At 43.6% G+C, this 57,671-nt stretch carries 49 protein-coding genes and 1 pseudogene (2 of these 50 cut by a window edge); 26 read left to right on the forward strand and 24 right to left on the reverse strand.

Annotated elements, in window-relative coordinates; genetic code table 11:
• Positions 1 to 535 carry the 3' end of a histidine--tRNA ligase gene (hisS, locus tag FCL46_RS26680; RefSeq protein WP_136808619.1) on the forward strand. The gene continues 713 nt to the left of window position 1, outside the view, so only the last 535 of its 1,248 coding nucleotides appear in the window; the start codon falls outside the window, past its left edge; it ends in the stop codon at positions 533 to 535.
• Positions 536 to 684: 149 nt separating this feature from the next.
• Positions 685 to 2,469: an aspartate--tRNA ligase gene (aspS, locus tag FCL46_RS26685; protein WP_136808618.1), complete on the forward strand. Its 1,785-nt coding sequence runs from the start codon at positions 685 to 687 to the stop codon at positions 2,467 to 2,469.
• 88 nt (positions 2,470 to 2,557) lie between these two features.
• Here aspS and FCL46_RS26690 read toward each other — a convergent pair whose 3' ends face one another.
• Positions 2,558 to 2,791, reverse strand: a complete 234-nt coding sequence (locus tag FCL46_RS26690) for a hypothetical protein (RefSeq protein ID WP_136808617.1) — start codon at positions 2,789 to 2,791, stop codon at positions 2,558 to 2,560.
• Positions 2,792 to 3,097: 306 nt separating this feature from the next.
• On the opposite strand from FCL46_RS26690, the gene FCL46_RS26695 reads away from it, so the two are divergent.
• A complete protein-coding gene (locus FCL46_RS26695) occupies positions 3,098 to 3,355 on the forward strand; it encodes a hypothetical protein (protein ID WP_136808616.1) in 258 nt (85 codons plus the stop codon).
• 103 nt (positions 3,356 to 3,458) lie between these two features.
• On the opposite strand, the gene hslO is transcribed toward FCL46_RS26695, so the two are convergent.
• A complete protein-coding gene (gene hslO / locus FCL46_RS26700) occupies positions 3,459 to 4,343 on the reverse strand; it encodes an Hsp33 family molecular chaperone HslO (RefSeq protein WP_136808615.1) in 885 nt (294 codons plus the stop codon).
• Between the two features lie 297 nt (positions 4,344 to 4,640).
• On the opposite strand from hslO, the gene FCL46_RS26705 reads away from it, so the two are divergent.
• On the forward strand, positions 4,641 to 5,207 hold the full coding sequence (locus tag FCL46_RS26705) for a chalcone isomerase family protein (protein ID WP_136808614.1): 567 nt from the start codon (positions 4,641 to 4,643) through the stop codon (positions 5,205 to 5,207).
• Positions 5,208 to 5,462: 255 nt separating this feature from the next.
• Here the strand turns inward: FCL46_RS26705 and FCL46_RS26710 are convergent, their stop codons facing one another.
• The 3 genes from FCL46_RS26710 to FCL46_RS26720 form a co-directional block, all read right to left on the reverse strand.
• On the reverse strand, positions 5,463 to 6,092 hold the full coding sequence (locus FCL46_RS26710; protein WP_136808613.1) for an NAD(P)-dependent oxidoreductase: 630 nt from the start codon (positions 6,090 to 6,092) through the stop codon (positions 5,463 to 5,465).
• Between the two features lie 8 nt (positions 6,093 to 6,100).
• Positions 6,101 to 6,538, reverse strand: a complete 438-nt coding sequence (locus FCL46_RS26715; protein WP_136808612.1) for a hypothetical protein — start codon at positions 6,536 to 6,538, stop codon at positions 6,101 to 6,103.
• Positions 6,539 to 6,813: 275 nt separating this feature from the next.
• The gene (locus FCL46_RS26720; protein WP_136808611.1) at positions 6,814 to 7,623 is read right to left on the reverse strand and encodes a sulfite exporter TauE/SafE family protein; all 810 of its coding nucleotides are present in this window, start codon (positions 7,621 to 7,623) and stop codon (positions 6,814 to 6,816) included.
• A gap of 970 nt (positions 7,624 to 8,593) precedes the next feature.
• On the opposite strand from FCL46_RS26720, the gene FCL46_RS26725 reads away from it, so the two are divergent.
• Positions 8,594 to 13,051 carry a S8 family peptidase gene (locus tag FCL46_RS26725; protein WP_167505946.1) on the forward strand — a complete coding sequence of 1,486 codons (4,458 nt, stop codon included), beginning with the start codon at positions 8,594 to 8,596 and terminating at the stop codon, positions 13,049 to 13,051.
• Positions 13,052 to 13,087: 36 nt separating this feature from the next.
• Here FCL46_RS26725 and FCL46_RS26730 read toward each other — a convergent pair whose 3' ends face one another.
• The 4 genes from FCL46_RS26730 to FCL46_RS26745 form a co-directional block, all read right to left on the reverse strand.
• Positions 13,088 to 13,711: a zinc ribbon domain-containing protein gene (locus FCL46_RS26730; protein ID WP_228723291.1), complete on the reverse strand. Its 624-nt coding sequence runs from the start codon at positions 13,709 to 13,711 to the stop codon at positions 13,088 to 13,090.
• A 329-nt stretch (positions 13,712 to 14,040) separates the two neighbouring features.
• Positions 14,041 to 16,581 carry an ATP-dependent helicase HrpB gene (hrpB, locus tag FCL46_RS26735; RefSeq protein ID WP_136808609.1) on the reverse strand — a complete coding sequence of 847 codons (2,541 nt, stop codon included), beginning with the start codon at positions 16,579 to 16,581 and terminating at the stop codon, positions 14,041 to 14,043.
• A 27-nt stretch (positions 16,582 to 16,608) separates the two neighbouring features.
• Positions 16,609 to 16,959 carry a cupin domain-containing protein gene (locus FCL46_RS26740; protein WP_136808608.1) on the reverse strand — a complete coding sequence of 117 codons (351 nt, stop codon included), beginning with the start codon at positions 16,957 to 16,959 and terminating at the stop codon, positions 16,609 to 16,611.
• A 109-nt stretch (positions 16,960 to 17,068) separates the two neighbouring features.
• Entirely contained in the window at positions 17,069 to 17,974 is a 906-nt protein-coding gene (locus FCL46_RS26745) for a DMT family transporter (RefSeq protein ID WP_228723292.1), read from the reverse strand.
• Between the two features lie 784 nt (positions 17,975 to 18,758).
• Here FCL46_RS26745 and FCL46_RS26750 point away from each other — a divergent pair.
• The 12 genes from FCL46_RS26750 (at position 18,759) to FCL46_RS26805 (ending at position 32,266) form a co-directional block, all read left to right on the forward strand.
• Positions 18,759 to 19,748, forward strand: a complete 990-nt coding sequence (locus FCL46_RS26750; protein ID WP_136808607.1) for a dihydroorotate dehydrogenase-like protein — start codon at positions 18,759 to 18,761, stop codon at positions 19,746 to 19,748.
• Between the two features lie 84 nt (positions 19,749 to 19,832).
• On the forward strand, positions 19,833 to 21,155 hold the full coding sequence (gene rsxC, locus FCL46_RS26755; protein ID WP_136808606.1) for an electron transport complex subunit RsxC: 1,323 nt from the start codon (positions 19,833 to 19,835) through the stop codon (positions 21,153 to 21,155).
• 89 nt (positions 21,156 to 21,244) lie between these two features.
• Complete coding sequence (locus FCL46_RS26760; protein ID WP_136808605.1) at positions 21,245 to 22,291, forward strand: RnfABCDGE type electron transport complex subunit D; 1,047 nt, start codon at positions 21,245 to 21,247, stop codon at positions 22,289 to 22,291.
• On the forward strand, positions 22,288 to 23,184 hold the full coding sequence (locus FCL46_RS26765) for an FMN-binding protein (protein WP_136808604.1): 897 nt from the start codon (positions 22,288 to 22,290) through the stop codon (positions 23,182 to 23,184). Before FCL46_RS26760 ends, FCL46_RS26765 begins: the two co-directional genes overlap by 4 nt.
• Positions 23,185 to 23,200: 16 nt before the next feature.
• Positions 23,201 to 23,821, forward strand: coding sequence for an electron transport complex subunit RsxE (rsxE, locus tag FCL46_RS26770; protein ID WP_136808603.1), 621 nt, complete (start codon positions 23,201 to 23,203; stop codon positions 23,819 to 23,821).
• Positions 23,818 to 24,759: an electron transport complex protein RnfA gene (locus tag FCL46_RS26775; protein WP_136808602.1), complete on the forward strand. Its 942-nt coding sequence runs from the start codon at positions 23,818 to 23,820 to the stop codon at positions 24,757 to 24,759. Before rsxE ends, FCL46_RS26775 begins: the two co-directional genes overlap by 4 nt.
• A gap of 45 nt (positions 24,760 to 24,804) precedes the next feature.
• Positions 24,805 to 25,680: an RnfABCDGE type electron transport complex subunit B gene (gene rnfB, locus FCL46_RS26780; protein ID WP_136808601.1), complete on the forward strand. Its 876-nt coding sequence runs from the start codon at positions 24,805 to 24,807 to the stop codon at positions 25,678 to 25,680.
• Positions 25,681 to 25,982: 302 nt separating this feature from the next.
• On the forward strand, positions 25,983 to 26,354 hold the full coding sequence (locus FCL46_RS26785; protein WP_217909531.1) for a NusG domain II-containing protein: 372 nt from the start codon (positions 25,983 to 25,985) through the stop codon (positions 26,352 to 26,354).
• Positions 26,338 to 26,862 (forward strand): Gx transporter family protein, encoded by a 525-nt coding sequence (locus FCL46_RS26790; protein WP_136808599.1) that lies wholly within the window; start codon positions 26,338 to 26,340, stop codon positions 26,860 to 26,862. Before FCL46_RS26785 ends, FCL46_RS26790 begins: the two co-directional genes overlap by 17 nt.
• Positions 26,859 to 27,443, forward strand: a complete 585-nt coding sequence (locus tag FCL46_RS26795; protein ID WP_136808598.1) for a hypothetical protein — start codon at positions 26,859 to 26,861, stop codon at positions 27,441 to 27,443. Before FCL46_RS26790 ends, FCL46_RS26795 begins: the two co-directional genes overlap by 4 nt.
• A gap of 1,853 nt (positions 27,444 to 29,296) precedes the next feature.
• Positions 29,297 to 30,193 carry an endonuclease/exonuclease/phosphatase family protein gene (locus FCL46_RS26800; protein WP_136808597.1) on the forward strand — a complete coding sequence of 299 codons (897 nt, stop codon included), beginning with the start codon at positions 29,297 to 29,299 and terminating at the stop codon, positions 30,191 to 30,193.
• Between the two features lie 1,125 nt (positions 30,194 to 31,318).
• Positions 31,319 to 32,266, forward strand: coding sequence for a glycosyltransferase (locus FCL46_RS26805; RefSeq protein ID WP_167505945.1), 948 nt, complete (start codon positions 31,319 to 31,321; stop codon positions 32,264 to 32,266).
• Here the strand turns inward: FCL46_RS26805 and FCL46_RS26810 are convergent.
• Complete coding sequence (locus FCL46_RS26810; RefSeq protein WP_136808595.1) at positions 32,258 to 33,127, reverse strand: hypothetical protein; 870 nt, start codon at positions 33,125 to 33,127, stop codon at positions 32,258 to 32,260. The genes FCL46_RS26805 and FCL46_RS26810 overlap by 9 nt on opposite strands.
• A gap of 219 nt (positions 33,128 to 33,346) precedes the next feature.
• On the opposite strand from FCL46_RS26810, the gene FCL46_RS26815 reads away from it, so the two are divergent.
• Positions 33,347 to 33,946: a hypothetical protein gene (locus FCL46_RS26815; RefSeq protein WP_136808594.1), complete on the forward strand. Its 600-nt coding sequence runs from the start codon at positions 33,347 to 33,349 to the stop codon at positions 33,944 to 33,946.
• A gap of 76 nt (positions 33,947 to 34,022) precedes the next feature.
• Positions 34,023 to 34,436 carry a glycerol-3-phosphate cytidylyltransferase gene (tagD, locus tag FCL46_RS26820; protein WP_136808593.1) on the forward strand — a complete coding sequence of 138 codons (414 nt, stop codon included), beginning with the start codon at positions 34,023 to 34,025 and terminating at the stop codon, positions 34,434 to 34,436.
• An 85-nt stretch (positions 34,437 to 34,521) separates the two neighbouring features.
• Here tagD and FCL46_RS26825 read toward each other — a convergent pair whose 3' ends face one another.
• The 4 genes and pseudogenes from FCL46_RS26825 to FCL46_RS26840 form a co-directional block, all read right to left on the reverse strand.
• Positions 34,522 to 35,883, reverse strand: a complete 1,362-nt coding sequence (locus tag FCL46_RS26825) for an LTA synthase family protein (protein WP_167505944.1) — start codon at positions 35,881 to 35,883, stop codon at positions 34,522 to 34,524.
• An 812-nt stretch (positions 35,884 to 36,695) separates the two neighbouring features.
• A complete protein-coding gene (locus tag FCL46_RS26830) occupies positions 36,696 to 37,577 on the reverse strand; it encodes a diacylglycerol/lipid kinase family protein (RefSeq protein WP_167505943.1) in 882 nt (293 codons plus the stop codon).
• Positions 37,578 to 38,003: 426 nt separating this feature from the next.
• Positions 38,004 to 38,837, reverse strand: a pseudogene (locus FCL46_RS26835) (IS1595 family transposase).
• Positions 38,838 to 39,411: 574 nt separating this feature from the next.
• Positions 39,412 to 40,443 (reverse strand): FAD:protein FMN transferase, encoded by a 1,032-nt coding sequence (locus tag FCL46_RS26840; protein WP_167505942.1) that lies wholly within the window; start codon positions 40,441 to 40,443, stop codon positions 39,412 to 39,414.
• A 396-nt stretch (positions 40,444 to 40,839) separates the two neighbouring features.
• Between FCL46_RS26840 and FCL46_RS26845 the strand changes: the two genes are divergently transcribed.
• Complete coding sequence (locus FCL46_RS26845; protein WP_136808589.1) at positions 40,840 to 41,214, forward strand: hypothetical protein; 375 nt, start codon at positions 40,840 to 40,842, stop codon at positions 41,212 to 41,214.
• A gap of 57 nt (positions 41,215 to 41,271) precedes the next feature.
• On the opposite strand, the gene FCL46_RS26850 is transcribed toward FCL46_RS26845, so the two are convergent.
• The 4 genes from FCL46_RS26850 to FCL46_RS26865 all read right to left on the reverse strand — a co-directional run bounded on the left by FCL46_RS26850 (position 41,272) and on the right by FCL46_RS26865 (position 45,576).
• The gene (locus tag FCL46_RS26850) at positions 41,272 to 42,225 is read right to left on the reverse strand and encodes an aldo/keto reductase (RefSeq protein ID WP_136808588.1); all 954 of its coding nucleotides are present in this window, start codon (positions 42,223 to 42,225) and stop codon (positions 41,272 to 41,274) included.
• Between the two features lie 152 nt (positions 42,226 to 42,377).
• Positions 42,378 to 43,067, reverse strand: coding sequence for an aspartate/glutamate racemase family protein (locus tag FCL46_RS26855; protein WP_136808587.1), 690 nt, complete (start codon positions 43,065 to 43,067; stop codon positions 42,378 to 42,380).
• Positions 43,068 to 43,078: 11 nt separating this feature from the next.
• Complete coding sequence (locus FCL46_RS26860; RefSeq protein WP_136808586.1) at positions 43,079 to 44,020, reverse strand: DMT family transporter; 942 nt, start codon at positions 44,018 to 44,020, stop codon at positions 43,079 to 43,081.
• 167 nt (positions 44,021 to 44,187) lie between these two features.
• A complete protein-coding gene (locus FCL46_RS26865) occupies positions 44,188 to 45,576 on the reverse strand; it encodes an ATP-binding cassette domain-containing protein (RefSeq protein ID WP_136808585.1) in 1,389 nt (462 codons plus the stop codon).
• Between the two features lie 596 nt (positions 45,577 to 46,172).
• Here FCL46_RS26865 and FCL46_RS26870 point away from each other — a divergent pair.
• Positions 46,173 to 46,352 (forward strand): hypothetical protein, encoded by a 180-nt coding sequence (locus tag FCL46_RS26870; RefSeq protein ID WP_136808584.1) that lies wholly within the window; start codon positions 46,173 to 46,175, stop codon positions 46,350 to 46,352.
• Between the two features lie 56 nt (positions 46,353 to 46,408).
• On the opposite strand, the gene yciA is transcribed toward FCL46_RS26870, so the two are convergent.
• The gene (yciA, locus tag FCL46_RS26875) at positions 46,409 to 46,828 is read right to left on the reverse strand and encodes an acyl-CoA thioester hydrolase YciA (RefSeq protein WP_136808583.1); all 420 of its coding nucleotides are present in this window, start codon (positions 46,826 to 46,828) and stop codon (positions 46,409 to 46,411) included.
• Between the two features lie 232 nt (positions 46,829 to 47,060).
• Between yciA and FCL46_RS26880 the strand changes: the two genes are divergently transcribed.
• Positions 47,061 to 47,525 carry a universal stress protein gene (locus FCL46_RS26880; protein WP_136808582.1) on the forward strand — a complete coding sequence of 155 codons (465 nt, stop codon included), beginning with the start codon at positions 47,061 to 47,063 and terminating at the stop codon, positions 47,523 to 47,525.
• Between the two features lie 122 nt (positions 47,526 to 47,647).
• Here the strand turns inward: FCL46_RS26880 and FCL46_RS26885 are convergent, their stop codons facing one another.
• The 3 genes from FCL46_RS26885 to asd form a co-directional block, all read right to left on the reverse strand.
• Positions 47,648 to 48,550: a DMT family transporter gene (locus FCL46_RS26885; RefSeq protein WP_136808581.1), complete on the reverse strand. Its 903-nt coding sequence runs from the start codon at positions 48,548 to 48,550 to the stop codon at positions 47,648 to 47,650.
• Positions 48,551 to 48,692: 142 nt separating this feature from the next.
• Positions 48,693 to 49,973: a radical SAM/SPASM family putative metalloenzyme maturase gene (locus tag FCL46_RS26890; RefSeq protein WP_136808580.1), complete on the reverse strand. Its 1,281-nt coding sequence runs from the start codon at positions 49,971 to 49,973 to the stop codon at positions 48,693 to 48,695.
• Between the two features lie 100 nt (positions 49,974 to 50,073).
• Positions 50,074 to 51,192 carry an aspartate-semialdehyde dehydrogenase gene (gene asd, locus FCL46_RS26895; protein ID WP_136808579.1) on the reverse strand — a complete coding sequence of 373 codons (1,119 nt, stop codon included), beginning with the start codon at positions 51,190 to 51,192 and terminating at the stop codon, positions 50,074 to 50,076.
• A 710-nt stretch (positions 51,193 to 51,902) separates the two neighbouring features.
• Between asd and FCL46_RS26900 the strand changes: the two genes are divergently transcribed.
• Both FCL46_RS26900 and FCL46_RS26905 read left to right on the forward strand, forming a co-directional pair.
• Positions 51,903 to 53,273 carry a dipeptidase gene (locus tag FCL46_RS26900; protein WP_136808578.1) on the forward strand — a complete coding sequence of 457 codons (1,371 nt, stop codon included), beginning with the start codon at positions 51,903 to 51,905 and terminating at the stop codon, positions 53,271 to 53,273.
• Between the two features lie 9 nt (positions 53,274 to 53,282).
• Positions 53,283 to 53,651: a PilZ domain-containing protein gene (locus FCL46_RS26905; RefSeq protein WP_136808577.1), complete on the forward strand. Its 369-nt coding sequence runs from the start codon at positions 53,283 to 53,285 to the stop codon at positions 53,649 to 53,651.
• 376 nt (positions 53,652 to 54,027) lie between these two features.
• Here the strand turns inward: FCL46_RS26905 and FCL46_RS26910 are convergent, their stop codons facing one another.
• Positions 54,028 to 54,489 (reverse strand): GyrI-like domain-containing protein, encoded by a 462-nt coding sequence (locus FCL46_RS26910; protein WP_136808576.1) that lies wholly within the window; start codon positions 54,487 to 54,489, stop codon positions 54,028 to 54,030.
• Positions 54,490 to 54,908: 419 nt separating this feature from the next.
• Here FCL46_RS26910 and FCL46_RS26915 point away from each other — a divergent pair, with 419 nt between their 5' ends.
• Positions 54,909 to 56,264 carry a ferredoxin reductase family protein gene (locus FCL46_RS26915; protein WP_136808575.1) on the forward strand — a complete coding sequence of 452 codons (1,356 nt, stop codon included), beginning with the start codon at positions 54,909 to 54,911 and terminating at the stop codon, positions 56,262 to 56,264.
• An 84-nt stretch (positions 56,265 to 56,348) separates the two neighbouring features.
• Positions 56,349 to 56,945, forward strand: coding sequence for a YceI family protein (locus FCL46_RS26920; protein ID WP_136808574.1), 597 nt, complete (start codon positions 56,349 to 56,351; stop codon positions 56,943 to 56,945).
• A 466-nt stretch (positions 56,946 to 57,411) separates the two neighbouring features.
• Here the strand turns inward: FCL46_RS26920 and FCL46_RS26925 are convergent, their stop codons facing one another.
• Positions 57,412 to 57,671, reverse strand: the final stretch of a protein-coding gene (locus tag FCL46_RS26925) for a sulfite exporter TauE/SafE family protein (RefSeq protein WP_136808573.1). Its footprint extends 700 nt past the window's final position; only the last 260 of its 960 coding nucleotides appear in the window; the start codon falls outside the window, past its right edge; its stop codon occupies positions 57,412 to 57,414.

Genomic DNA, 57,671 nt, shown 5'->3' on the forward strand with positions numbered 1-57,671 from the left:
TGATACACTTGGTGTGAATTACAGCCTGAATAAATTTATGGTCCGTGGTCTCGATTATTACTGTCGTACCGCCTTTGAATTTGTCACTCAGGATCTCGGAGCACAGTCTGCTGTCGGCGGTGGTGGACGTTATGACGGGTTGGTTGCACAACTTGGCGGGCCGAAAAATCCTGGAATTGGTTTTGGCATGGGGCTGGAGCGTCTTGTTCTTTTACTGCAGCAGCAGAAGCAGGATGAGAGCAGACGTATTGAGCTTGATGTATTTGTTGCCGGTTTAGGTGAAAAAGCTTCTGAACTTTCTTATGGATTGGTTCACGAATTGCGACAGGCCGGGCTTCGGGTCGGAATGGACCTGGATGGTCGGAGTCTGAAAAGCCAGATGAAACAGGCTGATAAGGCTGGTTCTGCTCATGTCCTCATTATTGGCGAGGACGAGCTTGCATCAGGAAAAGGTGTGCTCCGTAATATGGAGTCACAAGAGCAGCAGGACGTTGAACTCACTGCTGAAGCAATACACAAACATTTGGCTGGTTAGTACGCTTTTATCAACTTGATGCTGGCTGTTCAAAATAGATATATGAAAATACCTGCAGGGTCGATGTCGTGGTGGCGTGTCCCTGCAGAGTTTCTTACACTCTTTCATCCATTCAGGAAGAAAGAAAATTCAACCAGACTGACGATATCATGGAATCAATGGGAAGCTTAGTCCGGTCGCATTCCTGTAATGCACTCGGCAAAGAAAATATCGGTGAAAAAGTAACACTTATGGGCTGGGTCCTCAGACGACGCGACCATGGTGGTGTAATCTTTATTGATCTTCGTGACCGCGAAGGCCTCACCCAGGTAGTATTTAATCCGGAGACTAATCCGGAAACTCATGTCAAAGCTCATCAGCTTAGGAGCGAATGGGTATTGGCAGTTACCGGTACTGTAGCAGCACGTCCGGGTGATATGGCAAATCCCAAGCTCGCAACCGGTGAAATCGAGGTGCTTGTTGATGAATTGCGTATCTTAAACACCAGTGAGACTCCTCCATTTCCGCTTGATGAAGATACTGAGGTCTCAGATAATCTGCGTTTGCAATATCGTTATCTTGACCTTCGTCGCCCGGAGATGGCATCAAATCTTATCATGCGTCACAAGGCGGTTCAGTCCATCCGAAATTATCTCAATGCTGAAAATTTCATCGATGTCGAAACACCTATGCTGACTCGTTCCACTCCTGAGGGTGCGCGCGATTATCTGGTGCCAAGCCGTGTGAATGCAGGTAAATTTTACGCATTGCCGCAGTCTCCGCAGCTCTTTAAGCAGTTGCTGATGATTGCCGGAATGGACCGTTATTACCAGATCGTCAAATGTTTCCGTGATGAAGATCTGCGTGCTGACCGTCAGCCTGAATTTACGCAGATAGATATGGAGCTTTCATTTGTTGATGAAGAGCAGGTTATCAAGATCACAGAGGGCATGATTGCCAAACTGTTCAAAGATACCCTCGGTCTTGATCTGCAGCCTCCATTCAACAGAATGCCATACGATGAGTCAATGGCACGTTTCGGTACGGATCGTCCGGATGTACGTTTTGGTCTTGAGCTGACTGACCTTACCGAAATCGCTAAAGATTGTGGTTTTAAGGTGTTCCGCTCAATTGCTGACGGCGGTGGTACTGTTCGTGCGATTAACGCTAAAGGTTGTGCAACCTTCTCAAGAAAAGATCTTGATGATCTCACCGATTACGTCGTCAAGTACGGCGCTAAAGGGCTTGCCTGGGTGAAGATGAAAGCTGATGGAGAATGGCAGTCTCCGATTGCCAAGTTCTTCTCTGATGAGGAACGCGCGACCATCAATAGTGAGCTTGGTGCCGAAGAAGGTGATGTACTTTTCTTTGGTGCTGATAAGAAGGCGGTTGTTTTCCAGTATCTCGGAGAGCTTCGACTTGAACTTGCCCGTCGCCTTGACCTGCTTAAAAAGGATGAATTTAATTTCATCTGGGTTACCGACTTTCCACTTGTTGAGTATGACGAGACTAATAAGCGCTTTCAGGCGCTTCATCATCCGTTTACCGCGCCAAAAGAAGAAGACCTCGAAAAACTGGATACCGATCCTGGTGCAGTGTACAGCCGGGCTTATGATCTGGTTCTTAACGGTACTGAGATTGGTGGAGGTTCCATTCGTATTCACCAGAGAGCTATTCAGGCGAAGGTGCTTGAAGCGCTGGGAATTGGCGACGAAGAGGCTGATGATAAGTTCGGCTTCCTGTTAAAGGCCCTGGAGCTTGGTGCTCCACCGCATGGTGGTCTTGCATTTGGACTTGATCGTTTGCTGATGCTGATATGTGGTTGCAGTTCTATCAGAGACGTCATCGCTTTCCCTAAAACCCAGAAAGCGACCTGTCCTCTTACTGAGGCACCATCGGGAGTTGATAGAAAGCAACTCACCGAACTGTATCTCCGTCCTGACTGGAAGGAATAATACAACGAAAGCCGGGATGGTAGCCAATCATCCCGGCTTTTCTTTTTTCCTTTTTTGTATCCCTTTCCTGCAAATGTCTCTCTTCTCTTTACCAGCCATATTCTGCAAGTTGCCTTAAAAAGAGATACGCTCCGCCCAGAAACATTCCACTCACGGCAAGAGTTGTCAGTAGGTATACTGTTACTTCTTTTGTTTTTTCGATTGCGTCAGTCAGAATGTTCCGACGCCATATCTTTTTTAGAAACGGAAGGAGTTCAACGTTTATCCACTGTGAATAGAATATCGAAGTCCGATCAATATTTGTGTGATAATGGTTCTGCATGGCTTTTCCTCCTTGGTTGATTTTTAAGGAGTATAGCCGGGGTGGGTTATCATATAGTGACTACCCTGTCATTTAATTTCACAATATTTACGATCTTTCAGCCTGTTGCTGCATCTTGATTCTGTTCGCCCAATGCCTACTATGTATCATAGCGGCAAAGCCTTTCGTCAGTTGGTTTACTATAAATAACCACTCGAGCCGGACGATATGTTCTCTCATGTCATTGAGCAGTTGACATGTTATGTCCGGAAAATTTGAACCACCTGGGCTTATGTGTCGCGCAAACACTGCAAAGGAGGTTAGCAGATGGCAACGAAAGAAGATATTTGCAGGAAAATAGAGCAGGTAATACCTGAAGCCGGTAAATGCGGAATAGATTATTCAGTTGAATACGACAAAATAAATCACGCCTGGTCTGTAGATCTGCAGAAGGGTGGACAGCATCTGAAGACATTCATTGAGGATGAAGAGGCACAGAGCTGCCTGAATAAAGATAAGTGTATACCTGTTGGTCTGCAAATAGGTCAGTTGAAGAGGAATTTAGGTCTGTTTAAGCATTCATGACAGAGAATCTGATCGATTAGCAATAATGAAAAGATAGTAGATGAAAAAAAACGGAGATCTGGCTGTTTGCACGCCGGGTTCTCCGTTTTTTTATGACCTTTTATCAGTGGATTTGTGTGTCTTCGGCCAACATTTTTTCAAGATCATCTTTGTCGAACGTGTAGGTATCTCTGCAAAATTCGCAATAGACTTCGGCACCGCCTTGATTTTCAAGAAGATCCTGGATTTCGTTTTTGCCCAGAGAAAACACGGCGTTTTCCATCTTTTCACGGCTGCAACTGCACTGGTACACCAGTTTTGTGTTGGCAGTTTGATGGTGCGGGATTTCTTTGAACAATATAGTGAGGATCTCTGCCGGAGACTTGCCCTGGTTGAAAAGCTCTGTTATCTGCGGTAACCCTTTAATCTGTTTTTCCAAGTTGTTAAGGGTGTTTTCTTCAATTGGAGGAAGGGCCTGGATGAGATAACCACCTGCTGACCTGACTGTGCCGTCCGGTTCCAGGTGAACACTCAATGCGACAACTGAAGGGGTTTGCTCAGATTCCAGCAGATAATAGGCAATATCCTCACCAATTTCACTTGTGAAGAGCTGAGTCATTCCCTGATATTTTCGTTTGCCGCCGATATCTTTTGTTACGGTGAGAAACCCTGCTTTGCCAAGACCAGTGCCAACGTCTATCAGTCCATTCTTTAGCGGGACGTCAGCACGGGGGTGAGCCACATAGCCACGACTCCAGCCGTCATAACCTGCTTCAGTGATGATTTTTCCAAGCGGGCCACTACCTTCAAATTTCAGCTGTACGTATTGACCATCTTTTAGCAGCGCGGCAAGAAGTATGGAGCCGGTGAGCGCACGCCCAAGAGCTGCTGCGGCAGTTGGGCCAACATCATGTTTTCTGCAGGCTTCATTAACAAGTTGTGTGGTGTCGCAGGCGAGTCCGAAGAACTTTCCGTCATCGGCTATCGCTCTGTGGAGTATATCTGTCATATCGAGTATTAAAGAGGAATATTAAAGGGGAAAAATGGTTCATTACAAGCTTTGTATGTATAAGCACGTTGCCTGTTTGAGGCAAATTAAAGATGGCTGAGTGTGTCGAAATTACTTCAGCTCTGAGCTGTGATACCTCATTTTACATACAGCGATAAGGATTTTTTAATTATATATCCTTTTACGTGTAAAAAGAAACGAAGGAAATCGTTTAAATATCGTTATAATTACGGTATAAGATGTTTTGTTTACTTTTACGTAAGAAAGAACTTTGCTGTTAACCAGAAGGAGGATTACATGCGTACAATTATTGCTGTCTGTCTTTTCCTGCTAAGTGTTATGCCAGCCTCTGCAAGGAATGTTGCAGGTGTTACAGTTGCTGAAACGGTTGAGGGAGCAAGTGGAGTCACTCTCTCGCTAAATGGAGCCGGTATCCGTTCAAAACTGTTTTTTAAGATATACATTGCTGAACTGTACCTGGAAAATCCTGCTGCCGAAGCCTCTACAATTATAGCGGACGAAGGCCAGAAGCGGATGGTAATGCACTTTCTTTATGATGAGGTAAGTAAAGATAAGTTGGTGGCTGCCTGGGATGATGGATTTAAAGGTAATCTTAGTGAAAATAAAAGAATGGAACTCGCCTCAAAAATTGATGAATTCAACCAGATGTTTGCTACTGTGAAAAAAGGCGACAATATTGTTCTGGATTATGTGCCGGGTACGGGGACTCAAGTGATTGTTGCTGATCAGAATAAAGGGTTTGTTGAAGGAAAAGATTTTTCAGATGCACTCTTTGCCATATGGTTGGGTGAAAAACCTGTAACAAAAGATCTGAAAAAGGCATTGCTGGCGTATAATAAGTAAGATGATTACCCCTAATCCTCAGCCTGTTAAGGTGAGGGGAGAGGCGTAAGGTGTGAGGCGTGGGAAGTCGAGAAGGGGCTATCCTCAATAACTGGTTATATTTATATCAATTTAGATAGAGCGTTGTCGTTTCATGCAGTTACTCCTCACTCCTGACGCCTCACATTATTTAGCTGAGCTTTGGTGGTAATCAGCATAAGTACTGGAATAGCATCAAAGGGCAGGTGGGATGACTTGTCCTGTCCTTTGATATCGTCAATAGATGAGCAATGGAGTGGTGCCTGTGTAGGTGTTTTGAGTAATTTCGCTGACGATAAAATCTGCGACATCCGCTCTTGAAATGCTGGTTGAAGTAATCCCTGCAATATCTGTAATCACCCTGTAATTTCCAGTCCGTTTACCGTTTGTCAGTCTCCCCGGCCTGACGATCACCCAGTCAAGTCCGCTCTCCATGATGTATTGTTCCTGAATGCCTTTATCCGCATAAATGGTTTTTAACAGCAGAGGGTTAAAGATTTTGTCATAGAGAAAACCTCCGTGTCCTTTGCTGTTTCCAGCGCCAATCCCGGTAACGCAAATGAGTCGGCGTACATGGTGCTCTTCCATCGCTTTAATTACCTCAATAGCACCTTTGGAAAATACTGTAACAGGTTTGAAAGTGATCGGGACACCAATGGTCATACAGACAACATCCTGGCCATGAACAGCAGAATTAACACTTGCACCATCACAGATATCACCGCGAAGAATCGTAAGGTTGGGGTGTCTTTTAGCAATTTTTGATGGATTTCTGACAAGTACAGAAACTGTATGGCCGGCTTCCAGTGCCTGATCCAGAAGTTGAGCGCCTATACCACGGGTTGCACCGATAATAAGAACTTTCATACAGCCTCCTAGTCAGTTAATCTCACTATACGTATTCGGTATCCGCGATATCGTTTGGCGAGTACCTGCATCATTATGAGCGGTCCGCAAATTAGAATAAATAATATCATTATAACAGCCTGTATTGCAAAAACGGCTGTGGCTGGAACCAGATTAAAAATCACATTTGCCCAGGCAAGTATATTCATAAAAAAGAAGAGCAGTGCTCCCAATAGTACAATTCTCCAGGTGAACGACCACCAGGCCCGCAAGCCAAGACCAAAGGGGATAGTAGCTGGAATCAGTTCGTCAAGAATCGGGTCAGAGAAGGTTTCGCCGCGGTGAGTTCGCAGAGCAATCTCTTTTTCTAAAAGTGCTAACCGATCAGGATATTTCTCTCGATTAACATGGTTGAGGCAGTCGTGTAACTGCGCCAGGCTGTAATCAACATAATTGGGTTCGTGCATTGGTCACCTTTCGGGATGGTGTGTAACAATCTGTATATATATGACAAAGTATGCCGTCTCACAGATTAGTGCAACAAAACCGTAAAGGGTGTTTAGGAGGCCGTCCGAGAATGGCCTTTGTTCCAAGCTCTTCGTTATTCTCAAAAAAACAATGCTCGCAGATAAGCAAAAGAGGTGAGACATATGAATCATATGTATGGCTGCGCTTGTTTTTTGCTAATGCCTCGATTTTGACCAAAATGCCTGTTTTCTGACAGACTCCTTGGTAGCTACATTTAGTATATACCCTGCAGCCATGAGCGAACAATAATATAGATGCCGAGCAGCAGCATAAAGATGAAGAAGAGTTGTTTAAACAGTTTCTCGGAAATCTTCATCCTGATAATAAGGCCCATTTTCATGCCAAGATACGATGGAACAAAGGCAATGGCTGAGAGGGTCAGCAATTCTGTGGTCAATAAATTATTTTTTTGAAGTGCCAGTGCGAGTGTTGTTGTTGAGGTAAGAAACAGTAATCCCATGGTCTGGATGAGTAGATCGCGATGAAGACCGAGGCTTTGCAGGTAGAGCACTCCGGGTATTACTGACGAGCCGGTTAGCCCGGTGATCAGTCCATTTAATGAACCAATAAAAGGGTTGAGCCACAATTCGGATTTACCAGGTTGGGGCAGCTTGCTGGCAGTAAGGCCGATAGTTGAATATATCAGTAAAATCATGCCGAGCAGTGCAGAGAGCGCGGTAATGTTAACCACTGTAATAAACGATGCCCCTACCCACACCGTGAGAAACGTGGCGAGCAAAAAAGACCAGCTTCGTGAAAAAACTGTTTTGAGGTGGCCACCTAGTAAGCCCTGGTAGATATTGGTTAATATTGAGGGCAGGATGATGATCGCCATTCCTTCTTTTAGGCCAAGTGTTGCTGTTATGAGAGCCAGCGCAATTGTTGGAAGACCTGTGCCGATAACACCTTTAACAATCCCGCCAAGTAGAAAAGAAAAGGTGAGCAGCAGGAGTATTTCAAGGGTAAGCAGGCTGGTCATGGTATCAGACGAAAGCTGGAGGTTAAGGGTATTTATGAAACGCATGTTATGTTAAGGAGATAAAGAATGAATACCAACTGCAGCTTGAGTGAGCTATATTTTTCGTAATCGTAAATTCTGTTAGTATTCATTTTGTAGTTCCCACCCTCGTATTTTCTAATAATCACAATTTACATCCGATGATCTGTAGATTTGTTACTTCCGATAATGCAGTCGGTGGTCCAAGGTTGAGGTGTGTTTATTTAACCGTAGGCATAAAGGTTTTCGAGGATAAAAAATGAATACACAAAACTGGTATAGTGACGCTACCTTTTTTGGATCAATACTGGAAGGGTTGCTCCCCTGCTTTTGTTTGGAAATAGGAGCAGTAATAAGTTGTCAGTAACATTTGGTTTGATCTGTTGTGGTTGTTCATGCATTTGATGAAGAACTCATTTTGAGGTAGGGCCTGATTCTTCTATGCTTTCTATAAACAGCGCAATATTAGTGGTTTCGTGACATTTTGATATTACAAAGAAAATGCTAGCGTAAATTTAATAGATAGTGCAGGGTGTGGTTGGAACAATCTGATATTGTACACTAAAAAAACATTTAGATTGTTAGGCTTTTCCTGTTGGGCTTTAGTCTTTAGAGAAGTTAATGCCTGAAAGAACTTCCTGACTAATCGTTGTGCAGCCCTAAAAGTTTTAGATCAGATGTTTGCTATTGGAAAAAAGGCTACTCATTAGGTTGATTACCTATCAAATTTAGCAAAACTATTTTTCCAATGAACTTCCAATGAAAAAATGTGATGACTAAAAAAAATCCTTCCCTAGTTTGCTTAGCCCTCTTGGTTTTACTCAGCATTGCTATTCCAAATGTTCACGCCGGAAATGATCTAACGCTATCGGCAGCTAAACAACTGAAACGAATTGAGAGAGTGTTGGAGAGTTCGAAGTCTAAGAATTTACGGGGGATGATTCACTCGTTGTCGGCGAAGAATCGCATCAGAGTGATTGTCAAAACTAAGCAGGATATGTCTGGTTCTACTCGCAGTACGAAAACAAAATATTCAAGAAAAAGACTCAAAGAGAAAAACCAGGAAGCTGTATCTCAGGTTACTAAAGGGTTTGATTACACAAAGGTTAAAGTAAAAGAAACCTATGCATATGTAGCAGCATTTTCTGCAGAAGTCTCATTGGATGGTTTAGAAGCACTCATTGCAAATGAAAATATTGCAGCAGTCTATGAGGATAAGAAAAACAGCCCCTCAATAGCTCAGGGATTATCTTTAATGAAGGGAAGCGTCGGCCGCAAGACTTTTGGTGGCGGAGGAGTATCAATAGCAATCCTTGATTCAGGGGTGGATTATAACCATCCCATGCTTGGAGGTGGTGGGTTTCCAAACTCTAAGGTCATTGGCGGCACTGATACTGGAGAAGATGACACAGACCCAATGGATACTCGTGGTCATGGAACGGCAGTCGCAAGTATTGCTGCAGGTTCAATACCGATAAATCCTGTTGGAGATTATATCGGTGGTGTAGCACCGGATGCGAAGATTTATGCCCTTAAAATCGCATACTCTGATGCGTACGCGTACGACTCTGATATTCTAGAAGCTATTGAGTGGTGCATTTCTCATCAATATGATGACCCTGACAATCCCATAAAAGTTATTAATATCAGTTATGGTGGAGGAGAGTATTTTGGGGAGTGTGATAATGCAGATGACGTAGGCCAGTTATATGCACAGACTATTGCTAATGCAGCCCAGGCGGGTATAGCCATTTTTGCTGCTGCAGGAAATGCAGGGTATAGAAATGCTCTTGAGTCTCCTGCCTGCTTTTCAGGAATTATATCTGTTGGTGAAGTCTATGATGCTGATATTGGCAAGTCTGGTCCCTGGGATATAGCTTCTGGGGAATGTACAGATTATTTCACATCTCCAGATCGTGTTGTCTGTTATTCAAACTCATCTGCGAATCTTGACGTATTGGCATCTGGTGGAGAAGTTGCAACAGCAGATATCCTTGGAGTCGGTGGGTATAATGATTCCGAAGACTATTATTCTGAGTTTGGCGGAACTTCTGCTGCGTCTCCATATGCCGCAGGTGCTGCTGCACTTGTACAGTCAGCATCTTACTCCTATCGTTCCCAGTTTTACTCACCATCTGAGTTAAAAAACATCTTATTAAGTAATGGTGATTTGGTTTTAGACAGCAGGAACAGTATCAGAACCCCGCGCGTGAATATTCATAATTCACTGAGGTCGTTTATTCTTGCAGGTGATGTGAATGTTGATGCGATGGTTGATTTAAAAGACAGCATCATTCCCTTGCAGATTCTATCTGATCAACCAGTTTCAGGAAAAATTTCTACACTGGGAGAATATGATCAAAACGGTAAACTTGATTTTAATGATGCCTTTTATGCAATGCATATTGATGGTGAAATCTGTTCTGATTTCTTGACGCAATTCTGCACCACAAGAGAGGTCTGTGAAGAAGCTGCCCGCTATTGGTATGACGAGGAATGTATTCCACATCCGAGCCGCGAGAGTGAGAGTAATGATTCTCTAAGTGATGCTGATAGAATAGTCATGGATATGCCGGTTGTTGGTCGTTTGAGCACTACTTCTGATGTTGATTGGTATGTTGTTAATTTAGATGGGCAGAGCGTTGTTCATTTTATTCTCACCACGACAGGCTACGATGCCGGTTACTTTATCAGCATCTATAATAGTGATGGCGATGAGCTGATCAGGTCAAATGTTGCTGTTGCAACGCCTGAAGATGAAGGGAGAGTTTTGGCTTCCTTAAAGGCTGGAACGAATTATGTACGTGTATCTCGCTGGGGGGCTGGCAATACAGATAACGTCCAGTATGGTCTGGCTATTGAACCTGCAGTTCTCCCTGATCTGCATCTGGTCGAAACGGAACTGAATGATCAAAAAGAAACAGCCAATACGTTTGATTTTGGCAACACTGTTATAGGTCAATTGAGATCAATAAGCGGCTTGTTGCAAGTGACGGCTGATCAGGATTGGTATGTACTGGAGACTGACAAACCAGATATTGTAACGGTTGATTTTACAAACTATGACACCACCGGTTTATGGTTCGAATACTGGTATCTTTCAGTATATGATGAGTACGATCAGGTTTTGTCTAAAATAAAAGTAAGACGAGATGACTCGTTCGAGGTTATCCTGCCAGCTGCAGGTAAGTATTATTGGAAGGTAGAAACTCCTGAAATATCGATTTCTTTATGTGCTCAATACTATTTGACTGTGGCTCCACGGGAAATGAACATCGATTATCAATTTGAAACAGAGCCTAATAACAACAGGTCTGTTGGAAATTCAATAGGTATAGATGAGTCAATACTTGGGCAACTGAGATATTCACCTAACGACACTGATTGGTATACCCTGCAGATTGATGAACCGCAGATTGTTACAATCCAGCTTGCTCCCTCCTCAGGTTCAAATTTCTGGAGAATGAAGTTGTATGATATTGATGATAACATGCTTGGCTATGCAGATCTTGGTGGTGCTATGGAGAGTGACACCCTTTATGATGTGTATTTTAGTTTACCGGGAACCTACTATCTCGAGGTGAGTAAGGGAGACAATACCAGCAGTGAACCGTATATCTTAACAATGATCCCGAGTGATAAGCAGCAGGGGATCGACATCTATATGGAATCTGAACCAAACTATACTCTGTTGACGGCAAATGAGCTTGTTTTTGAACAGGTTGTGACCGGCAACCTAATGCATGGTGGAGACAGGGATAATTATCGGCTGGAGATTGTTGGAGAGGAGTTTGTCATGGTCCGTTTGGATACATCAGTTCCTGCCGATGGATCGACCTGGGCGGTTTCGGTCCGGGATGAAAATGATGTTTTGATTTCCACCTCTCGAATTAGCAGTGGTGATACATTTGAAGTAGAAATCCCAGCCGATGGGAACTATTATTTTGTAGTCTCCGGTGGTAGCAGCATTCCGTATCTTCTCTCTGTCGTGCCGAGTGATGGTCAAAGTTTGATTGACCCTGAAGGAGAACCCAATGATGATAAAGCAAGTGCCACACCAATAGTGTTGAACCAGTTATTTACGGGCCACCTCATGAGCGAAGATGATGAGGATTGGTATGTTGTTACTACAGAGCAGCCTGAGGTGGTCGCATTTGAACTCACTGGCGAAGGATGGTTGGATAGTATATTTATCTCTGTCTATTCCTCTTCTGATGAGTTGCTTGCAGCGTATGAGCTTACTAACTTTTCAACAAGTTTCGTGGTGGCTTTACCTGAAGTTGGAAACCACTATCTTAAGGTTGTTAGAGGCTCTTCAGGAGGGGATGAACAATATTGTTTGACGGCTATTCCCTTTATAGGGCCTGATATACCACTGTTTGAGACAGAGCCGAATGGAACACTCCTTCAGGCTGATAATATCGAAATCGACCAAACTATCAGTGGTCAGATAATGAGTGAGTATGATCAGGACTGGTATATAGTTGATGTAAATCAGCCACAGGTTGTCACTATCCAATTTATACCTGAGGCTACTTCTTTTGACTGCTGGGTTGTATCTGTCCGTGATCCCAATGGCCAGTTGCTGGCTGTCTCAAATGTAGGGGATGGAGATCTCTTTGATGTGCATCTTCCATCAGTAGGTATATATTCTATTCACGTTGCAAGAGACAGTGATTCATATCACTGGAAAGGCCAGTATAACCTGACAATTGTATCCCATGAGAGTTCAAGTGCACCCAGTGTCGAAATAGAGCCCAATAATACACGATACGAATCGAGTCCTCTCGAACTTAATGTGACGATTAGCGGGCAATTAATGAGTTCCAGCGACTATGATTGGTACGAATTTGAAATTGCCAGGGCTGGCGTTGTTGAATTAGAGGTCTCCCCCCAGGAAAATGAGTATCGGGCATGGAGGGCATCAGTCTATAATGAGTCTGGAAGTTTGGTGGGTAATTTTAACCTTGAAATATCTACTACTACGTTAGATGTGTTTCTTCCAACTGCAGGTAAATATTATGTGAAAGTTGAGGATTACGATCGTTATTCGAATGGACAATACTATCTGAAGGTTAAGCTGTATGATGAGCAGAGTGAACCGAATATCGAGCGGGAGCCGAATAATGAATTCTCATCCTCAACGCCTATTGAGCTGAGTAATGATATATCTGGTCAGATAGTTTCGGACCGCGATTCTGATTGGTATGTGCTGGAGCTGGAGCAACCTCTTGATGGAATAGTCAAATTTACTCCAAAATCAGGCAATGCATATTGGCAAATGAGGATCTGGAATGAGGATAGTACTGTCCTTATATATGAGTCACGGGTCGGCGATAAGGAGAGTTATGAGGTTACATTCCCATCCTCGGGTAGATATTATCTCTATGTTACTGATAGTTATATGTTAGATACTAGTTCTTACAGTTTTCAGGTTGTTCCGGTTGAGCAGTAAATGTTTGGTATGTAATTATAAAGTCACTGTATTGCTCTATTCGAGATTTTTAAATTGTTTATATAGCACGACCGCTCCCCAGATTAGTGAGAGAATAAAACACAGTGTTCCAAAGGCTATACTGGTGCGGGCCAGAAGGTGATCATATTGCAGTAGTCCTGTTTCGGTAAGAATATACTCCCAGTCATGAAAACCATATGGTGATGAGTGACCATAGTTACCGCCGACAAGCGGCAGGGAGAGAGACCTTGCGTCATCAATATAGGGTGCCATATCGAAAAAGTTCTGGCCAAACCACCACAAGGCTACCGAAGCACCAAAGGTGTCTCGTGTCTGAACCAGCAAAACGAAAAGGCATATTACTGGTGCGAGCAATTGAAAAATGGACCCGCCCAATGATGTTATCAGGGAACCGAAAGGGCGGAGGAATATATGCCCTGCCTCATGAAACGGCAGATTGATCATATGCATAAATGAAATACCCGCAAAATTGCTTTCGATTGGTGAGGCTATAAACTGTATCGCGAACCAGAGCATGGCAGCATAGATGAGTATCCTACCGCCCCAATAAAAAACATTGATATCCTCTTTGGTGTAGAAAATAAGCTCAAGAAGGGTCGATGTTGATTTAGCTTTTTCTGTTTTTCCACCTATTGACACAGCAGGGTCGGATGTGTGTTGTTTCCTCTCCTGTAAAGCATGGAACTTTGAAAAGATGATTCCGCAGCGTTGGCATTCTGTTGGGCTGTCATTCTGGCTGTGGGAACATTTGGGACAAATCATATGCATAGGAAAATGGATGAGATATACAATCTGTTAGATAAAATAGTAGTTCAATTGATGAGGTGTTTTCAAGTAGTAGGTTATTGTTTATTCAGTTGAAAAGTGAGGATGATGGGGTAGTGCTCTGAATAGTTTGTATTTGCTGCGGGCACCCTGAATCTATATTAAATCAGATCTCTAGCTTTATTTCTATTTCAGTTTTAAATCTACCGCTTCTTTGATCGCGTATGTTTTTTCGTTTTCGAAGTAGCTTCAGCCTCCAGTGGGTTTTCCGGCCAGTAGTGTTTCGGGTATCGACCTGCCAGTTCTTTTCGCACTTCCGGATAGGTGTTAACCCAGAATGAGTGCAGGTCGGAAGTTATCTGCATCGGTCTTCTGGCTGGTGAGAGCAGGTGGAGGAGTACTGGTATTTTTTCATTACAGATACGGGGCGTGTCGATCTGGCCGAAAAGTTCTTGCAGTCTTACTGCAAGGATTGGTGGTTCGTCGCCATTGTAAGTAATTCGAATACGCGATCCGCTTGGAACGGGTATATGAGTAGGGGCCAGCGTGTCGAGTTGCACCTGTTTTTCCCAGCTAAGCAGGGAGAGCAGAACTGACTTCATGTTGAGATCCTGCAGGTGACCAATTTTACTCATGTTTAGGCAATATGGGGCGAGCCAGTCGAGGTTGTTGCTGAGAGTGTTGTCGCTGACATCGGGCCAACTTTCGGGTTGGCGGTGGTGAAGAAAGTCCAACCGTGCCTGCAGGTCACGTGCATCTTTAGTCCATGGCAGGATGCTAAGCCCGTTTAACTGTATACCATTTAAAAAGGCCGCTGCGACTTTCGTTGTGTCGGGCCGCTTGAGCGGTTTGCTGCTGAGTGTGAGTTTTTCTAAACATACATCTTTTGAGGCATTTACCCTGTTAGTATTTTCATCCCAGAATACACGTTCGAGTTTAGTGAGCAGGTGATTGTGGTGGGTGATGATATCCTGTTCTGTTATCTCTGCTGCCATAAAAATCTTTCCATCACCTTTTCTGGCATCAACCTGCGGGGCTACGATAAACCGGGTGCCCGAAAGGATATCGCCTGGTGAAAGCTCGGCCCCCCGACCATTTGCGAGTTTATAACTATATGTAGTGCCTGCGCGTAACATACCAATTCTGTCTGGAAAACCAAAAGCGAGCAGGTTACCAAGTTCCGCAAAGGCTACAGATTTTCGGTTATCTTTTGCCGGGAGTTTAGAGAACCATTCTCCTGCCTGCCTTAACAACCTTTGGCAAAGCTTAATATCAACATGACTTCCGACATTTTTTGTGCGGTTTGTATCAAGATCAGCAAGTATCCTGACCCGTGCTTCAATGTCAGCGCGACCAGAGTCTCCTCTGAAAATATCACGTTCTGTCAGCACCGCTGCAAGTAGGCATGCTGTCCATGAATGACCACACTCGACACCCTTGTGCAGGATTACACCAAGTCGTGGATGCACAGGTAGGGCAGCAACAATCTTGCCCGCCTGACTGATACGTTTTCTCTTATCGAGCAGGTCAAGCCGTGTGAGTAATTTTACAGCTTTTTCCCATGCTGATTCTCTGGGAGTGTCAATCCAGCTGAGTTGCTCTGGGTCGGTTATTCCCCATAATGCAAGCTCAAGGACAAGGTCGCTTAGATCCGCTTGAAGTATTTCTGGTGGTGTGTGAGCGAGCAGGCTGTGATCTACCTCTTTGGACCAGAGTCGGTAACAATGGCCTGGGCCGAGGCGTCCTGCGCGTCCTGTACGCTGTTGTGCTGACGCCTGTGATATGCGCGAGGTGGCCAGTCGTGTGAGGCCGCTACGCTGATCATAAACCGGGTGACGAAAGTAGCCGCTATCTACAACGCAACTGATGCCCTCAATGGTAAGACTTGTTTCTGCTATGGGTGTCGCGAGGATGATTCGACGTTTTTGCTTGTGAGTTTGAAATATCCTGTCCTGTTCTGTGTGACTGAGATTACCGTATAATGGCAGTATCAGAGCATCATTAATCTCATCTTCAATCAGTTTCTGGCACCTTCGTATCTCTCCTGCTCCGGGCAGAAAGGCGAGGATGTCTCCTGATGTGTTTTGCCAGGCCTTGCGTACCCCATTGAGCATCTGGTTGGTAATTGACGAATTGCTATTCAATGATGGCAGGTAACTGATCTCGACATTGTGGCTTTTGCCTTTAGAAGATATCGCAGGTGCATCTCCCAGGATTTCACTGATTCGTTCACTATCCAGGGTGGCTGACATGACAAGCAGCCGAAGATCGTCACGCAGTTCACAGAGATCAAGGCAGAGGGCAAGGCCTAGATCGGCCTGAAGATTACGCTCATGGAATTCATCAAAGATAACAAGTGCTGTATCAGACAACTCGGGATCGTGCTGAAGTTTGCGGATCAGTATTCCTTCCGTGACAACTTCGATTCTGGTTTTTTGGGATATTCGGGATTCGAATCGAGTGCGATAGCCAACAGTGGTTCCCACATTTTCGCCGAGCATTGAACTCATGCGAACTGCCGCAGCACGTGCTGCAATACGGCGAGGCTCAAGCATGATAATTTTCAGGCCTCGGAGTTTGACGCGTTCGAGAATGACAAGCGGGACAAGGGTGGTTTTTCCTGATCCGGTAGGTGCATTCAGCACTGCATGTCCACATGAAAGTGCGGACATGAGTTGGTCAAGAGTAGTTGTGACCGGCAGCTGTGAAAACTGCCGGATAATCGAGTCCTCAGAACGTTTCACGAGATAAACAGATCTAAGGGGAGCGAATTATATCTCATCAACACCTGATGGAATAAGGCAGATAAAGGTGAAATCTTCTGCACCACCATTCATGAACTGATGCTCTTCATTGCCGGGAATGAACACTGCCGTACCGCTAGTGACAGTTTGCCACTCGCCGTCCTTAAATACCCTGCCAATTCCTGAATGTACAAAAATTTCATGTTCCCATTCGTGAGCATGACGGGGGGTAAAGCCACCAGGTTCGAGCGTAAATACACGCATGCAGAAATTATGAGCTTCATCATCCTTGCCGATAACTACACGGCCTTTGACTCCCTGGGCAACTTCATTGTTAAAGTCGTGAGAGGGAGCGTCAGTGTATTTCAGAATTTTCATATTCATGTCTGTTTCGAGGGTAGGATTATGCTGCCATGAATGCAGCGAAGTAACTACGAATATATACGGAAACAATACATCTTCCACAATATTTTGCAATAATCAGTAACTACTTTCGTCTGCTTCCTGTAAATCCCATGTAGATTGCAGCCAGTGTAACCGTAACCCCGAGCCACTGGAGTGAACTGGTCGGGCGGCCGAAAATGAGAACATCCCATAGAAATGACAGCGATGGCTGTAATAGTAATATAAGGCCTGTTAATGATGCATTGATGCGTGGCATTGCGCTGGCAATCATTACCCACCCTATACATTGGCTGAAGAGACCAAGGCAGAGCAGAGCTAAGCCGCTTGAGACCGAAGGAATTGCAAATGATGTGTCAGTTGCAAGCATAGCAGGAGCGAGGCTGAGAGAACTAATCAGCGATATGAACATCAGTGGTGCGAATCGAAAATGTGTGTTCGGTGTTGATTGGATATTTCTAAGCAGAATGAGGTAAACGGTGTAGCAGATTGCAGTCATCAAGCCAAAGAATACGCCTAGCCTGTAGTTTGCTGATAAGTCGGCAAAGTTAAAGCCGATAACCATGAAGAGGCCTGTTATTGCAAGAGGCAGGGCGAGTAGAAATCGCTTTTTCAATTTCTCACCGTAAAAGACAACTCCACAGGCTGCCATAAGAAATACCTGAAAATTACCAATTATTGTCGCGAGTCCGGGCCCGATATAATTAATGCTGGCATGCCAGAAAACCAAATCGAATGCGAAGGCGATGCCGCAGAGTGTAATAGGGCGGATATGGGCCTTGGGGTATTTACGCAACTCACCGATTGCAAGTGTTGCTGGCAAGAGAAAGAGAAATCCGAAGAAGACACGGTAAAATGCCGAGGTCGTAGCAGGCACTCCTGCGACTTTGACCCAGACCGCTGAGAAGCTGATGAGGAAGGCGCCGCAGAGCACCATAATGATTGGATTGAAAAATAGTGATAGCGCCGAGGGTTTTGGATTAAAACGCATAATATGCACAAGGATAGGTGAGTGAAGGTTGTATTGGAGAGCCACTATCTTTACTTGGAAAAACTGTGCTGTACAAATGGGATTGCACGTTGTCGGGCCAGATCGGAGTGGCAAAAAAAGAAAAAATTGTGCATAGTGTGCGCTTCATAAACAATATTGAATCCTTCGGCAAAAATTTTTGTAAGATCTTGTTTGCTATGCTTAAAGAGAGTGTTATCAGGGTATTATCATGCGTTATAGGGCTGTTCTTTACGTGTGGTATATTTTTCATACCTTGACCAATGTTGGAAAAATCGGTAGTTAGCATCGATACAATTTTGATTTCTTGACTCGAGTTTCAGCGCTGGATGAGAGCTGCTCGGACAAATACTACATGTTTTTTATGGGTGAAGAAAGAAAATGAATGCTTGTGCTGTGTATGCGAAATTGTCTTTGGTGCACTGGTCGCAATTCCCGGTTGAGGGAGTTCAATCAGAATGCCGGAGAATTATGAAAAACTCAATAGTCTCGTGGCTGTTTGAGGATATATGCGAGGGTCCGCTCTTTATTTAAGGGCGGACCCTTGTCTATTTGGGAATAGAGGATTGACTGATTAGCAAGGGCTTTCAAAGCTATTATCCTTGCAATTCAACATGCTTTTTGTTACGCAATGCCAGTCGAAATGGTCATTCCAACTGTTGCACGGAGGAGGATGCAGTTCACGTGTAATTTAGGATACCATGAGATCAGAGTCATGAACGTATCTACAATTGAGCATAAAATATCTTAACTCGAGAAAATAACCATGAAAGATCTTTCCACAACATACCTTGGATTAGAATTGAAAAATCCGGTAATTGTCGGGAGCAGCGGGCTGACCAACTCGGTAGAGAAGATCAGGGGACTTGCAGAAAAAGGTGCTGGTGCCGTGGTCCTCAAATCGCTCTTTGAGGAGCAGATTGAGGCGGAGCTTGCCAGTAATATGGATAGCTATAATGCAGACTATCCTGATGCTTTTGATTACATTCGCAACTACACCCGCGGCAATGCTGTTGAAGATTACCTGACGCTTATCACTGAGGCTAAGGCTGCAGTTGATATCCCTGTAATTGCCTCAATTAACTGTGTCTCCTCAAATGAATGGATTTCGTTTGCCTCATCGGTGCAGAAGGCTGGAGCGGATGCCCTTGAAATCAACGTTTCATTGCTTCCAAGTGACCCGAAAGTAAAGAGTGAGCAGGCTGAGAAACTCTACTTCGATGTCCTTGAGAAGGTTACTGCACAGGTTACTATTCCTGTGGCGGTAAAAATGAGCCGATATTCTGCCGGTCTTGCTAATCTGGTGAGCAGACTCGCCTGGTCTACTGAAAATACAGTTGCCGGTTTTGTCCTGTTTAACCGCTACTACCGCCCGGACATTAATATCGAGACGATGGAGATGAAAATGGCTGAAGCTTTTTCATCTCCAGCCGAGATTACAGAGTCTCTTAGATGGATTGGTCTGTTGTCAGGCGAAATCGAGAAGGACTTTGCAGCATCCACAGGGATTCATGATAGCGATGCGGTAATAAAACAGTTATTAGCGGGTGCCACCGCTGTACAGGTTGTTTCGACCGTGTACAAGAATGGTCCTGAGCGAATCAGCGAAATCCTTGAAGGACTTGAGAAATGGATGGAGGAGAAAGGGTTCTCCAGTATTTCTGAGTTCCGTGGAAAGTTGAGTTATAGCAATGCCGAGAATCCGGCTGCATTTGAGCGTATCCAGTTTATGAAACAGTTCGCCGGTATTGTCTAAGCGGGTTGTCGATACGGTTATAAACTTGATGCGGGTAAATCCTTTCTTTTGCCCGTGTCGTATACCTTTCAGTAATAGTACACTATGAAATCTTTACTGACGTTTTTTAAAGGCGGTGTCCATCCGCCGGAAGCAAAGGGACAGACTGCAGCGCTCGCAATCGAGCGGATGCCTGTACCCGATGAACTTGAGATTATTCTCGGCCAGCATATCGGAGCACCCTGTGCCCCGACTATCAAAAGGCGTGAAGAGGTAACCGAAGGTGCAATGATCGGCGAGGTGACAAAAGGTCTCGGCGTACCACTGCATGCACCGGTTGCCGGCTCAATCAAGGCACTCGGGACGTCTGCACATCCGATGCGTGTTACGGCACCATCTGTTACCATTGCTGTGGATCATGAGGCTGCTCCGCTCGAGTATACCAGAAACGAATGGAGTTCTTTGTCTACAAAAGAACTGCTCGCTAAGGTACACGGAGCCGGAGTTATCGGAATCGGTGGTGCGGGTTTTCCTACCCACGTTAAGCTGAGCCCTCCTAAAGATGCTACTATCGATCAACTGCTCTTGAATGGCGCTGAATGTGAGCCGTACATTACCGCAGATCATCGGCAGATGCTTGAGCACGCTTCTGAGATTATCGAAGGTGCAATGATCATCATGAAGATTCTTGGTGTATCAAAGTGTCAGATTGGTATCGAGTCCAATAAGCCGGATGCGATCGAGGTAATGTCAAAGGCTGCAGCAGCAGTTTCTACTGGTGACTGTAATATTACTGTTGCCGGCCTTGAGGTGAAATATCCTCAAGGGTCTGAGAAACAGTTGATTGAAGCACTGACCGGGCGTAAGGTTCCGTCTATGTCATTGCCGTCAGCCGTAGGTGTTGTTGTGCAGAACGTCTCCACCGCAAGCGCAATCTACGATGCGGTTGTTCTTGAGAAGCCGCTCTATGAGAAGGTCATGACGATTTCCGGTAAGGGAATCAATACCCCGAAGAATCTTCTGGTGAAGGTTGGTACCAAAATCAGCGATATCATCGAATATTGCGGTGGAACCAAACCAGAGCTTGCCAAGATCATCATGGGCGGACCTATGATGGGCTTTGCTGTATCAAGCCTTGATATCCCGGTAACTAAGACCACTTCCTCAGTTCTTTTCCTCACAGAAGATGAGATCGATACCAATCCGCATTCAGCGTGTATTCGCTGTGGCTGGTGTCTTGATGCCTGTCCAATGGGACTGGAGCCGAAGGAAATCGCAATTCATGTTGAAGCCAAGCGCGCTGAAGATACAGCAAAGTTTGGTGTATTCGACTGTTTTGAGTGTGGCAGCTGCGCGTACATCTGTCCGGCCAAAAGGCCTCTGGTACAGTTCGTTCGACTGGCTAAGATGAAGGCAAAGCGGGATTAGTCCACAAGCCTGAGTGAAATTGGACATATGAGATTCATGAACGCTCATATGTAGAGTTATAAACGAGTTCAAGGAGATTCTTCAACGACATGCAAGTTCCAGAGAGCCAGTCATTATCTTCTGAGAGGGAATGGATTGTATCCGTATCCCCCCATGTGAAGAGCAATGAAACGGTTGCCAAAATCATGTGGACCGTGGTGGCCTGCTTGATGCCGCCGCTGTTCCTGTCGGTCTTTATTTTCGGAATCCAGACACTTGTGATAACCGCTGTATCCGTTATCAGCTGTGTTGTGGTGGAGTATGTAAGCCAGAAAACATTAAAACGTCCGGTAACTATCACCGATGGTAGTGCAGTTTTAACCGGTGTACTGATGGCATTTATTATTCCGCCCGGTGTTTCTATCTTCCTGCCAGTCCTCGCTGCAGTTTTTGCCATCTATATCGGCAAGCACCTGTTCGGTGGAATTGGATATAACATTTTCAACCCTGCCCTGATGGGTCGTGCATTTCTGCTGGCATCATTCCCGGTAGCGATGACTTCAGCATGGCTTGCTCCTGTTGATGGAATGGCGATTTTTGGCTATTTCTCAAGCAGTGTTGATGCCGTTTCAACAGCTACACCTCTTGCTGTAATGAAAGAGCAGGGCATGGGCGCGTTTACCGAGATGTTCGGTAGTGGTGCCAGCCTCTACTCTTCGTTCTTCCTCGGATGGCGTCCGGGTTGTATCGGTGAGACTTCAGGTTTTCTGCTTCTTCTTGGTGGCGGATACCTGATCTATAAAAAATACATCACATGGCATACTCCGGTAGCAGTGCTTGGTTCTATTGCCGCGCTTACCTGGATCTTCGGTGGAGACACCTTGATGACCGGTGACCCGCTTCTGGCAGTTCTGACAGGTGGTGCAATTCTCGGAGCCTTCTTTATGGCTACCGATTATGTAACAGCGCCTTCTACCAGAACCGGTCAGGTGATCTACGGTATTGGAATCGGTGCCCTGACTGTACTTATTCGCCTTAAAGGTGGATATCCAGAAGGTATCTGTTATGCCATCCTGCTGATGAATCCACTCGCTTCAGTTATTGACGGTTTCTGCAAACCTAAGCGGTTCGCAGCACCAGCGGGAGGTGTCAAATGAAAGATATATTAGATATTATTTTCAGACTGACCGTTTCATGTTTGCTGGCAGCGGTAGTAATGGGTTCGACCTTTATTATTACCAACAAAGCTAAAAATCATAACGCGCATGTTCGTGAAGAAAACGTCAGGTACGCGTTGCTTGGTTACAACGATGAGACGCCTGCTCCTGAATCAGTGAAAATGCACGAAGTTTACCGCTATGTGGTGTCTGAGGCCGGTAAGCAGTATATGGGGTATCTGGTACCTGCAAAGCACGGTGCAGCAAATCCGTTTATTTTCGTAGTGCTGGACCTCGATGGAACGTTGGCGTATCAGAAGCCTGTGAATGCGGACGAAGAGAAAATTCGTGAAGCTAAGGGTCGTGATGAGGCAATTATAACTGCTATCGGACCGGGCAAGGGCATAATGTTTGCTGAGCATACCATTGTTGTAACTGATGATGGTAACCGAATTGCTTATCTTATGGGCGGAAAGTTTCCTGGGTTCAAGACCTTTATCCACGTGATGATGGCGCTTGATCCGGCATACTCAATGCTCGGTTTTGAAGTACTTGAGCACGAAGAAGATCCAGGTCTCGGTGCTGAGATTGAGCAGGATTACTTCAAAAATCAGTTCGATGGCAAGACCTTTGACATTCTGAAGGGCCTCCAGGTCGTAAAGGCGCCACTGCCATCCGAGTACCAGAAGGCACTCGAAGGAAAAGTGGATGAGGCTGAAATCAAAACAATGATGGATAAGTACAGAGAACAGGATATCTACGCACTTACCGGTGCGACTATTTCCACTAAAGCGGTAAGTGATGGCTTAAAAGGCATCGCCAAGAAGTTTACTTACCGCATGGATACCCTTGATTCCGTACTGAAAGAACAGCAGATTGCTGTTTCCTTCTAACTAACGAGGTTATAACGTGGCAAACGATAAATCAGTTGGTCAATTGCTCAGTCGCGGTATCCTCAGTGAGAATCCGATTTTCAGACTGGCCTTGTCCATGTGTCCTGCGGTTGGTATCTCCACCACCGTCATGAATGGTATCATGCTCGGTATCGCGGTATTTTTTGTTCAGGTCTTCTCCAGTGTGACTATCTCACTGTTTAAGAACAAGATTCACCCACGCATTCGAATCCCCTCGTACACCCTTACCATTGCAACTTGGGTTACGGTTATCGATCTGGTACTGGCGGCATATATGCCGGGTGCCTATGCGAAGATGGGAATTTTCGTAAAACTGATCGTGGCTTTCGCCATCATTACCATGCGTCTTGAGATGTTCGCTTGTAAAGAAAAAGTGAGCGACTCTTTCTGGGATGCTGTTGGTATGGGGCTCGGCTTCTTGGTCGGTATGTGTGTGATCGGTGCTTTCAGAGAGTTGTTCGGTTCGGGCATGATCCTTGGTTATGATGTACTTGGTTACAAACCGCTCCTGTTCTTCATTCTCCCGAGTGCCGGTTTCTTTGTGGTCGGTCTCATGATGGCCTTCTTCAACTGGATCGAAGTGGCCTACAAGCGTAAGAAGGAGGCAACCTCATGAACGTGAAAAACATTCAACGTCTGGTGGTTTTTGCTCTTGCTACCCTGTTGTTGCCGACATGGTTGCAGGCTGCAGACTTCATCACCGGTAAATCTTTCGGCGACGCCAATGAAATTGTGGTGGAATTTGCCGGAGCGGTTGATCCTGCGGTTGCAGGAGATATCACTAAATATACAGTATTCGAAGAACCCGATCCTGATATTCAGTTACAACTGCTTTCTGCAGATCTTGCTGATAATGCAAAATCAGTATCGCTTAAATTTGCTGATCCTCTGAACACCACTCAGACTCATATTGTGTCTGTAGCCGGTCTGACCGGTGATGAGATAACAACGTTCAGTGTTGCGAAGTCGTATCTTGGATATTTGTTCTCTATCCTGATTTCAGCTTTGCTGATTCAGAACTTTGTATTTACCAAATATCTTGGCCTCTGCGTATTCTTCGGAACGGCCAAGCGTAAGAGCACCGCTAAAGGTATGGGCGTGGTTTTCACCCTTGTTATGGTGATCTCAGCTTCCATGGCCTGGTTCCTGTATCAGTTTGTGTTGATACCGTTTAACCTCAATTTCCTGCAGATCGTTGTCTTTATCGGTCTGACGTCACTTACGGTGCAGGCGGTTGATACGGTACTCAGAAAGGTGAACCCGGTTCTGTTTAACTCTTTCGGTGTGTATCTGGTTCTGGTTATCGCTAACTGTATTGTCATTGCGGTACCGCTGATTCTTGCGAATAACAACTACAATTACTTTGAGACACTCATGCTGGCACTAGGTGCTGGTGGCGGCTTTTTGCTTGCTCTGTATCTCATGAGTTCTGTGAGTGAGCGTCTGGAACTTGCAAATATTCCGCCGTCATTTAAGGGCCTGCCAATGGCCTTTATCGTTGCCGGTCAGTTTGCAATGGCGTTTCTTGGATTCTCAGGTCTGCAGGTATTCTAGGCAGGGAATTGTTAACTGATAACGGATAAATATGAGAGTGATAAAATGGATCCGGAATTAATAAAAATAGCGTTAGGTGGTGTGGTTCTGCTTGGCTGTATCGGTTTGTTTTTCGGTATCGGCCTTGCCATAGCAGCCCATAAATTTGCGGTGGAAGTCAATCCACTGATCCATGAGGTTACGGAATCTCTACCTATGGCTCAGTGCGGTGGTTGTGGTTACCCCGGTTGTGAAGGGTATGCGATTGCTGTGGTCAATGACCCGGATGTTCCGCCAAACTTGTGTTTTCCTGGTAAAGCGGAAGTCGCAAACAGAGTTGCAGAACTTACCGGAAAGAAAATGGCAGCCATGGAAGACATGGTTGCGATTGTACGATGTTCCCGAATTGAGGGGCGCGTAAGCCACAAACATGAATATATCGGATTTGCATCGTGTACTGCTGCAAATCTTGGTTTTGGTGGCCCGTCAAAGTGTCAGCATGCCTGTATCGGTTTAGGTGAGTGTGCGGATGTCTGCCCGTTTGATGCCATTGAGATGGTTGAGAACTTCCCGGTTATCAATCCTGATAAATGTGTGAGCTGCGGTGTCTGCGTTAAAACTTGTCCGAAGGCGATCATGGAACTCCAGACTTTGAAGGCACGTGTCTGGGTACCATGTCACACTAAGGATATGGGTAAGGTTGTCAAAGCGGTATGTAAGGTTGGTTGTATCGGATGTAAACTTTGCGTTAAAGCATGTCCGGCTGATGCGGTAACCTACGAAGATAATATCATCAAGATAGATCACAAAGCGTGTATTGAGTACGGTCCTTCGTGTGAAGAGATCTGTAAAGCCAAGTGCCCGCGGGAGATCTTCCGTACCTATGATGGGCGACAGGTAATTGCCAGAGACACCAGTAGTGGCTTGAAGATGGCAGGTTGAACGTGCTAATCAGGAATCGGCACTGTTATTTCATATAGCACTGTCATTCTGCCAGTACCATAAAGGGAAGTTCCATTGTTATGGAACTTCCCTTTTTTTCTTTTAATGAGAATGCTGAATTTAAAGACTTTCTGATAGTCTGGTAAAATCGGATATTTCCAGATCAATAAAAAACAGCTTGAGTTGTATCGGTTGTGCCGTAAAATACCACAGGTATCCGATTGCGTGTTACAGAGTTCGGAAACTGGCAAATTTCTGGCAGGCTCCAAGAAATGAAAATTCGAACATCCTGATAGGACATCGTGACGAACATCATAAAACCTTTTGATTACGCTCTTATTGTCGTAGTTTGTGTTGCGATCGCCATAATATCTTTCAGGGTATATGCAGTTGATAACCGCCCCCCTATGGTAAGTGTTAAGAGCGAGTCAGGCCTGAGTTTGTACACCATTGAAACAGAACGCCACGTTGAAGTTGACGGCCCCCTGGGGATTACGCATATTGAAATTGCTGATGGAAAGGCGCGGGTGGTAAGTTCGCCGTGTCGGGATAAACTCTGTCTCTTGAAGGGTGATTTAGTTAAAAATGGCGATTGGACCGCCTGTATGCCCAATAAGGTATATGTAGGTATCCAGGGAAAGAAAGAAGAGGAACTGGATGGCCTTAGTTACTGAAAGGGATGAACGGCTGTATATCCTCGCCGCTTTTGCTATTTTCCTGGCTACCATCGAGTATATGGTACCGAAGCCTTTTCCGTTTATGCGTCTCGGCTTGGCAAATCTACCGATTCTGATATCTCTGGCTATTTTTACTCCCCGTCAGGTGCTCTTGCTTACCCTCTATAAAGTCCTTGGTCAGGGGCTTTTGCAGGGGACTCTCTTTTCGTATATCTTCCTTTTTTCTATTATTGGTACATTTACCGGAAGCCTGGTCATGTTAGCTATCCACAGATTACTGGGGCGATGGGCCGGTCTGGTGGGGATAAGTGTCTGTGGCGCTTTTGCAGGTAACCTGATGCGTCTTTATCTAGCCCGTTATGTTCTTTTCGGAGAGCAGGTCTGGATAATTGCACCGCCGTTTCTTATCATGGGGTTGATAAGCTCACTTCTTTTAGGGATTTTTGCGGCATCGTTTCTGAAAAAGTCCTCCTGGTGCAATTCAATACCGGAGGCAGGTACATGAAAAAACTCTTTCGTGAAGGAACACCAAACACATTGTTTATCCTGGGGGTTGCAACTCTACCTGCCTTTCTCTTTCAGGAAAAACTACTGTACAGGTGCCTGGCTACCATATTCTTTTTACTGCTGGCACTGTATTCAGGGAAGAAGATTCGGCCTTTACCGGCTCTGCTGCTGCTTGCTTCGATAACTGCTGCTGCCCTGCTGGTGCCATACGGAAAAGTTCTGGTAACTATTCTGGGTTGGCCCATCACCGTGGGTGCGTTGAAGATGGGGTTCTCAAGAGGGGTTTTATTATTAGGACTGCTCTATTTATCCAAAGTGTCTGTCGTTCATGGTCTCGCTTTACCGGGTGCGATTGGGCAAGGGATATCAAAAGTCTTTTTTTATCTGGACAGGTTTTCGGAAAACTGCTCAATGATTTCAGTACGAGATCTTCCAGGCACTCTTGATAAGCTGTTACACGCGGTTTCCGAGTCTGACGCCGATAGTGATTACACCTCAAAACAAAAGGAAAATCGTAACCTGCCGCTCATTCTTCTATTATTGGTCTCTTTAGTCTGCTGGCTGTTTCTATTCCTCTGATTCCTGTTTTTTTTGATAGGGTAGAGTATGTATCATATAATGATGGATGATCAGAATATCACACGACGATTACTTAAAGTTCCAGACCTTGCGTCTAAGTCTGGAACTTTTTCAGTATGATTAATATTTCAACTATCTGCTCCTCGGAAAATTTCTTACGAGCCGCGCAGTATGACGCTGTGGGAGATGATGGACGATCAGTTCCTCTACTTGAGGCGAAAACTATCCTGACACATAGGGTTTCCTGACAGCCCGATGAGTCCAATGCTTCGCTGAAAAAGGTCCCAAACGTATTTTGTTTGGTATAGAATCTACGTCGACTCATGGAACCTGTTTTTTCTTGTGTAAGAAATTGACGAGAAATAACTGTTTAAATATTTCAGCTATCTGCTTAATTGACTTCTTTTGATCGAAGCATGTTTGGTTGCGAATACCTGTTGAGGTAATCGAGGCTTCCGATCACGGTTAGGTCAGTGAAATCCTGGTAACATTGGCATGATTTGAGTATGTTTTTTCATGCTTAAACATACTCGATATGACTGGTGCTTTCAGTTCGTTATTGGGTGACAAAACAGCTCAAACTAGTGCTCTGTAAACCTTTACTTATCGGATCTTGTTCGCCCTTTCGGCACACTGACTTCGTTTCTCATCCAGTTACATATAGATGCTATACTCCTTCATTCGTTCCTCGCAGTGGACTAAAATATGGGAACAATCATTGCGGCATTTAAAGATGTACAGTGTACTAGTGCCATTCTAGACTGATCTCCTTTTCACCTGGAAATCAGGTCAAAATGTAAGGTTGGTATTGTACCTTCTATTGTGAAGTGAAAAACATTTACAATAGCCTGTATCAATGACTATTCAGGTGATAGACCCTGATACACAAGTTATCATCCACGCCTACCGACTGCATTCCCTCTATAAAAACTGCTCCACAATCATTTTGACAATTTCATTGTCTCTTGTGAGAAAATGTTTGGCGGCAGCTATGTTTTTTAGAGACCAGTATGTTTCGATGTTGTATCTGCCTACCTCACAAGTGTGGTGATATAAGATAAGGATCCGGAGTCTCAATTCGTTCGTTTACTTGGTTGTAATTCGATTCGGAAGCGAGGTAAACGCTGAAAAAATGAAACGGAGGAAGATAGTTATAATACGGAAAAAAAAGAATCCATGTTGCAACCTATAATCCTCCGAAAATTCGACAACTAGTCTGGCGGAAGTGTATTAGAGGTAATCAGATTCATCAAAAATTAGCACAATCCCAGAACGTTAACTCAGGTTAGCTGAGGATTGGTGTAAAGCAGAAAAATTTATCTTTAAAATAATAAGTATGCACTTATCTCAAAAGCAACGATCCAAAGGAAACTTTATAGATTCATACGTAGTCGCGAACACTTGATGGAACTCTCGTGTCTATTGTGGGAACGAGTAGATCCTGGGCTCTATTTGGCTGATTGTTGACGCAGACAGCTTTTGTGGTTCAATTTGTGCTCTATATCACTTCTGAGGACAGATTATTGTTGTAATTATGTTTTATTCTATGACATAGCACTCGGGCATTCTAGAAAGAAATAAGTTTAACCACAATCAATCCAACGTAAGTATCCTAACAAGTAATTTTATTCATGTTAAAATAAAACTTTCTGCCTAACAAGTAAGATAAGCGACTTGCATGTGCTGCAAATGTGAGATAGGCTTTGGGGAGGAATATTTGTTTTACCATAGAAAGTAATGTGTTGTTGCTGGTCTTTGCGATGATTTTGTATGCAAAGGAAACGGTTCCGATCATTACAGGGGGGCGGTGTTCTATATACGATACTCAGCAAGAGAAAGGATAACAAAACGTTATGAGACATGTTAAAGCGCGTTGCCTGAGGATAATACCGATTTTGCTGCTTTTGCAAATACTATGTGCTTGTCCGCGAGTAGATGGTATTCGCGCCTACAATATTATTGAACAACCGGAGCGTAGCAGGACAGATATAACTGTAATGAGTTATAATATCCGAGTTGGTCGTGGTGCTTCCCGGCCTGGAGTCGATCCTTTCAGGTTGACAAGTTATGAAGAAAAACTTTTCCCGGTTGCACAGGCTATTCGTTCTGTGGACCCTGACATCATAGGGTTGCAGGAAGTACATGGTTTCTGGCAGGCTAAGCGACTGGCAGAAATGCTACGAATGAATTTTGCGTATGTTTCTCATGACACAGGTGGAAAGAGGAACCCGTGGTGGGGAGTGGCAGTGTTATCCAGATATCCAATTACAGATTCAAGAGAATTAAGGCTTAGTACAGGTCGGGGGAATTCTAAAAGTGCTTTGGTTTGCACTATTAATGTGGCTGGTCAACCTATTACTGTTTTGAGCGTACATAAGGATAAAGATTTGAGAAATGGTATGTCATTCAAAAGATTGATGGCAGCAACTAAAGATATAGAAACCCCTCTTGTACTGGTAGGTGATTTCAATGTTGTGGAATCGGACTGGCGGTTGGACCTGTTACGTCCCATGTTTATTGACAGTGCTTTGGTGTCTGAGAGTAAAGAGGCAAGTATCGCCCGTGATATAGGAACCTTTAAGGGCATTGGACGAATTGATTATATTTTTGTTGAATCAAAATATTTTCAGGTAATTGATAGCGGGATAATTGCTCCGAAGTATTGGGATGCTTCTGATCACATTGGGTATTATGCTAGAATGTCTACCTATTTAACAGGCAATACAAATAGTATTTCTTCAATTGAATGATCCACAAGAGACTCGGATTGTGCACTAACAAGAAAAGCATCATTCGAAATCTGAACACTTTTGATTAATCTCAGGGTATCTCACCAGATTTTTATTTCCTGGTAAAGAGGGGGATGAGATATCAACGGTCTCATTCAAATGTCAGCGTTAAAGATGCATTGCGCTCATAAACCTTGGCTTGGTTGGCCAACGTTCAGAAACGTTGAGTTTCCAAATGGGAACTAGCTAATTTTTTTCACAGATCAAACCATTTTAGAAAAATCAAGCACAGCCATATATTTGGTATCGGAATCTTCCCTTACCTGCGAGCATTGAATTTTTGAAAATAATGCCGAGATGGGGAATAAGGGTATATTCCGAAAAGCCTCTAGCACAAATTTCTACAAAGCTAGCCCAAAATCAGTCCGTGCTTCATCATTTTCTTCTGAAATTGTTTGCAATAATAGCTCACCAAAATTAACAGCTAATAACTTCAAGAATAATATCGCTGAAACTGATGAGAAGGTAGGGATGGATTCTACCAACTCGTTTCCTTTACAGTGATATTGTATGTTTCTTAAAAAAAAATGGTATGGCTGCCTCAATGTCAACACTGAAATGACTTTTTTTAGGATATTCGGAAAAGTAAGAGCATAACAGCGAGAATTCTGAAGTATGTAGTCGTGTCGGATTGAAATAATGTGGAATATAGATGATATTCTGTGTTTATAGCTTAACTGTAACGATGTCTGAACCGGTTGTGGTCTAACTGGAACCGGCCCGGTTTTGACTATTTCAGTTGGGTCCTCTAGCCTGAAAAATGAATTAAATCGTTAAAAGAGTAAAAGTTTTAAGCATCAAAAAACTGTGAGCGATGGCGTTTCTGCACCATTTCGGAATGAAATCTCAAAAGATATTTTTCGGACAACGGGTAAAACATAAGGCAGGGGCGTTATAGTTCAATATGATAGAGTTCCAAGTATTTATAATGTGTGTGCTATGAATGTAGTAAGCCAATCCGGGAATATTTTGTGGTGGGGACGTTTTTGTCACGATTATTCAAGAAATCGTATCTTACGTCAAATTTTGTTGAAGCTTGGTTTTCGAGTGAATGATTTCAAACCAAGATATTCGCCTTTAGGAGGGGTGGAAGCCACACTCCGCTCAGTTGGTGTTCCAGATGCTGTTTGGGTCCCCGCCTTTCGGCAGAATGATTTCCGAAGTGCAAGAAAGTTCGCAGATAAACACGATATACCATTGATTTTTGATCCCCTGATTAGCGCCTGGGATAAGTCAGTTTTTGAGAGGAAAAAATATGCTGAAAAAAGTTTTCGCTCTTTGTGGTTGTTGAGTTGGGAGAGGTCACTTTTTTCAAAAGCAGATCTTGTTATTGCAGATACAGAATTACACGCTGAGTTTTTTGTCGATAAACTTGGTGTCTCAAGAGACAGAATTGCTGTTATACCCGTTGGGGCTGAGGAGCCATTGTTTACTGAGCAGTTAAAGTCTAATCAGGACTATATAACTACTCCTGAAATATTGTTTTACGGGAGTTTTATATCCCTACAGGGACCTGAAGTGATTGTTGATGCAGCAATGCAGGTTCCCGAAGCCCGATGGACCCTGTTGGGTAATGGGCCGCTACGGGGAGAATGTGAAGAAAGGAGCAGAGGACATGAGCATATATGCTATGAAGAGTGGCACCCATATGATGGATTGCCTACAAGGATAGGGCGTGCTGATGTATTGCTGGGAATCTTTGGTAATTCAGAAAAATCAGGAAGAGTTATACCCAACAAGGTTTACCAGTCTTTGGCATGCGGAAGGCCTGTGGTTACAAGAAGTTCAGAGGCGTATCCATTAGGCTTGCAAAAATCGGATTCAGGGATTGTTTTTGTCCCCGCTGCTGATGAAAATGCTTTGGCAGATGCAGTCCGCTCTTTGATCAAGAAACCAAAAGAGCTGAAAAGGATGGGGGGGCAGGCAGTGAGTACATATAGAAAACATTTTTCAGAAATGCACATTACTCAGGCAACTATTTCATCTTTGGCCAAAATTAAGCTTTACCCAGAATCAGAAAAGGCGTTATCTTAATATGTTGAGATACTTAATCCTTGTTTTGAGGTTCCGGATATAGAGCGGAATTCGTGCTGGATAGAGCTGTTTGTGGTTTTGTATGTTCGTGGTCAGTTCTGTAATAGAGTTTGCTTTCACATAAATGAGCTTTTTCCATCGATTTGCATCAAGATAAAAAAAATCTTGCATTGTCTTATAATTATTTTCATTTACAGCATCCCATTTATGTAAAAAATTTACCTTATTGATGTCGGCGTTGTGTCCCCAGTTATCAAGTTTTAATTCTAAGTCTTCCCGTGTTCTGGATAGGCACTCGTGTACCATGAGCGAATCATGGAAGAGTACGGGGTTTCGAGTTTTTCTACCGATTACATACTCTGGCATATTTGTCGCAATCCATTGCTTGGTTGGTTTGGCAACGACAAGATAGCCTTCTTTTACCTTCTTGTAGAGATTTATGGAGAATGGAGAAACGTTTACTGGGGTTTTGTGAGGATTATTGAAGAGGTGATTGTGTGACTGTAAATAGTCTTTAAATCTATCGAAATTAACAAAATACTCATCAGCATCAATTTGTAGCAGCCAGTTACCAATTCCCATTTGATCGGCAAGCATTTTTCTTTCTCTCACCTCACACTCCATTGTAGACATTCTGGGCATGTAGAAGTTGTCTTCATAGAGAACAATTTTCTTTTCTGTGTCTATTTTTTGTATCCAATCGAAAAAGCCTGATTCAATAGAAAAGGTTTCTCCTTTCCATGTCTTCCTATTCATATCAAGAGCAAGGAAAATAGTATCAGCTCCAGAGTAGATATTAGGTATTGCGTTATAAAGAAATTGGTAATCGTATGATACAAGAAAGCCGACCTGAATGAGCATGAGTATACCAAAGTTGATGTGAATCTAAGTGAGCTGGCAGAATTAACCGAATAGAAAAAATGGTCAAGTGGAAAATGAATAAATAAATCATATGTTATTACACTTGCGTATTTATGGTTGATTTTAAATGCACATTTTAACTGCAGATTATCAGTGTATGAAGTATATACATATATTATGTAACGGAAACACCGCACCTAATGTTTGAGAGGTAAATGATTGAAAGTCAAAAGTATAAGCAAATATTTTCAAAGAAATAGTGATAAGTTTGATAAACATGTTGCGATTGAAAATCTGGTATTGGCTAGAAATATTCTTAATACGCTGAATGTCGGGCACTGGTTGACTGATGGAACGTTGTTAGGATATTATCGGGAAAATGATTTCCTGAGTCATGATATTGATATTGATTTAGGCTGCTTTATAAATGACTACACCGATGAAATTATACATCAATTCATCAGTAGTGGATGGAGAATAATTCATATATTTGGTAGAAGAGAAATAGGCTTTGAACTTTCGTTTTGCCGGAAAGATATACAGCTGGATATTTTCTTTTTTTATAAAGATAAAGATACGTTCTGGCATGGTGCATGGAAACAAACAGAAAAAGGATCAAACCTCATCAAATACGTTTATGATAGGTTTGAATTGCGAGAGATCGAATTTAAAGCAGAAAAGTTTTATATTCCTAACGAAACTGAAAAATATATTGAAACAAAATATGGTCCCGATTGGCGGAAACCTGTCAAGAAATGGGATTGGGCTTACGGTCCAAGTAATGCTGTTCCAACAGATTACTATATGGAGCGTTATTAGTGAGTCTAGATTGTGTGTTTTTCGTAAAACAAATTATACCCAGATTGGTGTTGGGTAGCTGCGGAGATTTCTGCAAATGAAGAAAATTATTACTTACGGAACCTTTGATCTTTTTCATCTTGGGCATTTGAAAATCCTTGAGCGTGCAAAAAAGTTAGGAGATTTCCTTGTTGTTGCGGTTTCTACTGATAGCTTCAATTTTGAGAAAGGGAAAAATTGTATTTATCCGTATGAACATCGTGCCCAAATTGTAGAGGCTGTGAAATATGTAGATATGGTAATTCCCGAGATGACGTGGGACCAAAAAATTCAGGATGTTCTGGACTATGATATTGATCTCTTTGTGATGGGAAATGACTGGCAGGGAAAATTTGATTATCTTGAAAACTATTGCGATGTTGTTTATCTGAGCAGAACAAATGATATCTCTACAACCGAAATTATTGATCAGGTGTATGAAAGAGAAGTGAGTAGAGAAGCAACTCAATAGATATTCATATACAAGTATATTGAAAACAGGCCACAGGCAAAGATTTCATTTTGCCTGTGGCCTGTTTTTTTGGGTCACCAGTAAGTTAGTTGGCGTGAGCACTGGCAGACAGACCGTTTTTAGTCCTCTGAATTCTGTCCACATTGAGCATGTCAATTATATCTTGCGGTAATTCCCCGGTAATAGTCTTGGTGTCATCACCATTAAAACCAACTTGAGCAAAATGATCCGGGGAAAAGACACTTACTAGACTTGGGTCTCCACCGTTTGCATGAAAAATGTATTTGGCAGGAACTGCAGGGGTGGAGAAGATATTCCCATTGAAATCAGAAGTAACACACTCTGTGGAAATCAGGCAGTTAAATGAGTTGAACAGATCTGTTTGCTGGAGTGGTGTTTCAACTATACTATGATCCGGGACTGTGCCTTTTACAATAATGAGAGGCACTCTTGCCGGAGCAGATTCGCCAAAGGTCTCCTGTTCCACCTTATTCAGAGGAATCATTGTCCTATGGTCACTGGTAATGATTAGCATTCCATTGTCAAAGAAGTCAGTTTTCATTAACTGATCGATAAAGATCCCGAGTTGTTTGTCGACATATTTGATAGCTGCTTCTTCTGTTCGTTCTTTTGTCTCAGGATTAAGAAAAGGAAAATGACTACTAACGGTTTCGATAAAATAGAAGAACTGATCATCTGATGTATTATTTAACTTATCAAGAACATGAAGATAGAGTGCTTCATCCGGTGCAGCGTTAAAATGGTATCTATCCCAACCTTTGTATGCAGGATTTTCATGTCCTTCAATTACATCGAAACCAATATTGGTTAGCCATTCTTTTTTGTTTGAAAAAGAGGTTCGGCCTGAGGTGATAAACTCTGTTCGGTAACCAGCTTGCTTTAAGAGGTTTGGAAGGCTTCGCTCTGGATTGTAAAAGCCTTCAAATGAAAATAATCTTTTATTTTCATTGCTGAAAACATTAGGGCAGGGAATGGGGGGACTACCTGTGAGTTGAGAGATAAGTCCGCCCTCAGTTGAAAAGCCATTGGCATGATAGTTTGTGTAACTTGTATGCTGTTTTGCAATGCGATCAAGGTTTGGGGTTAATTTCTGAATACCAGAGAAAAATTCACTGTGGTATGAAGATAGCGATTCGATAACAACCATGATGATATTAGGCTGTATGTTTTGCCCTGTAGTATGGACAGTAGATATCGAATCTGTGTTATATGTGCTTATCAGCTGATCAGAGAAAGAATCCGAGTATTGAGTGTTGATATGGTTCTTAAGATTGAGTGTAAAAACATTTTTATAGACCCAGGCATGGCAATATTGAGGATCTTCCGAAAAAATAGAAAGACAAATGAGGCAAAGAGATAAGATGAGTGTTGAAAGTTTACCTCTCCAGCTCATAGATTTTTGGCGCATAACAAACGATATACTCATGCCAGCAAGCATTAAAACAATGATACTGATTTGAAATCCATGTTTAGAAAAAATGAATTGGCTTGCTACCGATATAACATCAGATAAATCGTTAGAGAATTTTACTATATCATCGAACCTTAACCGTGTACCGAAAATTTTATAAACGACAACATCGGCACTGTACGTAAGAAAGCAGGCAAGTATTGGAAGTCTGCATATAATTGAAGCCTTATTGTTTTTTATAATTGTTGATAGGAATAGCATTAATAGGCATATTCCTATCATTAGGCTATCCTCAATAATTGTTTGTTGAAGAAAGAACCAATCAGTATCTGTTTTTTCACCATACTTGCGTTCTACTCTCAGAACACGATAGACAATAAAAACAAGAAACAAGTATGGGAAACGATTTCGCCATATGTGTTGTGATATGAGCCTGATTTTTTTTAATATTTTTGATGATGGGGCCATGTTATATAAATAGCAGTGTTAAGGTTACAAATTTTCAGATAACTCACTCTGAGGGGATTGTTTTGCTACTTTGGGAAAGTTGTGAAATATAATGCTTTCTTGCCAATCAGAGAGGGAGGAATTATAACGGAAAGCGAGGGGGTCTCCAACATGCTATGGTTGAGCAATCAATATATTTGTTAATAATTTGCCAAAAACAATCTAACAAACGATAAATCTGGTGTCAATAAAACTTATAAGCCTTGGAACGAGAGATTTTTGGTTTTCAGAATCTATTGTTGCTTTAATGGACAAATATGTATGCAATAGTAGGAGGTGTCATATTTATTTTATTATATCAGTATGATATTCGAGAATGTTTATGCGGTAAGTACCTTGAGTGATTTTGGTAATATTTCTGCTGTGACTATATCGCTCCATGTACCTGGTTCACCATCAAAGTGGAGAAGACCTTTTCCCGATTTATGTACAATTACTCTGTTATCACGAAGAACTTTCACATATTTGCTTTTATGAATCGACCGGGTAAAAAGCCTCATGCAGAGAATAATACTGCTAAACCAAGGGAAAGGTTTGATAAGAACGGTATCGAGTTTTCCATCAGCAATATCCGCTGTTGGGGAGATATATGCATTGTTACCATATTGTGAAGCGTTGGCAAAAGTAATCGTGAAGGCCTGAGAATGGTGAGTGGTGTCGTTGACGATGATTGTGTAATGATCAGCCTTATAGCGTATAAACTGTTTGAAAGATTCAGTAATATAGGTGAAGAACCCGCGTTTAGTAGAGTTTGCAAATTTAAATCCTATCAAAGCATCAAAACCTATTCCGGCTGTACACCAGAATAAGTAGTCGTTAATTTTACCACTATCAATGCATTGAACAGAACTCTTATTGAGCTGGGCGATGGCCTGTTCGGTATCCATTGGAATGCCAAGGTGTCGCGCTAAACCATTTCCAGAACCTCTTGGAATAATCCCTAGGGCAACATCAGAGTTGATCAGTTCTTTTGCAACTTCATTAACGGTTCCATCCCCGCCTACAGCAACTATGTAATCAAATGCCTGTTCTTTAAGTTTTCGGACTATTTGGGCACTTTCTCCGGCGTATGATGTAATGAAACAATGGTGGTTGAACCTATTATGGTTCAAACGGGTATTGATGAGATTTGGTATATTACTGTTGGATTTGTTACCGGATATAGGATTTATAATAAAAGCGATCTTTGATTTTGTTTGCATAATATTTGTGAAATATTGTTTTGAATTCATTTTTACAGAAAAAGTGGCGTGGATGTAATCCGTTTCTCATTTAAGTTTTTGATATTAAGTTGTTAGTGTTGAGAAGCGGGTGGCAGAGAAATTTCTTAGTTTCAGTGATATCAACTGGCAGATGTTTGGATAGTGTTCTGATTGTGTTCCTAATGTCCGTTAATTGAGAGCTATGGTTACTTGATGGCCCTATAGAGGTCAAGAGATAAATTGGGGATTTTGTCTACATTAACCTGGAGAGTCGAGGGACGTACTGAATCCGAATCCCCCTACTCATCTTATTACTCATAATATTGGCATTGAGTAGAGAAGCAAAGGGCGTGCGAGCTGAGCAAGCAGGCAGAGGAGTAGTATCAGACTTAGGTAGGAAAACATGATTAATTAATCTGATTACCACTAATCCTCAGCAAGCCTAAGTTGACGCTCTGGGATTGGCTTAATTTCTGATGAGTAGTAAATAAGTGACTCCAATAATCGTTTGAGTTTGAAACGTCTATTGAAGTGAAAACAAAATTCACCCAGATAGCGGGATAAGTGCTTGTGATCTATCCCATGATAGGTTCCTTTGATCTTGTTTTTCACGTTACCTATAATGGTATTAAACCATTCAAATACCGTGAAATCTGGAGAATTGTATCGACCAGCGGTTTTGATAGAGTAATGAAAGTATCCGATATCCTGAAAGCTTTTAAAACAAGCAAGACCATCGGAAACAACTATGGTGCTGGGTTTCAGATGCTTTTGGCCCACCCGGAGCATTTCTGAGGAACTGAAGCTTTCAACACGACTGAATCGTATAAAAGTAGGATGGCCTTTGGTGTTTCGCTAGAGAGCTGCAACGAAGGGAGTTTTCCCTTCTGCACCACGGCCTCGTTTACTACCGGGACGTTTGCCTCCCCAGTAGATTTGCACATATCCTCGGAGTGGTCTTTTGTCATCTGCCAGCTTCATGACCACCTGAAGCTTATGTTTGAGTCGCATCGCAGCGGTCTGACAAATACCGATAAATCTTCGTAATTTCAAAGATGAACAGTCTCCTTTTGATTGGCTCACTAGGTAAGTAGCAAGAAACCAGGTTGTTAAAGGTAGTTTCGTCGATGAAAAGATAGCGCCTGTTAAAAGAGAAGCTTGATGTCGGCAATCACGGCATTGATTTTCTGAGCCGAACTGTAATTGAAAATCAAACAAACTGACACCTTGTTGAAAGTGAATGTCGCTTCTTCTTGCCATGACATACCTCCTAGTTAAGTTTAGGTAAGTATGACATGGGCGGGTACTCATATAGTGACTACCCCCTAAGAAAAATTGCCAAGCTGAGCTTTAGTGGTAATCAGAATAGACTTATATTCGCGTAAAATTGGGGCTGGTCACTGAAAAGTCGCATAACAAAGACATTGTTATCAACACATTGAAGATAGCGATCTTGCGTCGCAGGCCATTACCACGCCTTATTTTTCATTGTGATTGTGGCTGAAAGTTTCTTCGGGAGTTTGAAAATAGAGAGTATTGGATTCCCTCTATCCCGCTAAACAAACAGCCAGAAAAAATATCGTTGATTATATTAAGATATTTTAAAACAGTAGGAGACGCTATTCGTTTCTAGGCTATCTATGCCCAAATGATTTTCGAAAAAAATGATGGGATTGAAAACGGCAGCTTAAAGAAAGTGTCCACTTTTACTTGATTTTGTCAGGGGATTTTAGCTTGTCTATATGAACAGGCCCCAGGCAAAAGGGAATCCGCATCTTGTCGCTCATTCTTCCATTGTTGGTATCTTTCGTCTTCTAGCTGTTTCTATTATCTCTTATTTACGCCCAACCACTCTATAATCTTGATTCGTCAGGTTGAAACGAGCGGAGGCGATACCATAGGTGGTGATTTCTCCGTTCTTGGTTATAAAAATGGCACCTGTGTTGGGGAACTGGGCAAGCAACTCGCAACCTTTGTCTATACCGAGCATAAAAACCGCCGTTGATAGAGCGTCTGCATCCAGGCCTGAAGGTGCTGTTATAGAAACACCTGCCAGATTGTTTTTAACGGGGTACCCTGTGTTGGGATCAATAATGTGATGGTATTTCTTACCGTTTTCCTCAAAAAATCTTTCATAAATACCGGATGTGACCAATGCTCCGCTATCGATTTCTATAATGCCCATCATTGTTCCGGTGGGTTTGAGAGGATCCTGGATGCCGAATTTCCACGGCTTACCATTGTCCTTTTTACCTAGGACAAAGAGGTTCCCCCCGAGGTTGATCAGAGCACTTTTGACACCGGATTTTCGCAACACCTTCGCTGCCTCATCTGCTGCATAACCCTTTGCAATACCACCAAGATCAATACGCTGGCCGGGGCCGGTTACAACCCGGCAGTCTTCCTGTACCTGGATTTGCTGGTAATCGACTAAGGGTAAAGCCTGTTTCAGGGCTGATTCAGATGGAAGATGTGGATCAACATCATTGTTACCAAATCCCCATAGGTCTACTACCGGGGCAATAGTGACGTCGAAAAGACCTCCGGAAAGGTGACCAAAATCAAGAGCCCTTTTAATGACCTGACATGGGCCAGGGGAAACCTTAAAGCCATCGTCACCACCACTGGCGATCTTTCTGACCTCACTGGTTTCTTTATTTCTGCTCATTCGTGACTCTATCTGACGGATACAGTTAAAAGCGGCATCCAGATCTGAGTTATCTCCACCATTGATCTGTATTCTACATATCGTGCCAAGAAGAAATGATGTCCTGTCCGCATCCTGGCTGCATCCGGTTATAAAAAGCAAGGGGATGATAATGACGACTGCAATTCGGATACAATTTGTGGTAATGCGCTGAATCAAAAGAAACTCCTGAAAAACTATTGAAGGTAGACTGAAATGAGTATGTAGTTAATCTTGGCCTGTTTTTACAAATTTTTTAAACGTAAGTAAACAGTATAGCTTCCTGAGAGGGCGGATGGGGAATGATCTACTGGAGAGGTTCGACCTTAATTACACTGCGGCCCTGTCCAGCAAACCGAGATCACTTCTGAACGCCCATTATTTTTTATTACAAGATTACAATGGTTTTTGCAGCAAACTTGCCGTAGGTCGGAGAACTAGCCGATTTCTCACTTGTTCGTATTGTGCGAATATACTAAAACTATGTTTCTATATGTGTAATCTATCCTACCTTTGTTAACCAGGTAAACTCCATGGCGTACGCCATGTTACAGACAATTTTATAAAAGGTTTTGTATGAAAAAATTACTATCACTCACGGTACCGGTTTTTCTCTTTTCATTGCTTGTATTTACAACTTCGACTGCCTCGACCGCTTCGGTCGCAGAAGTCGAAGTTGGTGATATCGTTTTTCAAAAGAGAGAGTACAAAAGTAAGGATGTGGCCTGGTTTGTTGCCAGACTTCCAGTTGAGAACAAGGGAGCCTATTCAGGAACAGCCTTTGTCAAACTAAAGGTAATCGATAAGAATGCCTATGAGAGAGATAATATACGTCTTTCAGGTCATGTTGAAAGGGGCGAGGGAGCAACGCTTACCTTGCTAACGAATATGGACTACAAATTATTTGATAATATACGAAGTGTTGAAGTTGTCAGTGTAGAACTGCACTGATTCCAGGTAAGAAAAGGCCACCTGAGCACGCTCTCAGGTGGCCTTTCTCATGCAAAATTACTCATCCCAAAGTGCAGCGAAGTTGTAAGGGCTGCCGCCACCTGTCCAGAAGTCACCCGAAACATAGCGCCTGTTTAAATCAAGTGTCGTAATCTGATTGAGTTCACCAGTTGTAAGAGAGAGTTTTACTGAATCAAAATTTTGCTTGATTCTCTCAGGATTGACCGATTTCGGTATTACTGCAGTGTTGCGTTCCATGCCCCAGCTGAGTAGTACCTGCGCTGCTGAAACACTATGGGTTTCTGCAATTTTTATAATGACCGGATCGCTCAGCAGCAATGGCTCATCTGCCGCTTTAAGGGCTGCCGGTCGATCACCGGAGCCTAAAGGTGAATATGCGGTAAGGTGAATGCTGTTTTCCCTGCAATACTCGACCATCGGTGATTGTTGAAGATACGGGTGTAGCTCAATTTGATTTACTTCAGGTCGTATTTTGGAATTTTCAACAAGATGAGAAAGTTTCTTGATGCTGAAATTGCTTACCCCGATATGTCTGGTCAATCCTTTCTGAACCAGTTCTTCCATTGCCGTCCATGTCCTGGTGATCGGAAGGTCATCATATGGAATATAGTCAGCAGCGCTGCGTGGAAATTGTACACTTTTAACCAGATGAACAGGCCAGTGGATCAGGAAAAGATCAAGGTAGTCAAGTTGCAGGTCGTGAAGCGTTTTTTCAATGGCTGGTAATACGTCCTCAGGTGCATGAGCATTATTCCACAGTTTAGAAGTAATCCACACATCTTCACGATTAAGCCCTTCTTTACTAAAGGCTGAAGAGAATGCTGGGCCGATTTCAGCTTCATTGCCGTAGATGGGGGCGCAGTCGATATGACGATACCCGATCTCAAGACTATGTGAAACGGCGGAAGACACCTCGCCAGGTGTAGATTTCCAGGTTCCAAGACCAAGAGCCGGCATTAGATCATCGTTTGCAAAACGTAATGATTTCATGGATCACCTTCCTTTGTTTATAGTTGGTTTTGACTTTTGGGTATGTGCAATGAGCCTATCTGCTTTGTGCATCTAAATCAATGGGAAATCATAAGCAATTTAGGCATATTCCTGGACAGCTTCCCAGGTAATGGATGCATTTTTTCTTACAGTTATCGCAGTGCAAATTCTACTGCTGCCTCCGCATGTATCAGGGTGGTGTCATAGAGGGTAATCTCGGTATCTTGAGGCTTAATAAGAATGCCTATTTCTGTGCAGCCCAGAACAATTCCTTCTGCTCCGCGAGTATGAAGATCGTTAATGATACGCAGGTATTCATTTCGCGAATTTTCTATACACTTGCCCTTGCAGAGTTCATCAAAGATTACGTTGTGGATGATATCCATGTCGCTGTCTTCAGGAAGTACTACTTCAATTCCATGACGTGTTAAACGACCACGATAGAAATCTTCTTCCATAGTGATTCTGGTGCCGAGTAATCCGATTGTCTTTTTGTTATCTGATCGAATTTTCTGAGCTGTGGCATCGGCGAGGTGGAGTATGGGAATTGATATCGCTGCCTGGATCTGTTCTGCAACTTTATGCATGGTGTTTGTGCAGATGAGTAGAACGTCTGCTCCGGCAGCTTCAATCTTTAGGCAGCTCGCAACAAGAATTTCAGCTATGCGATCCCAGTTTCCCTGGGCCATGAGCTGTTCAAGTTCATAAAAATTAACACTCACCATGGCAATTTTTGCTGAGTGCAGGCCACTCAGTCTGCGGTTTATTCCGCTGTTAATCAACTGGTAATACAGAGATGTTGATTCCCAACTCATGCCGCCTAGAAGACCAATCGTTTTCATACTGTATCCTTTCAGGTTTCAGAATGTGATAATGACTGTTGAAGCACAGATTCTTCTTTTACGTGTTTATTTTTACGGGAAGACTTAGCCCTCTGCAACATCAGTAGGTTACCACAAAGGATCAGGGCCACCCCGCATATTGCTGAAGTGCTCCAGTGATATCCCTCCCAGACGGTGGATATTGCAAGGGCTACGAGTGGAAAGAGTAATGTGGCATATGCGGCTCTATCTGCACCTATCGACCCAATCAGCGTCAAATAACAACCAAAGGCGATGATAGATCCGAATATCGACAGATAAACAAGTGAACCGAGATACACTGCGTTAAGTTCGATTGAAAAACTCTTCCCGGTAATCAGCGCTAAGGTGAGCATGATAATTGCTCCATAAGCCATACCATATGCATTGGTTTGAACTACCGGTAGTTTGCACTTCTGGTTCCTGGCGGAGAGTATGTTGCCAAGAGATGCAAGATAGGTTGCTGCGATACACAGTAAAATTCCACGAAGACCATGGTTTTCTATGGTAAATGAGGAAATTTCCGGGCTGAAGACCAACACGATACCAACCAGCCCGAGGCTACCTCCGACAATAACCTTAGAGTCAATCGGTGAGCGGAGAAACAGTGCGCCATTGATCATGTTCATCAGCAGGATCGTGGAGAAAATCACCGCAGCAAGTCCGCTTGCGATATAGAGTTCTGCAATATAAAAAAGCAGGTAGTTCATGGCGAAAAGAAATGTACCCTGCAAGCCGATGAAAAAATGGTCGGTACGAGTGAATTTCATCGGTAATTTTCTGAAATGACACCAGCCAAGAAGAATAATTGCAGCAAGGGCAAAACGGTATGCAACAGAGACCATGGGATCGACAACGCCAAGCTGGAGTTTTATGCCGATCCAGGTGGATCCCCAAATAAGAACAGTAGCCAGGTAAAAGAGAAAATTTTGCATTATTCTATCGCTTGAAAATGAGATGTTGAAGATGTGCTGGTAATACGGTTGCCAGCGAGAAGAGAAATCTTACCTCGAAGGCAGGAAAGTAACAGATGCAGATTGAGTAAAAACAAACCGTAACAGATTGCGTAAGTGAGATTTCTCACTTACGCAATCTGTTACGGTCAGCTGTACTTTTCAAGCTTGATATGTTGTTTGAAAAATGGGCGATACTCATTTTGACGATGACTAACATACAAAATTGTTGAGCTGTTTTTTGTTGCGACCAGCTCAAGAAAGTCGAGTAGAGCATGTCTGCTCCGGTCATCAAGTCCCTGAGTAGGTTCATCGAGTACAAGTAGTGGCGGCTGTTTTATCAGCGCACGGGCAATAATAACGAGTCGCTGTTTTCCATATGGGAGCTGTCTGAATGGTGTTTTGGCCTGATCCTGCATATTGATGGCTTTCAGCCAGCCCATTGCTGCTTTTTCCTGCGATGGGGTTGGACGTTGATACAGACCTATTGTATCAAATAGTCCCGAAAGAACAACATGCAGAGCAGATCCGGGTACACGGTAACTCCGATGGATTTCAGGTGAGACTATCCCCATCTGTTGCTTAATATCCCAGATAGACTCGCCGCTGCCTCGTTTACGGCCGCGTATATACAGCTCATTTGCATAACATTTTGGATTGTCGCCGGTAATCATATGTAAAAGGGTTGATTTACCGCAACCGTTTTGGCCAGTGATAAGGGTGTGGTCACCATGAGAAACCAGGAGATCCAGCCCGGAAAATACTAATTTTTCTCCGTAGCTTGCAAACCCATTTTGCAAGCGGATCAGCTCTTCGGGCTCATGTGATTCGCTGACAATGTCCTGATTTGCAGCAAAGGTTTCCCCGTCAAAGAGCAGCTTTCCATTACCTGACAGTGAATTAATTTCCGGCAGGGTGTTTTGTATGGGGCCTTGAGCTTTAAGCTGGCCATTGTGAAAAATAGCAAGGTGGCTGCACCATTCAGGGATATCTTCTTTATTCCTGATCAGTACCAGGAGAGTTAACTTGTCCTGAGGTAACTGACTGAAAGCATGATCAAGTTCTTTACAGGCAACGGGATCAAGTCCTTCATAAGGGGAATCAATGATCACCGTATTACATGGGCTGAGCAATGCTTTCAAAAGCAGGATTTTTCTGCTCTGGCCTGAACTGAGTTGCCGATAGCCGGTTGATAGACAAGACCGCATATTGAATGCCTCTATTAGAGGGCTATCAAGTGATTCAGCAGGTAGAAATTCATGGGCGAGAGTGCCGGGGTCGGGCTTGTCCATAAAGTCGCTATCATCATTTCGCAGCTCATCCTCGTAAATCGACTGCTGGGTGTCAAAAGATATGATAGATGGATTATGAGGAAGTTCAACAATATCTGCATTTACATGTGTAAGTGTATTATCCAGCAGTTTCAGGAATTCATCAATGCCTGAGTCGGCTGAGCCGTAAATGCACCAGAATTCGCCTGGGTGCGCTTGAAAATCTCTGATATTGAGTCGTGGGTGTTGAAGGTTTACGATTTGCATAGGGGTGTTTTAGTAAAAAAATAGAAATGGTGTGAACAATAAGTAATCATAATGTTGTTTTTTTTGCATTATTGCATGGGATTACGGTAAAACAATCGTGAAATAGAACTATTCTAAATGTTTATAGTGCATTTTAATTCCCATGGGGAGTGATATGAATGTGATGAAAAAAATGACTCTATACATGTTACCACTGTGTTTTGTAATTATTGCAGGATGCAGTAGTGAGAAAATACCGTTCACCTATACTTACACATCAGCGTAGTTGTTGACGTAAACTACAGTGGCAAGCACTAGGAGGCTGTCCGACAATGGCTTTTGCCCAAACTCTTCGGAATTTTTAAAAAATAATGCTCGCAATATTAAATATATGGCTGTGCTTATTTTTTGAAAATCTCTCGATTTTGACCAAAACCCCTATTCTCGGACAGCCTCCTGGTGGCCTGTCATGCCTCAGATGTCTAATTCTGCTCGCCCTTTTCACTTCCTGACTTCGTTACGCCTTCTGTTACATAGCGCTGCTATGCTCCATCAGTCGTGCCTTGCAGGAAAAGAAAAAGCTTCGCATTATTACGACATTTGACACATGACACTAGGTGCTGAATCAATTCGGGCTACCGGTAGATACACCTTTTGAGTATGAGTTTGAGCCGGATGGGGATCTTAATATAACCCTTGGTGGTACACGTTATGAGATAGAAAGCCCGTATGATCGGGATGTAAAGAAAAAGAAAAAGGTCGTAAAAAAAGTTAAAAGCCAGCGAGTAAATCAGTAAAAAAGTAATTGTTATCAGATAGCTGTAGTGTGCAATGAAATCTCGCGAATTTGATTTTATGGATACGGGCAACTTGAAGTGTGAACCGGCCGTTTATTGCCATTCTCATCAACAGCGACATAGGTGAAAGCGGCTTGTGTGACTTTGAATTGCCTATCCTGTCCATTCTTCGGGTGAAGCACCTGCTTGACCCATACTTCAAGGTGAATGGTTATTGAGGTATTACCAACTCTGGTTACTTTGCCATAACAGCAGACAACATCTCCAACGTGGACCGGCTTGATAAAGTGGATGGAGTCGACTGCCACTGTAACAACACGGGATTGCGTAACCTCTTTTGCGAGAATACCGCCAGCCATGTCCATTTGAGCCATAATCCAGCCACCGAAGATGTCGCCACTCGGGTTAGTATCTGCAGGCATCGCAAGGGTTTGCAGAAGCATATCACCGCTAGGGTGTAGGGTAGTTTTTTTCATCCTCCCACTGTAATCGGAAGAAACATCAGGTGTAAATAGATTTTAATCAGCAGGCGTACCTGATCTTCCCATATATTTTTCAACCATTTCAGACAGCATTTTCTCGTACTTTAACTGAATCCTGTTATGTAGGTGTGGCTTTTTGATATACTTCTGATAGAGGAATGTAGAGTTGTGCATATTATCCAAAGATCAACCCGTCTGAGCCTCAGATCGTATCGGAGATGCTGATATGAAAGTAATAAAAAAAATTCTCGTGTGTGTGGATTTATCAGACTACTCAGAAGAAACTCTTGAATATGCTTCTTCATTCAGGAAGAGTTTTGACGCGGAAATCTTGCTGCTCAATGTGATTAACATCCGGGATATTGAAGCGTTGAAAAGAGCCAACGATTATTATCCTGATAAAGTTGATATTACGGGCTATGCCGAAAAATCGAGAGAAGATAGAAAAGCTAAAATGCAGGGGATGGTTAGTCGATATACACCAGCCGAATTGGAAAAAGTGCGTATCGAAATTGTTGAGGGAGTTCCTTTTGAAGAGATATTGAAATGTATCGATGTTGAGCGGGTTGATTTAGTTATTATGGGCAACAAAGGAAGGAGTAATCTTGCCTCCACACTTTTTGGCTCTACAGCCGAAAAGGTGTTCAAATACTCTAATGTTCCTGTTGTCAGTGTTAGAAATACGATGTGAATATGGGTGGTACTTAATAAGGAGAACAAAGGATAACGAAATACGTCTTTCGTTTCCTCCTGCTAAAACCACGACCTGTCGAACCGGCTCAAAAGCTTCTGATTTTGTGAAGTTTAAAAGACCTACAGTTTACCATGTTTAGGTTTTTTTGGCGCATTAGTGATTGCCACACCTGTTAGCACAAGCAATCCACCTGAAAGTACCGCTGGTTTAATAGCTTCGCCAAGTATTGCCCACGAAAGAAGTATGGAGAACAGCGGCACCAGATTGATAAAAACACCCGATCGTGTTGGTCCTATTTTCTGAATAGCCTTGTAATAGAGGGAAAAGCCGATCGCTGTGCCGAAAAGACCAAGGAAGAGTAAACTGAGCCAGTTTACTGCGCTAAACGAGGGGCTTTGCGGAAATGTACCTTCGAGCAGAGCCGGGATAAAAAGCAGCAGCGTGCCAATAAGCGATGAATAGAAAACTGAAGCAAGTGGCGAGAGCATTCTTAATACTGTCCGGCCTATGAGTGAATAGGCGGCCCAACTGGCGACACAACCAAGAATTGCCAGTTCTCCTCTGCCAAAACCTCCTGAGAAAATAGCTGAAGGGTGACCATTACTAATGACAAACATTGCTCCCGTAAGTGAGAGGAAGACTCCTGCCAACTGTCTGAGCGTAAGGGGTTCTTTTAAAAAAAGGCAGGCGAAGATGGTAATTGCCAGGGGATTGAGGGCAATGATCAGCGAAGCACGACCAGCCTCTATATGATGAAGGCCTGTAAAGAAAAGAACATTGTAACTAAAAACTCCCGTTAATCCTAAAAGCAGCAGGGACAACCAAACTTTGCGAGGAGGAAGTGCAAGTCTACCGTCAATCATTCGAGCGAGAACTGCCAGAGCCAGTGTTGCAATGGCGAAGCGGAAAAATGCTGCAGTAACAGGAGTAACAGATGATCCTGCCAAGGCTCTTCCTGCGATAAATGTCCCACCCCAAAAGAACATTGTGAGCACAAGTGAGAGGTACGTTCCTATTGGCATGAGAGATCCTGATATTTCTTAGTTAGTTTTCGGATGATAACTCGCTGATATAGAACGATATTATTTCCAACGTGTAGAATTGGCACGTATTCTATCTGCAGGTGAAATATGGTCTGCACCACGTTACCTGTTAAGCTGACCATCACAAACAGCGCACAGCATCATAACACCAGAGGCAGTGACCGCAAGGGACACTGATGCCGAAGCAGTCATTAGCAAATGGCTCAACCTCACCAAGGATATCCGGGCAGGGGCCGAGTGAGCAACTGTGGCAAAATGGGTATTCGTATTCTCCGGCAGTTTGTCGAAACTCGCGGTATTCTTCAGAGTGCCATATCTGTAGCAGGTCACGGTCGGCAATATTGCCAAATGTTCGTGGCTGAATATGCTTTGGTTCGTTGTCCATATAGATGGTTTGCGCATGCCAGAGCGGGTGGCAGGGCATTACATTACCCTCGACATCAACAAAAATGGCATTCTCATTAATGAATGTGCATGAACGTTGCGTTGAAGCTGATAATGGAGGGAGAGATAGCTCAACACCATATCTATCTGCAATTTCCTGAGCAGTACGCAGATAGTCTTCATACGCAGAGATCTTTTTCTGATCACGCTGATTGAGCTTTTTCACATGCAGCCATATACCCTCTTCCTGGGCATCCGCCAGCATCTGTTTGTAAAGCTGCTGCAGGCGCTGTTCGGCATTGTGTCTGGGGGCTATCCAGGTCTTTGCAGTAAGCTCAGTGAGGTCGATCTGTTCTTCGCGAGCTTTTTTCTGCCATTTACTAAACAATTCCTGGGCCTGGGTTGTATTGGTGTTAAAAAGGCTCTGCTCTTCGGCATTGTCCTGATAGGCAAGCAGATGCGAGCAGATAATGAAATCGACACCAATGTGAGAGAGTTGCTCAATTAATTGCGGTAATCTGGAAATGGTCTCTTTAACAAGGACGATCTCTGCACCTAGCTGGAAATTGGTATATCCTTCTGTTTCACATATCGATTTAACCATCTTAAATGGTTCGAGATTACTGTTATTCTCGTGTAGCAGAGAGCCTCCGCAATGCGCATCATCAGAGAGCCCATCAACAGAAATACACAACCGGCCAAGCCCTGCATTCAGCAGTTGACGGGTATTATCGGCGTTAAGCAGACTGCCGTTGGTCTGGAATCCCACCCAACTGGCATCAGGCATGTTCTCTTTAGCGACACGTACCATACGTTGAATATCAGGGTGAAGCAAAGGCTCTCCAATGCCGTTAAGCACGAGGGCGTCGAGAGATGGGAGCACATTGTGTAATTGTGTGAATGTATCGAAATCGAGATGTTTATTTGAAATAACACTTCCCGGAACATGCTTTACGCACATGCCGCAGTTCATGTTGCAGCGGGTAGTCGTTTCGAGATACAGCTTTCGTGGGTGCATGGGCTGAATACGGTAGGGGTGGTGAGGATATATAGGGTATTCGCAAATAAAAAAGACGGGACCTTTGGGCCCCGTCTTAATACTTACCGCATCTACACGTTTATCCGATATGGGTCAGGATAATCTTGAGTACCCTTCTAAGCGGCTCAGCAGCTCCCCAGAGCAGCTGATCGCCAACAGAGAATGCTGTTAAGTATTCCGGACCGATATTCATTTTTCTGATTCTTCCTACAGGGACGGTCAGTGTTCCGGAGGTCTTTTGCGGGGTCAGTTCCTGCGAGGTGATTTCACGCTCATTGGGGATGACTTTAACCCACTCATTATGGTTGCCTATGATCTGCTCAATTTCTTCGATAGAGACATCTTTCTTCAGTTTGATAGTGAAAGCCTGAGAGTGGCATCGCATTGCACCAATACGGACACACTGGCCGTCGACTGGTATGATGCCTGCTCCGGTATTACCGAGGATTTTATTTGTTTCGGCTATACCTTTCCACTCTTCGCGGGTCTGGCCGTTTTCCATCGGTCTGTCGATCCATGGAATGAGGCTTGCCGCAAGAGGCACACCCCAGTTGTCTGTAGCCAGGGTTCCGTCGTTGAGTTTGGCGGTAATTTTGTTGTCAATTTCAAGGATCGCGGAAGACGGATCGGCCAGCAGATCTGTTACTTCGCCCTCAATCTGGCCCATCTGGGTAATGAGCTCACGCATATTCTTGGCACCGGCACCACTTGCGGCCTGATAGGTCATGGAGCTAATCCATTCAACCAGATCTTTCTCAAAAAGTCCGCCAAGTGCCATCATCATAAGTGACACGGTGCAGTTACCGCCGATATAGTTTTTAGTGCCAGTGGCCAGCCCGCTATCAATGACCTTTCTATTTACCGGGTCCAGCACAATAATGGCGTCGTCAGCCATCCTGAGTGTTGAGGCTGCATCGATCCAGTAGCCTTCCCAACGCGAGCGAAGTTTTTCATAAACCGAGGTAGTGTAATCGCCACCCTGACAGGAGAGGATAATATCCATTTCCGCCAGCCTGTCGATGTTCATTGCGTCTTCTAGGGGGTGTGCACCGAAACCGACATCGGGGCCGTCCTGACCGACCTGGGAGGTAGTGAAAAACACAGGTTCGTATCCCTGGAAATCACTTTCGGCCAGCATCCGTTCCATGAGAACTGATCCTACCATCCCTCGCCATCCAATAAATCCTACCTTGAGCATTTCTCGACTCCGTTGTTGAATTCTTTACTGTAAAAGAAGGTTGTTGCACATGGCCATGAGCGGCCATAAAGTTTTGAACAGTGTTTATATACTACTTCTTTCTACGGGGTATCTGTACGAATCAAAAGATGTCGGTGTTTAACAAAGAGGGAATACAGCCAGGTCGCCTCAGTGAAAAACAGGTACGTGTTAGATTCTGGAATCCGGCGTATCAGGTAAGATACACATGAAATGAGTACGGTAATGAACACTGCCTTAAAATCAATTTTTACATAAAAAGTATCAAAGTTGCTCGAAAAAATATTGGTCAGTGTAAAAAAAAGAGGTGGGGACAATGCGTCTACGTGTCGATAAGTCGTCGTAATACTATCGGCTTCGGCATCTTTCTTATGAGAAATGAATATAATAGGTTTGTTATGGCAGTATTCTAAGTGCTTCTGTGAGAAAAGCTGTTGATGCGCATTCTGTGGTGAGATAGGATTAAAAAAGAGCATAAGGTTGTTCTGGGAGGCTGTCCGAGAATAGGAGTTTTCTCACTGTTTGAGGCAAAATTGAAAAATCACCGGAGACATATATATATAATCTCGGAGTCTCGTCCCTCGCTTACCGAAGGATAATTTTTTCGATTTTAACGAAGCTATGGTGCAAAAGTGCATTCTCGGAAGGCTTCCGAGGCAGTTGAACTATAGATGTGAAAGGGAGTCGTGCAAATGGCAGGAACGCTTAATCAATATCTTGATGACAATCAGGAACGATTTGTTGAACAATTGAAACAATGGCTGGCAATACCGAGCATCAGTACTCTGGTTGAAAATGCCGAGGATGTCTATGAGGCAGCAGAGTGGGCGCGGAATAAACTTGTTTTTATGGGCTTTACTGAGGTCAGGACTATTCCGACCAACGGTCATCCACTTGTGTACAGTGAATGGCGTACAGACCCGAAACAACCGACCCTGTTAATATATGGTCACTATGATGTCCAGCCTGTCGATCCGGTATATGAGTGGGAATCTCCTCCATTTGAGCCTGAGGTAAGAGATGGAAATCTCTATGCCCGTGGTGCCAGTGATGACAAGGGGCAGGTGATGCTGGTCCTTGCTGCATTGGAAGCATGGCTCAAGGTTGAAGGCGATCTTCCGGTTAATGTCAAAATTCTTCTTGAGGGTGAAGAGGAGGCTGGAGGTTCAGGAGTTGAGCGGTTTGTTACACGAAACCCCGGCCTGTTAAAGGCTGATGCTGCTTTGATCTGTGATACCTCAATGTTTTCAGCTGAGCAGCCTTCAATTATCAACGGTTTGAGAGGTATTCTGTATACTGAGATCGAGGTGACCGGCCCCGAGAGAGATCTGCATTCGGGAAGTTATGGTGGTATTGCCCCCAACCCCATTCATGCTTTGTGTGTGCTGATCAGCAAGCTTAAAGGAGAAGATGGCGTCATTAATATTCCGGAGCTTGAGGAGCATATTCAGGAACCGGATTCTGAGGAGAGGGCATTCCTGAAAAATGATCCGTTGAATGTGGAGGCTTCCTTACTTACTGAAATGGGTGTGAAACAGTTTGTTGGTGAAGAAGCCTACTCTCCGCTGGAGCGATTGGGGCTTCGTCCTACCCTTGAGGTTCATGGGATCAGGGGAGGGTTTGTAGGTGATGGTGCCAAGACGGTTATCCCCTCAAAAGCTCTTGCAAAAGTGAGTTTACGGTTACCATCCGAACTTGATCCAAACGAGGTCTTTGTCTGGCTGGACAAGGCGGTTAAAGAGCATATGCCGGCGGGGTATAATGTAAAGGCCGTAAATCTTCATGGCGGCAGGGGAATCTCGGTCGATCCTGAGAACAGGTACGTACGTGCTGCTGCGGCATCTTTAAAAACTGTGTATGGCAGAGAGCCTGTGTTTATGCGTGAAGGTGGTTCTATTCCAATTGCGGCGTTATGTAATTCTGTACTGAAGGTGCCGGTGGTGCTCATGGGGTTTGCATTACCTGATGACAATATTCATGCCCCGAACGAAAAATTCAGTCTTGAGCAGTTTAAATCAGGGATGAAAGTTGTCGCTGAATTCTTAGGACGAATTAAATTGTAGGAGTAAAGGATGACCGAAGAAAAGAGAAGGTTTAGCCGGATAGTTTTCAAAATGGCGGCAGAACTTACAGCTTCCGGCGCAGTACATAAAGTGGATGAAATTACCAATCTCAGTGTAGGCGGGTGTCAGCTGGGGATTGGCGTTGAGATTCCATCAGGCACTGAGTGTACGCTGCTCATCATTCTGAATCCGGCGGATAGGAGAATGAATGTCGAAGTAGATGGGTATATTGTAAGAACTGAAGATGGTATGGTGGGAGTAAAGTTTACGTCTATCGGACCCGAAGCGCTAACTCATCTTCAGAATATCATACGCTATAACTCTCCTGACCCTGACAAAATTGAAGAAGAGATAGATGAACATCCAGGTCTCGTCTGATACATACAGGTGGGAGATGAAGCAGTTCTTTCGTCACCCACCTAGTGCTCTGTAAACCTTTACCTATCGGATCTTGTTCGCCCTTTTAGCACACTGACTTCGATTCTCACTCAGTCACATATCGCTGCTATGCTCCTTCATTCGTGCCTTGCAGTGCACTAAAATTGCGGAACAATCTTTGCGACATTTAAAGATTTACAGAGCACTAGTGTCCTGTCATGCCTCAAATGTCTAATTCTGCTTGCCCTTTTCACTTCCTGTCTTCGTTACTCCTTCAGTTACATAGCGCTGCTATGCTCCATCAGTCATGCCTTGCAGGAAGAGAAAAAGCTACGCATTATTACGACATCTGACACATGACATGACACTAGTTGTGTTACTGTTTTTTTGCCAGAATCCCGATCTGCAGTTCTGTCAGATTGTTAACAGATTCTGTGCCTTCCCATTCTTTATAGACTTCCCTTCCCTGATTGGCGAGCAGGTATGACTCGCTTACTGCCTTTGATGCCAGTTCCATCCACGCATCGCCAATACCAGCCATCGCACCTTTATAATCGATGGAAAGGCAGGGAAATGGTTCAGATTGCATAAAGAAAAATGATCCAGCCTCTTTTTGTTCGGCAACCGGAAGAGCTATTATCAACTGAAATGGCTTTTCCCCGGTTGGATCGACATTATAGTACTGAAACTCTGGCGGGCCGGTTATTTCTATCCCCGCATTTTCCATGTCATCATACATTAGCTCCATAACTTCTTGAGCGAAATGAGGAATTCCTGCCATTGTTAATGTTCTTTCAGCACAATAATACAGTGTTACGGGAATGTCTTTTTTCACCATTTTTCCAGCCCCTTCTATGGTCTTATTAGCCCGAATTCTGCCGTGAAATTCAAGGAAAATACGGGGGTAATTTTGGGATCAATCAGAAAGGATCAGGCTAAAATGCCTGTCTGGTAGAGAGAGTAATTACAGCAATTGTTCGATTCAAGGGTAAATGAAAATAATCTTTATCCGTTAACTGAAAAACGTATATTGTCAGCAGATTGACTGTTCTTTCGAGTCTTCACTCCCATTTAAAAGAGCTGACGATCTTTTAAATGTCAGGAAGATAATAGAGAAAGAGAGATAATTACCTCTCATTATTGTTGGTGTTATGATTATAATAAATAATATATTTTCTATTGATTCTATTCTTTAACGATATCTGGCTAATTCTGCCTGAATCTGTATGGACGATATTTAAAACCCGCTTGGACGATATGCAATCTCGACAAATATATACATCAGAACCGATAGAACCTGGTCGGCGTAAGATGCTTATGTGTGTTGTGCTATTAGGCATGTTCACGCTTGTCGGCACGTCCCTGACAATTCCGTTCTACTATGAGACACAGTCGCTCTGGTATAAATTCGGTGCTGATAAAACCCTGTTGCGCAGTGGAAAGATGGTTGGCTTGTTAGGTGCAGTTCTGCTCTGTACGCAGGTTGTTCTGGCTGCACGCGTAAGAATTCTTGACCGGCTTGTCGGCCTTGATAGGCTATTAACTCTTCATCGCTATAATGGCCTATTTTTATTGCTGCTGGGCAGTGTGCATCTGACGCTTGTTTTACTTCCTGAAGGATTAGATAATCTGCCGATTGGTAAAAAGTATTGGCCGGAAATGGTAGGAGCGGCGATGCTTTTTTTGCTATCTGGCCTTGTTGCAGGCGCGTTCGCACGACAGCTGCTTGGTATTAAATACACCATATGGCGTAAACTCCACCGGCCGATGGGCTATCTGGTTTTTGCAATGCTTGCCGTGCACGTCCTGTTTGTCAGTGAATCGTTTGCCAGGAATGCACCGGGATATGGAGCGTATCTGCTTTTTGGAGGCGTAGTTGTTATTGTTGCGGGCAGGAAAATCACGACGTTTTGGCAGAACAGACGAAAAGGTGAGATAGTAGTAATAGAAAAGTTATCAGAAAACGTGACGGGAATAACTGTAAAATTACCAGAGACCCGCACCTTTGGGTATTTTCCCGGGCAGTTCGCCTATCTTTCAATCGGAAGCGGGCACCAGGCAGAACCGCACCCTTTTACCATTGCGTCCTCACCAACCGATCATACATCGTTGCAGTTCATGATAAAAAGCAGCGGAGACTGGACAGGGAAGGTACGCAGCTTTAGAGTTGGTGAAATAGTAAGTGTTGATGGGCCTTATGGTTTGTTTTCGTATCTGGCGCGAACCCGGTCTCAGGACATTTTGCTTATTGCAGGCGGTATAGGGATTACACCGCTACTCAGCATGTTGCGTTTTATGTCGGTTAATCCCGTGAGGGAACACGTGACGCTCATATGGTGTCTTAGCCATAGTGGTGATATGTTTTTGGGAGATGAATTGGAAAATCTCCAAAAAATGATTCCAAATCTGGCAGTTCACCATGTTTATACCCGCGCTAAACATGGATCAAGACGACTTGACATGGATAAAATTGCAAGTTTGACCAGTGGGTGTGGAAGAGATGCACGTATTTTTCTCTGTGGGCCGGGACCTATGATGGTTAGGGCCATGGAGGATTGTCTGGCTCTTGGGTTTGTAAGGAAGAATATTCATTACGAACGCTTCAGCCTGTAGGATCACCGGGTTCAGTCTGTTGGATCTTCGGTTTTTATATAAAAACGTCAAGACAACGTTAATCGTAGTACTAAGGAGGCAAGTATGAAAAGAACTGCAATGGTAGTCATGGTAGCCGTGGTTGGAGTCATGCTCACAACCAGTTGTTTTGCGGTTAACCGTTCCTGGCAGATTGATCAGGGGCATACAGGATTTTACTTCACCGTAGATCATATATTTTCAAAAGTTCGGGGTCACTTTGGTGAATTTACAGGAAAGATCAAATTTGATCCGGCCAATTTAGAAGAAAGCAGTATGCAGTTTGTGATTCAAACAAAAAGTATAGATACTAATCTTCCTAAACGGGATAAGCATTTGCAATCGGAAGATTTTTTTGATGCTGCGAACTACCCTGAGATGACATTTACATCAGAGTCAATAACTTTGGTAGAAGGCAGTACATATGCAGTAAAAGGTACCTTTACTGTTAAGGGTAAGAGTTACGACCTGACCCTACCACTCGTTTTCACAGGGGTAAGAGATCATCCTATGCAAAAAGATAGTGAAGTTGCCGGTTTTAACGGGTCGTTGATTCTCGACAGGCTGGTTTATAAGGTCGGTGATGGTAAATTTTTTGATTATGGCGTTGTCGGGAAAGATGTGGATGTGTTGATTACTCTCGAAATGCTGCATAAAAAGTAGCTCGTTGAACTGAGCAGCAGATACGAAAAATAGAAAACAAAAAACCATTCAAGCCGGCAGCGGACCTGCTGGCTTGAATGGTTGATAAAAAAACAGGCGACTGCTTGTAAATGTAGGTTCCGACGTGTTCGCCATTAAGTGCGCGGGTGATGTTGCCGGGCTCCATTCCATTAATGATATGTAACTTCTCGATCACTTCGCTGTTCTGAAGAATCTCAAAACATGGGCGTTCAACAACCAGATCGTCATGATCCTATTTCTAATAGATCTTTGGCTCCGATCTCAGAGATAAAGGGCCCATTTTGGTCTTTCTTGGGGGCATTTGTGTAAAAAAGCCCTTCTCATCTGCTTGCTATCTTGACCATTTTCAATATGTTTAAGGACTTCGTCAATATTGCTATTTATGCACCTTTCCACCATTCTTTATGAGATTTCTTAACAGGTTGGCTATTCTCAATATAATCTGTCAATATCCAAAACATTCGGCGACATACTTGGTTGCAGTGGAGATGATAATAGTGGCGAGCATCCATTTGATGGTTTTGGCTGGTACGAATTTCTGGCAACGTGCCCCGAGGTACATCCCCGCCATTCCGCCTATTCCGAATAAGATTCCTAAAAACCAATCCGGAGCCACTGACACGTCTGGATATAACGGTGCAATGACTTGGTAGAATACAACACCAGCGATTGATGTGACGAAGGTTCCCATTAGGGCTGCACCAG

Source organism: Desulfosediminicola flagellatus (assembly GCF_005116655.2).
Classification (GTDB): Bacteria; Desulfobacterota; Desulfobulbia; order Desulfobulbales; family Desulfocapsaceae; genus Desulfopila; species Desulfopila flagellata.

Excerpts from the sequence above, each read along its gene's own strand:
- aspS (WP_136808618.1), top strand. The coding sequence starts at position 685 with ATGGAATCAATGGGAAGCTTAGTCCGGTCGCATTCCTGTAATGCACTC.
- FCL46_RS26690 (WP_136808617.1), bottom strand. The coding sequence starts at position 2,791 with ATGCAGAACCATTATCACACAAATATTGATCGGACTTCGATATTCTAT.
- FCL46_RS26695 (WP_136808616.1), top strand. The coding sequence starts at position 3,098 with ATGGCAACGAAAGAAGATATTTGCAGGAAAATAGAGCAGGTAATACCT.
- hslO (WP_136808615.1), bottom strand. The coding sequence starts at position 4,343 with ATGACAGATATACTCCACAGAGCGATAGCCGATGACGGAAAGTTCTTC.
- FCL46_RS26705 (WP_136808614.1), top strand. The coding sequence starts at position 4,641 with ATGCGTACAATTATTGCTGTCTGTCTTTTCCTGCTAAGTGTTATGCCA.
- FCL46_RS26710 (WP_136808613.1), bottom strand. The coding sequence starts at position 6,092 with ATGAAAGTTCTTATTATCGGTGCAACCCGTGGTATAGGCGCTCAACTT.
- FCL46_RS26715 (WP_136808612.1), bottom strand. The coding sequence starts at position 6,538 with ATGCACGAACCCAATTATGTTGATTACAGCCTGGCGCAGTTACACGAC.
- FCL46_RS26720 (WP_136808611.1), bottom strand. The coding sequence starts at position 7,623 with ATGCGTTTCATAAATACCCTTAACCTCCAGCTTTCGTCTGATACCATG.
- FCL46_RS26725 (WP_167505946.1), top strand. The coding sequence starts at position 8,594 with ATGTCTGGTTCTACTCGCAGTACGAAAACAAAATATTCAAGAAAAAGA.
- FCL46_RS26740 (WP_136808608.1), bottom strand. The coding sequence starts at position 16,959 with ATGAAAATTCTGAAATACACTGACGCTCCCTCTCACGACTTTAACAAT.
- FCL46_RS26745 (WP_228723292.1), bottom strand. The coding sequence starts at position 17,974 with ATGCGTTTTAATCCAAAACCCTCGGCGCTATCACTATTTTTCAATCCA.
- FCL46_RS26750 (WP_136808607.1), top strand. The coding sequence starts at position 18,759 with ATGAAAGATCTTTCCACAACATACCTTGGATTAGAATTGAAAAATCCG.
- rsxC (WP_136808606.1), top strand. The coding sequence starts at position 19,833 with ATGAAATCTTTACTGACGTTTTTTAAAGGCGGTGTCCATCCGCCGGAA.
- FCL46_RS26760 (WP_136808605.1), top strand. The coding sequence starts at position 21,245 with ATGCAAGTTCCAGAGAGCCAGTCATTATCTTCTGAGAGGGAATGGATT.
- FCL46_RS26765 (WP_136808604.1), top strand. The coding sequence starts at position 22,288 with ATGAAAGATATATTAGATATTATTTTCAGACTGACCGTTTCATGTTTG.
- FCL46_RS26775 (WP_136808602.1), top strand. The coding sequence starts at position 23,818 with ATGAACGTGAAAAACATTCAACGTCTGGTGGTTTTTGCTCTTGCTACC.
- rnfB (WP_136808601.1), top strand. The coding sequence starts at position 24,805 with ATGGATCCGGAATTAATAAAAATAGCGTTAGGTGGTGTGGTTCTGCTT.
- FCL46_RS26790 (WP_136808599.1), top strand. The coding sequence starts at position 26,338 with ATGGCCTTAGTTACTGAAAGGGATGAACGGCTGTATATCCTCGCCGCT.
- FCL46_RS26795 (WP_136808598.1), top strand. The coding sequence starts at position 26,859 with ATGAAAAAACTCTTTCGTGAAGGAACACCAAACACATTGTTTATCCTG.
- FCL46_RS26800 (WP_136808597.1), top strand. The coding sequence starts at position 29,297 with ATGAGACATGTTAAAGCGCGTTGCCTGAGGATAATACCGATTTTGCTG.
- FCL46_RS26810 (WP_136808595.1), bottom strand. The coding sequence starts at position 33,127 with ATGCTCATTCAGGTCGGCTTTCTTGTATCATACGATTACCAATTTCTT.
- tagD (WP_136808593.1), top strand. The coding sequence starts at position 34,023 with ATGAAGAAAATTATTACTTACGGAACCTTTGATCTTTTTCATCTTGGG.
- FCL46_RS26825 (WP_167505944.1), bottom strand. The coding sequence starts at position 35,883 with ATGAGTATATCGTTTGTTATGCGCCAAAAATCTATGAGCTGGAGAGGT.
- FCL46_RS26830 (WP_167505943.1), bottom strand. The coding sequence starts at position 37,577 with ATGCAAACAAAATCAAAGATCGCTTTTATTATAAATCCTATATCCGGT.
- FCL46_RS26845 (WP_136808589.1), top strand. The coding sequence starts at position 40,840 with ATGAAAAAATTACTATCACTCACGGTACCGGTTTTTCTCTTTTCATTG.
- FCL46_RS26850 (WP_136808588.1), bottom strand. The coding sequence starts at position 42,225 with ATGAAATCATTACGTTTTGCAAACGATGATCTAATGCCGGCTCTTGGT.
- FCL46_RS26855 (WP_136808587.1), bottom strand. The coding sequence starts at position 43,067 with ATGAAAACGATTGGTCTTCTAGGCGGCATGAGTTGGGAATCAACATCT.
- FCL46_RS26860 (WP_136808586.1), bottom strand. The coding sequence starts at position 44,020 with ATGCAAAATTTTCTCTTTTACCTGGCTACTGTTCTTATTTGGGGATCC.
- FCL46_RS26865 (WP_136808585.1), bottom strand. The coding sequence starts at position 45,576 with ATGCAAATCGTAAACCTTCAACACCCACGACTCAATATCAGAGATTTT.
- yciA (WP_136808583.1), bottom strand. The coding sequence starts at position 46,828 with ATGAAAAAAACTACCCTACACCCTAGCGGTGATATGCTTCTGCAAACC.
- FCL46_RS26880 (WP_136808582.1), top strand. The coding sequence starts at position 47,061 with ATGAAAGTAATAAAAAAAATTCTCGTGTGTGTGGATTTATCAGACTAC.
- FCL46_RS26885 (WP_136808581.1), bottom strand. The coding sequence starts at position 48,550 with ATGCCAATAGGAACGTACCTCTCACTTGTGCTCACAATGTTCTTTTGG.
- FCL46_RS26890 (WP_136808580.1), bottom strand. The coding sequence starts at position 49,973 with ATGCACCCACGAAAGCTGTATCTCGAAACGACTACCCGCTGCAACATG.
- asd (WP_136808579.1), bottom strand. The coding sequence starts at position 51,192 with ATGCTCAAGGTAGGATTTATTGGATGGCGAGGGATGGTAGGATCAGTT.
- FCL46_RS26900 (WP_136808578.1), top strand. The coding sequence starts at position 51,903 with ATGGCAGGAACGCTTAATCAATATCTTGATGACAATCAGGAACGATTT.
- FCL46_RS26905 (WP_136808577.1), top strand. The coding sequence starts at position 53,283 with ATGACCGAAGAAAAGAGAAGGTTTAGCCGGATAGTTTTCAAAATGGCG.
- FCL46_RS26910 (WP_136808576.1), bottom strand. The coding sequence starts at position 54,489 with ATGGTGAAAAAAGACATTCCCGTAACACTGTATTATTGTGCTGAAAGA.
- FCL46_RS26915 (WP_136808575.1), top strand. The coding sequence starts at position 54,909 with ATGCAATCTCGACAAATATATACATCAGAACCGATAGAACCTGGTCGG.
- FCL46_RS26920 (WP_136808574.1), top strand. The coding sequence starts at position 56,349 with ATGAAAAGAACTGCAATGGTAGTCATGGTAGCCGTGGTTGGAGTCATG.